This window comes from Flagellimonas aurea (assembly GCF_017313785.1).
GTDB lineage: Bacteria > Bacteroidota > Bacteroidia > Flavobacteriales > Flavobacteriaceae > Flagellimonas > Flagellimonas aurea.
This window is the reverse complement of the sequence record NZ_JAFLNL010000015.1, coordinates 1-57,338: the sequence shown is the minus strand read 5'-3', so window position 1 is coordinate 57,338 and position 57,338 is coordinate 1. Positions and strand designations below refer to the sequence as shown.

Genomic DNA, 57,338 nt, shown 5'->3' with positions numbered 1-57,338 from the left:
ATTGTAATCAAACTATAAAACGAATAAAAATAAACAGATGAAATACAGAAAATTAGGAAATACGGAAGAAGCGCTATCTGCTTTAGGATTGGGATGTATGGGAATGAGTTTTGCTTATGGACCTACCGACGATACAGAAAGTATGGCCACTTTGCACAAAGCTCTGGACTTGGGGGTTAATTTTTGGGATACCGCCGATATGTATGCCAATGGAGCTAATGAAAAATTGATTTCAAAAGTACTGACACCTAATCGGGATAAAGTTTTTATTGCAACCAAATTTGGATTTCGCTTTAAGGACGGTATTGCGGGGGTTAGTGGTACACCAACCACTTATTTTGATGGCTCTCCTAAATATGTAAAGGAAGCCGTGGAACAGAGCCTTAAACGCTTAAAAATCGAGGCAATAGACTTATACTATGCCCATCGTATCGACCCGAATATTCCTGTAGAAGATATGGTAGGGGCTATGGCCGATTTAGTGGCTGAGGGCAAGGTTCGGTACTTGGGCTTAAGCGAAGCTTCAGCAAACTCTATAAGAAAAGCACATGCAGTACATCCTATTGCTGCCTTACAGAGCGAATACTCTTTATTGACAAGAGATGTGGAGGGAGAAATTCTAAACACGACAAGAGAACTTGGTATATCACTTGTTCCTTATTCACCTTTGGCAAGGGGCTTGGTTACCAACACCCAAAAAGTCGAAGCATTTGAAAATGGCGATTTCAGAAAAACTCTGCCCCGTTATCAAAAAGAATATGCCGAAAACAATAATCGACTCGTTACCGAATTTGCACAAATTGCTATGGAAAAAGAATGCACTCCTGCCCAATTGGCCTTAGCCTGGGTTTTGGCACAAGGCAGAGATATTATCCCGATTCCAGGGACAAAAAAAAGGAAATACCTTGAAGAAAATGCGTTGGCAGTAGCTATTGACCTCACTACTGATGAACTTCAGGCAATAGATGCGATTGTATCCAAATACCCTAATATAGGAGCAAGATATAGTGAAGGAGCGCTGAAACTGGTCAACAATTAATCGAATTGCTACTTTTTAAAAACTAGAATTCATATGAAAATAAAAAGCAAAAACAGCATCATCCTTTTGATAATCCTTTTTGGATTTAAAATATACTCACAGCAAGTTACCAATGGATTTTCGATGCCAGAAAGTGTAGTATCCAATGGCAGTCGCTTTTTCGTATCCAACCAAGGACAGGATTTTATGAATAAAGACGGCGACGGATTTATTAGTGAAGTTTCAGCTGACGGAAGATTGATTGACCTTAAATTTCTTCCCAAAGATGGAGTGTTGAATGCCCCCAAAGGAATGGCCATTGCTAAGAATATTCTTTATGTGGCCGACCTTGATAGAATTGTGGGCTTTGACCTGAAAAATGGAAAGACAGTATTCGAGCTGAAAATAGATGGCGCACAATTGCTCAACGATATATGTTTAATGAATGAAGACTTTATTGGAGTCACAGAAACCGTTTCCGGCACCATATACAACATAGGTCTAAAACAAAAATCTGTTGAAATTGTTGGTCATATACCTACTGTAAATGGTATTGCCTATAATAAAGTCACAGAACAGCTTGTGGTATGCACTAATGGAGTTAATTACGGGGAGGGGGCTATATACCTTTACTCTAAATCAGAAAACAATTTCTATAGACTACCAAATATTACAAATGGCTTTTATGATGGTATAGAATGGGTAGATGACAGCCATTTATTGATTTCCGATTGGATAACCTTTCCAACCAATGGAAAAGGGAAACTATGGGTTTACGATTTGGACGCCAAGACCTCTAAATTTTATTTCGTAGAAGAAAGTGTAGCAGATATCTATTTCGACCATGTCACATCTAAGGTTTACATGCCCCAAATGTTGCACAACCGCTTATTGGTTTCTCCATTATCACAAATTGAAAACGAAAAAAAATCCAATACACTGTACAACTATGGGGTCATAGATGGATTCATAGGTGGGCTTTATGAGGGCTCCCTTCCCATAAAATCATTATATCTGAATGGAGATTTTGGTCTGGGAGCTCCCGATATGCTCGACGGGGAACTGACAATGCTTGACGGACAAGCATATCAAACCAATTCTACAGGTGAAACCAAGAAACTGCCCAATGACCATAAAACATCTTTTGCCTCCGTCACTTTCTTTGCCCCAGAAAATATTTTGGTTCAAGATGGGCAACAGGATAAAGCTGCAACGTTGGATTATATAGTAAGTAGGCTATCAAATAAAAATGGAATGTATGCCATACAAATATCAGGTTCTTTTAAATACATAAAAACAAGGGCATTCCCTCCAGTGGACAAAAAGCCTCATCCAAAACTATCTGATATATTGGACAGACAGGAGTTTTTCGAATACCGCGATATTGATGGAACATTGGTAGGTTTTTTACTGCCCGATTACCTGAACGGAATCAATGCTTCCGGTTTCCATTTTCATTTTCTTTCCGAGGACAGAAAATCCGGAGGACATATTTTGGAGTTCATCGGACAAAATTTAAAAATCGAAATAGACGAATTACAGGATTTTAAGCTCGATGTTCCCTTCGATGCCAATTTCAAGAATTACAATTTCAGCAAAAAGGACAATGAAGCTCTAGAGAAGGTAGAAAAAGGTAAGGAATAGGTAGGACGAAATCATGATAATCAATCCTCAAAGCCACTTTTATAGAGGTGCAATTTTTCTTTTTAAGTAAGAAGCCAAATAATTAGGTCGTTAGTTTTATAATAGCTTATATTTGTGACTGAACGGTCAGTCATATGAATAATAAAGAAAAAATAATCCAAGCAGCTTTAGAACTTTTTGCAAGTAATGGGTACGCCGAAACTTCAATAGATAAAATAGCGAAACGAGCAAATGTATCTAAGGGGCTAACGTACACTCATTTTAAAAACAAGGAAGACCTATTGGTGGTTACCATTGAGAATACAATTACCAAAATGACCTCCAAACTATTGGAAAGAGAGGATATAGACTTCCGTTTTTTCTTTAAAATGTATTTTAAAAGCCTCATTAAAAACACCCAAATAATCAGGCTTTGCGTCCTTTTGGTAGCACATCCGCAAACACCTTCAAAGATAAGTGCGCTACTAGATAAACAGAAGCATGAATTGTTGGAACTGTTTTCGGGTTTGTTGCAAAATAAATTTAAGGAGAATGCCAAAATTGAGGCAGAAATTTTATTGGCCACCATAGATGGTATTACCCTGGAATATGTAACGAATCCAAATCCAAAAAATCTAAAGAAAGTACTCCAATATTTAATCGAAAAATACGCATAATGAATGCTACCATAAAAGTAATACTAACAGCACTATTATTATTCATAGTTGCACATCCGTATTTTCAGGAAGGAGAAATTTCTGGAGGTTTAAATGAATTAAAGTATTTGGGTACAATTCCGAGTATTTTATTGGTTATGGCTTTTTTCGTAGCCATTGCATTTTATTGTAGGTCTTTACAAAATGTATTGAGAAAAGTAAAGCCTGAGAACAGAACCAGAAAACCTAACAGTGTTTGGTTTATGTATTTAATACCATTCAATTTTATAGAAGATTTCTTCATTGTAATTGATGTCGCCCATTCATTAAAAAATGAAATGCAAACCAATAAGAATCTGATACGGTTCGGTGATTTTGGTTTAACATTAGGTATAGGGTGGTCAGTTGCCCAATTATTCTCATTTATCCCAAATATTACGGGACAAATATCTGGAGTCATAGGATTGGTTTTATGGATAATCCATTGGGTTGTAATCCATAGAATAAGCAAAGAACTAATACCTGAGCGTAAAACAAATTAATTATGGAAAAATACATTGATGCAACCGAAAATGCAGGCAAAGAATTCTATATGAACTTCATTGGAAAAGGAAAGATTGTAATGCTCAATCTATTAAAGTTCAAACCAAAAGCGGACTATACTGATTTTGAATCTTTGAAACCTAAAGATGAGATTTCAGGGGAAGAGGCTTATAAAATATACATGGGCAATACAATTGAAGAACTGAATAAAAAGAATAGTCGCATACTATTTTACGGGAAGAGTAAGAGCTTCCTAATTGGACCTGAATTCGAAAAATGGGATGCTGTTTTGTTGGTTGAACATCAATCCGTTGAGACTTTTATGGAGTTCTCTAAAAGCGAAGCATATTTTGACAATGTTGGCCATAGAGCTGCCGCATTGGAAGATTCAAGGTTATTACCAAGTAATGAAATAAGCACCCCTTAAAAAAATAGATTAATCATGAACATCTCCAAAAATTGGTTTCTCGATGAATTCAAACAAATAGGTAAAGACTATGCAGACCAATCTGAGGTTGATGTATATGAATCAAGTCATGCCCAATTTCGTGATATATACCAGGAAAGTATTGATTTATTGAAAACCTTAAACCCTTCACAAGAGGATAAATTAATAGACTTTGGATGTGGAACAGGCATATTCGCCATTGAAAGTGCCAAGGTCTGCAATAAGGTTTATGCAGTTGACATATCTACAGAAATGTTGCATTATGCACAGAAAAAGGCAACGCAAATAGATATCCATAACATCGAATTTTGTCACTCGGGATTTCTCAATTTCGAAATTGAAGATAACTCGGTAAACTACATAACGACCACTTTTTCATTCCATCACTTACCGGATTATTGGAAAGGGATAGCCCTTAACAGAATGTATAATATGTTGAAGCCAAGAGGCATCTTATACATTAAAGATGTTGTTATTTCAGAAAAAAATTCTTTAGTGAACATTCAAAATTTTATTGATGCTCAAACGGAGATGGGAGGTGATTTTTTAAAAGAAGATGCCGAAATCCATTTCAAAGAAGAGTTTTCAACTTATGATTGGATTCTGGAGGGATTAGTGAGTCGTTCCGGTTTTAAAATCACATCCAAAAAAGTAGAATTAGGATTAATTGCAGCGTATATCTGCATAAAAGAATAAGAGCATGAATAAAGAGTTTGCCCTTAAATTTTCTAGGGAATGGGTTGAATCATGGAATTCGCATGATATAGACTTAATATTAAGTCATTATACCGAAGATTTTGAAATAGAGTCGCCTTTGGCAAAGCAACGATTTCCCAAAAGTGATGGCTTAATTAAAGGCAAAGAAGCCGTAAAAGAATATTGGACTTGGGGTTTGGAGTTGAATCCGGATTTGGAGTTTGAAATTATCGATGTGCTATGTGGAGTAACCACAATATCAATATACTACTTAAGCAAAAGCAGTAATGTGAATGTGGTTGAAATGATGACGTTCAATGAAGACTCAAAAGTTATTAAAGCAACCGTAAATTATTCCTAATTCCAATGATTTATCTAACACAATTAATTTTCGTTAAAGAAGGTAAGGAAGCTGTTTTTCATCAATTTGAAGAAATAGCAATTCCTATAATGGCTGATTATAATGGCAAAGTGGTGTACCGGATAAGACCAGGTAAAGAATCATTCGTCTCTTATGAAGAAGAACAGCCCTATGAAATACATTTTATTTCTTTTGAATTAGAACAAGATTTTAAGAACTTCCTAAAAGACCCACGGAGGGAAGAATTTATGTATTTGAAAGAAGAAGCTATCAAATCGACTTTTTTAGTAAAAGGAACCAAAATTTAAGTACATTTTTTGAAATGTATAGAGAATAAAAGTAAGGTCATCCAAAGAAGATCAAGATTTAATGGACAAACTAAATTCGAACAGAAGTTTACTTATTCAAACAATGACAATTTCACTGATCACTGTATAAATAGCTGTTGTTAGCTTTGATAGTTCAGAATTGGATATAATATAAGGAGGCATGACATAAACTAATTTTCCAAAAGGTCGAATCCAGACCCTTTCTTGAACAAATCGTTTTTGTATTTGGGCCATATCAACAGGTTGATGTAGTTCAACTACGCCAATTGCCCCTAAAACCCTCACATCTTTCACTGGCTCTAATTCGAGACAGGTAGAAAGTTGCAAGTCAAGTTGTTCCTGTATTTGAAAAACTTTTTCTTTCCAGTTGGAGGACATAAGCAAGTCGATACTGTCGTTAGCTACAGCACAGGCCAGTGGGTTTGCCATAAATGTTGGGCCATGCATAAAAACTCCGGGTTCGCCCTGCGATATGGTATTGGATACTTTTTTTGTGGTCAAGGTAGCGGCAAAGCTTAGATAGCCACCGGTTATTGCTTTGCCTAAACATAAAATGTCTGGAGATACATTGGCGTGATCACAGGCAAAAAGTTTACCTGTTCTTCCGAAGCCAGTGGCTATTTCATCACAAATCAATAAGACGTTATATTTTATACAAGCTTTTTTTATGGCTCTTAGGTAGTTGGGAGAATAAAACCACATTCCTCCGGCTCCCTGCACTATTGGTTCCAAAACAACGGCGGCCAATGTGTCAGAGTGTCTTTCAATAATATTTATGAGTGGTACGGCATCTTTTTCATTCCACTTTTCCCCAAATCTAACTTTAGGTTGTTCAGCAAAGTAGTGTATAGGTAGATTCCCATGAAACATTTTATGCATACCTGTTACAGGGTCGGAAACGGACATGGCATTCCAGGTATCCCCGTGGTAACCTGATTTAATGGTCGCAAATTGATTCTTGGTTGGTTGCTTAAGGGCATGCCAATATTGTAATGCCATTTTTAGGGCAACTTCAACTGATACTGACCCTGAATCACAAAAGAATACTTTTTCCAATCCTTTTGGGGTTAAATCAATCAGTTTTTTTGCCAATAGTACGGCAGGCTCATGTGTCAAACCACCGAACATCACATGGGCCATTTTTTTTAGTTGAGCAGAAATTGCAGCGTTTAGTTTAGGATGATTGTATCCATGGATTACCGCCCACCACGATGACATTCCATCAATCAATTCCTTTCCATCAAGCAACGTTATCGTACAGCCATTAGCATCCTTAACAGGGTAAACCTGTATAGGGTTATCCATCGAAGAGTAGGGATGCCAAATGTGTTCTTTGTCGTATTCAAGTATACTGTTAATGTTCATTTTGACTAAGCTTTTACTATATGTATGGATAGTGAACTGATTTATAGGAGATGCCTAAATAAGTATTAATTATGTGAGGTTCAGTATAGTCCAAAACCGCAATCAATTGATGAAACCAGAATTTTATGTTCGTACTTTTTTATTCCATCAAAAACTTTAATTCCTCGCAAGTTTTGCTGGGTACAAATTCAACCAATGCGTAATCTGCCAATTTATTTTTTTTGAACGGATCATTTTCGATAATTCTTTCCAATTCGGATTTTGACTTAATATTGCATAAGATTATTCCACCTGTTCTAGGAACCTTCCTCCCTGAAGCTAGGAAATGTTTCAGTTCATATTGTTCATTTAGGAATTCAATATGCTCGTCAAGAAACTGATCAATTTTTTTTACCTCAGCTTTATATGTCAAATTAATAATGAACATTTAAACTACTTTTTAAAGCCTAGTTTTTGAAAACCCTTGGTCCATTGGAATAGCATTTGGACCTTTATCTATTGTCCCCATTTCAATACGTTGAGATAGCTTGTGATTTGCAACTTGCTTACCCCTTCAATACTGTTGATTTTATCTACTGTTTTTAATAAGTGGTTATTATTCTTGCACATGACATTGAGCTCTATATTGTATTTGCCAGATGTTTGTGCAAGGAAGCTCAATTCGGTAATCTCTTTTAGCTTTTCAAGGGCTTTTCCCGTTTTGTCGGCAGGTTTGACGGCAATCATAATCCGGGAATAAGAGTGTAACCCCATTTTTTCAGGCTCTGCGCGACCGATTATTCTAAGGACATTTTCCTCAAGAAGTTTATTGTATCTGTTCCTAATGGTACTTACGGCTACATTAAGTTCATCGGCAATTTCGGTAAAGGATTTGCGTCCGTCTTTTTGCAAGTGCTTTATTATTGAAAAGTCCAAGTCATCCAGTTGAATTTCTTCGCTCATTTTTCTTCGGTATTTATTCATCAAATATAGTTTAATAGGAATACATAAGGGTTTCTTTAAACGCTCAATCGATCAAGTGCAGCGTTGGAGGGTATAAGTCTCCCATAAGCCTATAATCATCCACAATGCTTAATACTCTTATTTGTTCCAGGTCTCTAAAATATTGCAAAAAATATCATTTATCAACATTTAAATGCAAAAAATATTATTTTAGTTTGGTCAAATGATAAAATTTAGTTTTATTTGAGAAATAATTGCAAAATTTATTAACTAACTAGTATGATTATGAGAACTCAAATTAAAAAACTAAAATTTCTTATGGTATCCGTAATTGTGTTATCAGGGTACGTTTCTTACGGGCAAGAAGACGAAGCGTCGAAGGCGGAGGAGCCAAAACCTTATGAGGGTTTACAATTAAAAGTAAATGACAATTGGAAGGTCAAGTTTTCGGGACAAGTAAACGCATATTATGTGCTTACATCACAAAAAGAGGATGCTGAATTTGGTGTAGAAAAAGAAACCTTTCACTCTATCAGAAATGGGATCAATCAAGCCACTGTGTCCATTACGCCACAATATACTTCTGAAAGCGGTTTAACGGTTACAAGTAATTTTGAATTGGCCTTTGGGCTATCAAATAGCGGTGTGGATGCCTCTTTACCACAGTCAAGAGGGTTTGGCTTTGCATCTGTCGAAGTAAGGCAAGCTTATATTAACGTGGCGACACCGAAAAGCGGAAGCTTTTTTATAGGAAGAGGTTTTGGGATGTTTGCTTTAGATGCCATTATCTATGACCAAAGTATTTTGGGGATAGGTGCCAATTATTCATTTAACACTCCAAGAAATACTACTCTCGCAGGTGTGGGGTATGGCTATATTTTTGTGGATAAGATAGCCCAATTAAATTATACTACCCCAGCTTTTTTTAACAAGACATCAACCCTGTCTTTAGGGATTTATGATCCTTTTTCAAGTTTTGATATCTATGGAGCCTTTGGAGACCCTTTTGGATTTACAAACAATCCGTCAAATGTGGGAGTCCACGGTAAGTTTGCGTTCAACAAGCCGTTCAAGGATGGTGGTTTTTATTTCAGTAGCGCTTTCATTTCACAAGAAATCGCGGATAATGGAACCAATGCCGATTTAAACGCTTTTGGTATAGATGCATTTATGAAATTAAACTTGAAGGGCCTTACCTTGTCCGGTTATTACTACACGACCGACGGAATGGGTGATGCCGGACTTATGTTCGGTCCTGCAATAGCTGTAGGGTCTGAAGTAGAAAAGGTCAAGTCGGACGGGTTTTATGCCCAAGCTACCTATGCAATTCCAAAGTCACCTGTGACTTTAGGTGTTAATTATGGATCTAGTAGGGTGAAGGATCAGATTAATGGAAATTCCCTTGAATATAGTGATAGTGCAGATAGGTTGACCAATAGTATTTCCTATGCGGTTACTTCCAATCTAGTGTTGAAATCTGAATTCACTATCCAAAGCAGGCATCGAGTATTTGCCCCTAAGGCAAATGTTTTCTCGTTGGGAGGCTACTTCGCATTTTAAATTTAAACTAATAAACAAAAGGATATGAGCAAGATAGAGATTACGGCGCCAATGCCAGGTGTTTTTTATACGAAGTCCTCGCCGGACAGTGAAGTTTACAAAAAGCCAGGGGACCCTGTGAGGAAAGACGACATCATTTGTCTTATTGAGGTAATGAAGACCTATAACCAAATAGTATCTGAACATGTGGGCACTTTTGTCAGCTATGAAGTGGAAAATGAGGAGTTAGTCATGGTAGGTCAGGTACTGGCAATAATTGAAGTTGATTGATTATGAAGATTAAGTCGATATTAATAGCGAATCGTGGGGAAATAGCAGTTCGGATTATCCGGGCGGCCAAGTCATTGGGTTTGAAGACCGTTCAGGTCTACAGTGATGCCGATGCCGATTCGATGGCCGTTAAGATGGCCGATGAAGCAATCAATATTGGTTCTCCAATGGCATCCAAATCCTATTTGAACATCAATTTATTGGTAGAAACCGCTAAAAGGGCAAAAGTCGATGCCATACACCCTGGATATGGTTTTCTTTCTGAAAACGCAGATTTTGCCGATGCCACTAGGGAAGCCGGAATCATTTTTATTGGACCAAGAGGTGCCACCATCAGAAAATTGGGCGATAAAGTGGCGGCCAGACAATTGGCCAAAGAGGCGGGTGTACCTACCGTGCCCGGTAGTGATGGGAGGTTGGAAGACCTTGACGAAGCCATAAAAGTAGCAAAGGATATAGGGTACCCCTTAATGGTTAAAGCCTTGGCAGGCGGAGGTGGAAAGGGAATTCGAATTGTCAACAACGAAGAAGAACTCAAGACTATGTACTCAGTGGCCTTTAATGAGGCTAAGGCAATTTTTGGAGATGGAGGATTATATATTGAAAAGTACATTCAAAAAGCCCGCCACATTGAAGTACAGATTTTGGGGGATGGAGAGAACTTTATTCATTGCTATGAACGAGAGTGCTCCATTCAAAGACGTAGGCAGAAAATATGGGAAGAGGCACCGGCCATAGGGATTCCTGAAGATGTACTTGATAAAATGCATAAAAGCTCCGTGGAGCTTATCAAGAAGGTAAGCTATCGTGGGGCGGGTACTGTTGAATATGTTTATGACAACGATACACAAGAGTTCTATTTTATTGAAACCAATACTAGGATTCAAGTGGAGCATCCAGTTACAGGCATGATTACCGGAATCGACCTAGTGGCCGAGATGATTAAAATAGCAGGAGGAATGCCTTTGGAAATAAAACAGGAAGATGTAAAAGTCAAAGGACATGCCATAGAGTGTAGAATCAATGCAGAAGACACCACCAAGAATTTCATGCCTTGTCCGGGGAAAATTGAGAAGCTGTCAATACCTGAAGGAGCTGGGATTCGGTTCGATACATTTATTTATGAGGGCTATACTATTCCTATGTACTACGATTCATTGATCGGGAAATTGATTGTCCTTGGGGATAACAGGGAAGATGCTTTAAAAAGGTTGAGAGAGGTATTGAGAAACATATCCATTGAAGGAATCGAAACCACGATTCCATTGCATGCACAACTTGCGGAAAATGAAGATGTCATTAAGGGGTCGGTGGATACGCAATTTTTAATGAAAATGCTTGATAGCAAAGATTAATTATAACTAAAACCAAATAAAATGAAAACACATATTTCAAAAAGCTTATTAATGCTAACACTACTTTTGAGCGCTTTTTCGTGTAAAGAGAAACCCAAAAGTCAAGAAACAAAAGAAACAAGTTCCGAAACTGAAGAAGTGGCGAAGCCAAGTTCTTATGCCGCTAGTGAGGTGACCCCTGCATTCTCAGCAGATGGAACCAATAAGGATGTTACCTATACAACGTTGGACAAGGCGACAAAACCATGGAAAATCTGCGTGTCTTTCCCTCATATGAAGGATGCTTATTGGTTGGGCGTAAATTACGGGGTAAGCGACCAGGCCAAAAAAATGGGAGTGCAGATGAATCTAGTGGAAGCTGGAGGCTATACCAATCTTAACCGACAGATTTCGCAAATCGAAGACTGTGTCGCCAGTGGTGCCGACGCGGTTGTTATTGGTGCCATCTCTGGAGACGGGTTGAATAATATTATAAAAGAAATATCGGATAAGGGCATCCCAGTTATCGATTTGGTCAATGGGGTCACTTCCTCTGATATTAAGGCAAAGTCCCTAGTTTCTTTTTATACCATGGGATATGAAACAGGAGCATTCTTGGCAAAGAAACATCCGTCAGGATCCGAAGCTGTAAAAGTAGGTTGGTTTCCCGGACCTGCAGGTGCGGCATGGGTAGAAGCGGCCCACCGTGGTTTTATGGATGCCGTTAACGGATCTGCACTTGAAATATTAGAACCAAAATTCGGTGATACGGGAAAAGAAGTACAGTTGAAATTGGTGGAAGATGTACTACAGAGTAACCCGGATGTAAAATATATAGCTGGAACCGCAGTGACCGCAGAGGCGGCCCAAGGACTTATAAGGGAACAGAATCTTGTGGGCAAAGTCAACCTACTTGCCTTTTATATGACACCAGGGGTGTATACCGGTATTGAACGTGGATTCATCATGGCCGCTCCGGCTGGTGGTATGGTGCTTCAAGGAAGGTTTGCCATAGATCAGGCAGTAAGGATATTGGAAGGCAAACCTTATATAAAACATGTGGGGCCTAAAATCGTAGTGGTCAATAAGGATAATATTAATGATATTCCTAGGGCCGATATTCTCCCTCCTGTTAATTATAAACCGGAATTCAATATTAACTAAAACCTGAAAAAATAAAATGACAACTGGAACAGTACATACAAAGCCCTTGGTGGTCATGGAGGGTATTTCTAAAAATTTCCATGGTTTCTATGCTCTAAAAAATGTGGATTTTAATCTATCAGAGGGCGAGGTTCATGTATTGTTTGGTGAAAATGGTGCCGGTAAGTCTACCTTGATGGCCATTTTAGCAGGGGTCCATAGACCGACTACCGGTACCATTAAAGTTTCTGAACAAGAAGTTGCATTTCATTCTGTACATGATTCCAAACATAGTGGTATTGGAACCGTCTTTCAGGAATTCTCATTGGTTCCTACCTTAACGGTTGCCGAAAATATATTTCTTGGGGATGAACCCTTAAAAAATGGTTTTTTGGATAAGACCAGATGTTTAAAGGAGGCAGAAGGATATTTCAAAAGACTTGATTTTGATATCGATATCAGAAAAAAGGTTTCAGAGCTGTCTAGGGCCGAACAACAGATGGTAGAGATTGTCAAGGCCATCAAAGCGGATGCCAAAGTGTTGATACTTGATGAACCCACAGCTTCTCTAACGGACAAGGAGGTCGCCAAGCTATTTGAGTTTGTACATGGTGCTAAGAAAAAGGGCGTAGGTATTATATACATTTCACATCGAATTCAAGAATTCAGGGAAATTGCAGACCGTATAACGGTATTACGTGATGGGGAGTTGATAGGCACCTTTAATTTAAATGAAGTTTCTGATGAGGATTTGATAGAATCAATGGCGGGTAGAGCCATTGCAGAAATTTATCCTCCCATAATAAAGCAGGAAACGAATACACCATTACTGCTTTTGAAGGAATTTCAAGCCGAGGGTTTGCAGCCCATAACCTTGGAGGTCAAATCTGGGGAAGTATTGGGGATTGCCGGATTGGTGGGTAGTGGTAAGTCCAGATTGTGGAGAAGTATTATGGGGCTCTATCCTGCCACAAGTGGAACTGTGTTAAAGGACGAAACCGACCTATTCAGGAAAGCTACAAAAGTATTGGTCAAGAATGGCATCTTTTACCTGCCCCCGGATCGGAAGGAAGAGGGGCTGCAATTGTTGGCCAAAACCGAGAACAATATTAAGACCAATGTATTGTTCAGAAAAGACATACTTTCAAAATTTGGATTGGTAAACACTGCTAGGCAGCAATCCATAACGAAACAGGCTTCCCAAAAATCAGATTTAAAATCAAGGTATCTGAAACAATCTGCAGCCGACCTTTCTGGAGGCAACCAACAGAAAATATTGTTTGCAAAGGGATTGGTTTCGCAATACGACATCTACATTCTTGATGAACCATCGGTAGGTGTCGATGTCGGAACCCGATCGGGAATCTACCTTCTTATCAAGGAATTGACAGAAGCAGGCAAGGCCGTTGTTGTTATCTCTTCAGATCTTCCAGAGGTAATCAATCTTTCCCACAGGGTCTTAGTCTTTTCAAAAGGACATATCACAGCGGAACTTGAAGGAGATCAAATTACAGAAAACAACATTCTGAGCAACTTTTTTTAATACGATTATAATGACAGAACAAATACATACAATGGATGAGGCAGAAGGGACGGGAAAGTCAAAATTGACGATGGTCCGAAACTTTTTGATTAGAGCTTTTAATGATTATGGGGTGTTGCCATTCTTCTTGGTAATCGCCATAATTATTTTCTCCAGTTTTTCATCCAAATTTTTGACACTGGAGAATATGACCAATGTGGCACGTCAATCAGTATATCTGACCTTGGTGTCCCTTGGGCAAATGATGGTATTGATAACCGGGGGATTTGACCTTTCAGTGGGTACCAGTATTGCATTGACATCGGTAATTTCCTCAACGGCAATGGTTGCCCTGGCCAGTGCATTTCCTGATATGGTATGGCTTATAATCATTGTTGGTATTCTCTGTAGTATCATCACCGCTTTGGTTATAGGGGCATTGAATGGAGTAGGGGTATCAAGATTCGGAGTGTCCCCGTTCATTATGACTTTGGGGGTACAATCCATAGGGGCTGGTTTTGCTTTATTTATTACGGGCGGAGTGCCGGTATCAGGCCTTATCCCGGAATTTGGAAATATTTTCGGATTTGGTAAACTTTTAGGTATTCCTATTCCAGTGTTATTGGCCATCCTATCGATTATCGGTATGTGGATATTGATGAACAGAACAAGAATAGGTAATTATATCTATGCCGTAGGAGGTAATATCAAGGCAGCAAACCTTTCGGGTATAGATACCAAAAGAATCCTTTTGTTTACCTACATCATGTGTGCCTTGTTGGCATCGCTTGCGGGCTTTTTATTAACAGCCAGAGTAGAATCAGGAGAAACAAATTTAGGAGCGAATATTGCCTTGGAATCCATAGCGGCATGTGTTATAGCTGGGGTTTCATTAAGAGGAGGTATAGGTAAAGTCGAGAACGTGGTCCTAGGTGCGTTTTTCATCATTATGGTACAAAATGGAATGAACCTATTGCAGGTGGGATCTTATGTACAGATGATATCCCTTGGAGCATTATTGATTCTTGCCATCATTTTTGACAGATACAGGTTTAGGTTTAATCGAACATAAAACATAAAAAAAAGAATGACAAATTTAGAATTACAGAAAAGGAAAGAAAAAGCCATAGCCAGAGGTCAAGGAAATTTAAACCCCATTTTTATTGACCATGCAAAGAATGCCGAGCTTTGGGACGTAGAAGGAAAACGGTATATCGATTTTGGAGCTGGTATTGCTGTGGTGAATACAGGCCATGTTAACAATAGAATCACTAAATCGGCCACCGATCAATTGGGGAAATTTGTACATGCCGGTTTCATGATCACGCCTTATGAAGCCGGGGTGGAGCTAGCGGAAAAGCTCAATGAACTGGTGCCTATTGAAGATGCGAAAACCATGATTGTCAGTACAGGTGCCGAAGCTGTGGAGAATGCCATTAAGATTGCCAAGGCCTATACAAAAAGATCCGGTGTTATCGCTTTCCATGGAGGGTTTCACGGACGTACACATATGGGACTCGGGCTTACCGGAAAGATTTCTCCCTACAAGAAAGGTTTTGGTCCTTTTCCAAACAATATTTTCCATGTCCCTTTCCCGATTCCTTATTACAACATTACGATAGAGGATTCCTTTAGGGCCATGAAGAATCTCTTTACCAGTACTATTTCTCCGGATGATGTGGCTGCTATTATCTTGGAACCAGTACAGGGAGAAGGAGGGTTCAACATTGCTCCCCCAGAGTTTTTGTCAAAGCTAAGAGAGCTTTGTACGGCACACGGTATATTGCTTATCTGTGATGAAATACAAACAGGGTTTGCGCGTACAGGTACATTCTTCGCAACTGAACAGTACGGAATAGAGCCTGATTTAATGACGTTGGCCAAAGGACTGGCCGGCGGTTTTCCCTTATCCGCAGTCGTGGGCAAACGAGAAATCATGGATGCTTCTGAAAATTTGGGAGGAACCTTTGCGGGATCTCCCGTAGCATGTGCCGCGGCTCTGGAGGTCATAGATATCATTAAATCCGAAAATCTTTGCGACCGGGCCAATGAAATTGGTAAAATTGTTACACAACGACTATTGGATTTGCAAAATGAGCATTCAGATGTTATTGGAAATGTTAGGAATAAAGGAGCCATGATTGCCGTAGAGTTTGTGAAAAATGGAGATCCGGATACCCCGAATCCCGAATTAGCAAAAGCTATTGTGAAAAAAGCTTCGGAAAATGGCCTTATCATCCTCATGTGTGGCATCAGGGGAAATGCAATTCGAATATTAACGCCGCTAACAATTGATAATCAAATACTTGACGAAGGATTGCGTATTTTAGAAGAATCAATTGTCGGACTATTAAAAACTAAAGAATATGAAAAAAGTTATGGACATTAATTGTGATATGGGCGAAGCCTTTGGTCATTGGAAGGTCTCTGATGTGGATGATGAACAAATAATGCCCTATATCAGTTCGGCCAATGTGGCAACGGGGTTCCATGCAGGTGATCCCAACCACATGGATAGACTGGCGCAACTGGCACTCAAATATGGGGTAAAAGTAGGGGCGCATCCCGGATACAGGGATTTACAAGGTTTTGGTCGTAGAAAGATCAATGCTTCCGTGAAGGAACTTGTCAATGATATGATTTATCAAATTGGTGCCATGCGGGAATTTTGTAGCCTTTACGGCATGCCGCTTAACCATGTTAAGCCCCATGGGGCTCTTTATATGGAGATGGCCGTTAATAAGGAACTTGCTATTGCATTTATAGATGCTATGCAGAAAATTGGTAAGGATATTCCTGTTTACTGTATGGGCAATTCTGAAACTTATAAGGTTGCTCTTGAAAAAGGCCAACCCGTTGTAAGGGAGTTTTATGCCGACCGGGATTATGGAGACAATGGCTCGATAGTATTTACTAGGCATGTAGATAAAATTGATGCCGAAGCCATTAAGGATAAAGTATTGTTGGCCTGTCTCGAAAACAAGGTTAAAACGGTGACAGGTAACATTATCCCTATCGAATTTGAATCGATTTGCTTCCATTCCGATACCCCTGGTAGTTTGGATATCGCTTCCAAACTTAAAGAAGGCTTTCGAGACAAAAACATCACGTTATCAGCGTATAATCATTAAAATGCAAAAGATGGAAACAAGATATACATTCGGTGGTGATGAACACTTATTTGTGGAATGCAGCGAAGAGATGTCGTTGGAAGCGTTCTTTAAAAGCCTTTCATTGACCGAAGCCATTAAAAAAGCCGGGATTAAGGGCATTACCGAAATATGTCCGGCGAATGCCTCATTTCAGTTAAGGTTTGACCCCGATATCATTAAACCAAATGATTTGTTGCAATCCGTTCAGATTATTGAAAAGGCCGGTAAAAAGATTAAAAGATCCATTAAAACTAGAATTATCGAATTCCCGGTTTTGTATAACGATCCATGGACCCATGAAACCTTGATGCGGTTTAGGGACCGTCACCAAATGCCAGACGGAACGGATTTGGATTATGCGGCTGAAATCAATAACCACGAGTCGGTTGAAGGCTTCATAAAGGCTCATTCCGAAAGTCCTTGGTTTGTTACCATGGTAGGTTTTGTGGCGGGTTTACCCTTTATGTACCAAATGGTGGACCGGGATCGTCAGATTCAAGTGCCAAAATATTTAAGACCGCGAACCGATACACCTAAATTGACCTTAGGGCATGGTGGATGTTTTGCTTGTATTTATTCCGTAAAAGGAGCAGGGGGTTATCAAATGTTCGGAATCACGCCCATGCCAATATATGATCCTACCCAGTCCGTTGAACATTTAAAGGACTTCATGGTATTCTTCCGTCCCGGTGATATAGTGAAGTTCAGACCTATCGATATGTCGGAATACGAAGAAATTGTGCAGGAAATTGAAATGAATCAATATAGACCGGTAATTAAAGAGGTTCAATTTGATTTGGATCAATATAATGAGAATACAAAAAAATATAATAATGAACTTGTTAAGGCCTTGAAAGATGATAGAGATAATTAAACACGGGCTGCTTACAAGCATACAGGATCTTGGAAGACCTGGATATTTTCATCTTGGTATTCCGCTTTCAGGAGCGATGGATCGGTTTGCCATGCGTGTTGCTAACTTATTGGTTGGCAATAGTGAGGACTTGGCCGGACTTGAAGCAGTCTTTATGGGACCCCAGATTAAGTTTGAAAAAGATGCCCTAGTAGCTGTTACAGGAGCAGAGATCAGCGTAAAAATAGACGATGAGGAATATCCGACCTGGACCACCTTAAAAGTGAAGTCAGGACAGGTTCTATCCTTTGGACCTCTCAAGTCCGGTGCCCGAATGTATATTGCCATTTCGGGGGGAATAGATGTTCCCATGGCACTTGGAAGCCGATCAACTTACTTGGTAGGGGCTTTAGGTGGTGTGAATGGTAAAGCGATAGCCAAAGGAGACCGTTTACCTCTCGGTAAAAATCACGGTAAAGTAAAGGAAGGTACTACATTGTCCGATACGCTTAAACCTATTTCTTCTAAACAGGCAGAACTACGTGTTTTACCCGGTCTCTATTGGCATCGTATAAGTCCACCGTCACAAAAAACATTTTTTGATGACGAGTGGAAGGTTGCCTTGGAAATTGACAGGATGGGATATCGCTTCAAAGGAGGGACCAAGTTGGAATTTGTAGACAGAGAGCCGCCATTTGGAGCAGGTTCAGACCCTTCCAATATTGTGGACAGTTGTTATTCCTATGGTTCCATTCAAGTGCCTGGGGGTGTAGAGCCCATTATCTTGCATCGGGATGCAGTTTCCGGAGGTGGCTACTTTACTTTGGGAGCGGTTATCTCGGCAGATATGGACATCATTGGGCAATTACAGCCCAACACCCCTACTTTTTTTAAGAAAGTTGATATGAACGAGGCATTGCAAGCCAGGTTGGAACGAGTCAATTTATTGGAAAAAGTTAGGACCCATATCAATGAACAGGGTTAAATAATCTTTTCGGTTTATTTTAAGTTTAGTTAGTTGGCTAGCGGTGCTCCTGAGTTTACTTAGGGGCGCCGACTTAGCATTTTTTAGGGGTAATAAAAAGTAGAAAAAAAATCAAAAATGGATATTTCTCATTTATTAAAAAATAAAGCATTTATAAACGGTGAATGGGTTTTGGCCGATGACAAGAATAATTTTGAGGTTCAAAACCCCTTTGATGATACAATTATAGGGTCGGTTCCCGATTTGGGAGTTGAAGAAACCAAAAGAGCTGTACAAGCTGCGAAAGTTGCATTGAAATCCTGGAGTAAAAAGACTGCATTGGAGAGATCTAATATCTTGAGAAAATGGTTTGAGCTTCAAATACAGCATAAAGATGAATTGGCTTATCTGTTGACCTTGGAGCAGGGAAAACCTTTACAGGAGGCCAAAGGGGAAATAACCTATGGCGCCTCTTTTATCGAGTGGTTCGCAGAAGAGGCCAAAAGAATCTATGGAGATGTCATTCCCTCTCCCTTTGAGGACAGAAGGATTGTGGCTATAAAGCAACCTGTAGGTGTAGTGGCGGCCATTACACCATGGAACTTTCCGAATGCCATGATAACAAGAAAAGTAGGGCCTGCATTGGCAGCAGGGTGTACAGTTGTGGTAAAACCTGCGGAAAGTACACCATTTTCTGCTTTGGCCTTAGCTGCTCTTGCTGAAAGAGCAGGTATTCCAAAAGGAGTTTTCAATATCATTACGACCAACCGACCTATAGAAGTAGGTCGTGAGCTGACCACAAATCCAATTGTTCGAAAAATATCCTTTACCGGGTCTACTCCTGTTGGTAAGATATTATTGAAACAGTCTGCCGATACAGTCAAAAAAGTATCCATGGAACTAGGGGGAAATGCACCTTTTATCGTTTTTGACGATGCGGATGTAGATGCCGCTGTAGATGGTGCCATTGCTTCAAAATATCGGAATGCCGGACAAACCTGTGTCTGTACCAATCGCATATTCGTGCAGGAGCAGGTGTATGATGAGTTTTCTGAAAAACTGTCCCAAGCAGTAAAAAAGATGAAAGTTGGCAATGGTTTGGATGAAGGTGTGGAAATAGGTCCTTTAATCAATCGTAAGGCAGTAGCTTCTGTAAATGAATTGGTCCAAGATGCAACCTCCAAAGGTGCCAAAATTATGACTGGGGGGAATATGACCAATGAAAAGGGCAATTTTTATCCGCCAACGGTGCTTTGTGAAGTAAACCAGGAGATGAAAATATTCCACACAGAAATCTTTGGTGCCGTGGCTACTATAATCAAGTTTTCTACGGAAGAAGATGCAATCCGCATGGCAAATGATACCTCGTTTGGTTTGGCTTCTTATTTCTACACAAATGACCATGCCAGGGTATGGAGAGTTTCTGAAGCATTGGAGTATGGAATGGTCGGGGTCAATACAGGATTGATCTCTACAACAGTGGCCCCTTTTGGGGGAATAAAGGAGAGTGGAAACGGTCGTGAAGGTTCCAAATATGGGATTGACGATTATTTGGAGATCAAATACATGTGTATTGGGGGTATCACCGACTAAATGTGTAAAAAAGTATTCGTAACAGATTATAAAATCATTTGATAATGACACTAAAACAAAAAAATATAAAACAAGCTTTTGAACACCAGGGAATAATCTATCAAAATGCTCAATACCAATTGTCTTCTGTTGATTTAAGGGAAGTTATTCTTGAAGAAGAACTTGGTAAAGAGACTTCTTTAGGGGCGTTGGCCATTAATACGGGGAAGTTTACAGGAAGATCTCCGAAGGATCGATTTATTGTCAAAGATCAGCTTACAGAGGACACGGTTTGGTGGGGCGATGTCAATATTCCTTTTGATTCAAATCAGTTTATGGATTTACATCGCAAAATGACAGAATATCTGAGCGATAAAAAGGTCTATATCAGGGATTGTATGGCATGCGCGCATCCAGATTATAAAATGGGTATTAGAGTAATCAATGAATATCCCTGGTCCAATTTATTTGCCAATAATATGTTTTTAAGGCCATCTGAGGCAGAAAGAAAGCAGTTCCAACAAGAATGGACCGTCATTAATGCCCCAGGCTTTTTGGCTGATCCAAAAGTAGACGGTACCAGAAGTGCCAATTTTGCCATCTTGGACCTTTCTAGGAAAATTGCCCTGATTGGGGGAACAGGATATACCGGTGAAATAAAAAAAGGAATTTTCTCGGCCCTTAATTTCACACTTCCAGTAAAGAAAAATGTATTGCCAATGCATTGTTCTGTCAATGTTGGTGAGTCTGGGGACACGGCTATATTTTTTGGGCTTTCAGGGACTGGAAAAACCACTCTGTCTACCGACCCGAACAGAAAACTGGTTGGTGATGATGAGCATGGATGGGACGGAAATAACAATATTTTCAATTTTGAAGGGGGTTGCTATGCCAAGGTCATTAATCTTTCGGAGAAAAACGAACCGGACATTTTTAATGCTATAAAAGAAGGAGCATTATTGGAAAATGTAGTACTCGATGAAACGGGAGGGGTGGATTTCGAAGATGCGTCCATAACACAGAACACTAGGGTCAGTTACCCGATTTACCATATAAAGAATATTCAGGTTCCTTCTGTATGTACCAATCCCAAAAATATCTTTTTTCTGACAGCGGATGCATTTGGCGTACTGCCTCCCATCTCCAGATTGACACCCAATCAGGCGGCCTATCATTTCATATCGGGATATACGGCCAAAGTAGCTGGAACTGAAGCAGGTGTAGTAGAGCCCGTACCTTCGTTTTCTGCATGCTTTGGAGCTCCTTTTATGCCTTTGCACCCTTCAAAATATGCCGATATGTTAAGTGAAAAAATAAAGGAGGCCAATGTAAATGTGTGGCTTGTGAATACGGGTTGGACTGGAGGCCCCTATGGGGTTGGTAACCGTATTCAACTAAAATATACAAGAGCCATGATTCATGCTGCCATAAATGGTGATTTGGGAAGTTATTCTTATGAGAAGTATCACATTCACTCCGTATTTGGTTTGGCGCAGCCAAGAAGTTGCCCAGGAGTACCTTATTCCTTGTTAAGCCCCAGAGCAACATGGAACGACGACAAAGCTTATTATAAAATGGCCTTTAAACTTTCAAATGCTTTTCGTGAAAACTTTAAAAAGTTTGAAGCCGACTGCAATGAAGAAATTATGAGAGGCGGGCCTCAGCGGTATGCATACTAACAAAAAGGTATATGATAGGGGTTGATAATAAGATAGCAATAACGGGATGGGGTTCAGTTTCAGCTCTAGGTTCCTCTACGCAGCAAATATGGGGAAATTACCTGCACCCCGTACATCACTTAAAGTCTCAAAATTTTGGGGCTTTTAGTGCCTCTGCTGCACCTTTGGATGTAAATACCTATAAAGAAATAGAAGCCCTTAAACTGGAACAAGTTAAATACAGGGAACTTGACCCTTCGGTTTTATATGCCATAATTGCTTCAAGATACGCAACCTCAATGGCAGGATGGGATTCCAATAAAGAATTCGGGATTAATATAGGGTCTTCCAGAGGGGCAACCTCATTGTTTGAGAAGTATTATGATGCGTTCCGTGCTCATGGGGCGGAACGCACCGATACACTCGCATCACCAACTACTACTTTGGGAAACATAGCAACGTGGGTAGCAAATGACCTAGGGACCAATGGTCCGGAAATAAGCCATTCCATTACTTGTTCGACAGCATTGCATGCAATTCTAAATGGAGTAGCATGGCTACAATCAGGTTTTACCGATACGTTTCTTGCTGGAGGTTCCGAGGCACCTTTAACACCTTTTACAGTGGCACAGATGAAAGCACTTAAAGTGTATACTAGGGAAGATGCCAAACCTAATAATTACCCGGTACGAAGCCTTGATATGCAGAAAACGCAAAATTCCATGGCATTAGGAGAAGGAGCTGCGGTCTTTTGTATGGAAAAGGAGGCATCGGATAGAGCATTGGCCTATATCGAGGGGATAGGGTATGGAACAGAAACCTTGGAACACAATACATCTATCTCTGAAAAGGGAATATGCTTCCAAAAGTCGATGACAATGGCCTTGGAGGGACATAAACTTTCCGATGTGGACGCCATTGTGATGCATGCGCCAGGAACGGTAAAAGGGGACCTGTCGGAATATAATGCCATTCAAAAAATTTTCCGAAGACAACGCCCGGCCCTTACTTCAAATAAGTGGAAAATAGGCCATACGTTGGGAAGTTCCGGGGCCTTGAGCATGGAATTAGCTTTGCTGATGTTGCAAAACCAACTTTTCATAAAAGTTCCGTACAGTCATCACAGAGCTCCTTTAAAATTGAACAAAATATTGGTCAATGCCGTAGGTTTTGGCTGCAATGCCGTTAGTGTTTTGTTAAGTAGACCAATTTAAAATGTAAGGTATGAATGAAATTAAAAATGATTGGAGCAAGGAGGAAATCCTTGAAATTTACAACAAGCCCTTAATGGAACTGTTGTATGAAGCTGCAACAGAGCATAGACGATATCATGACCCGAATACCGTTCAGGTTAGTACGTTGGTATCTATAAAGACAGGTGGCTGTCCAGAAGATTGTGGGTATTGTCCCCAAGCGGCTAGATACCATACCGATATTGAAGGCAATGAGCTAATGTCGGTTCAACAGGTAAAGGCCCAGGCCTTGCGGGCAAAGTCTTCCGGCAGTTCAAGAGTTTGTATGGGTGCAGCTTGGAGAAATGTTAAAGATGGTCCCGAATTTGACCAAGTATTGGAGATGGTACGCACCATTAACAAATTGGATATGGAGGTATGCTGTACATTGGGTATGGTCACGGAGAACCAAGCGAAGCGATTGGCGGAAGCCGGACTCTATGCGTATAATCACAATCTTGATTCCTCGGAGGAGTATTATAAGGAAGTGATATCGACCCGAGGATATGAAGATCGGTTACAAACCATTGATAATGTTCGTAAAACAAATGTAACGGTCTGTAGTGGCGGTATAATAGGTATGGGTGAAAGAGTAGAAGACAGAGCAGGTATGCTGGTAGCCCTCTCTTCGCTATCGCCCCATCCTGAGTCAGTCCCCATCAATGCTTTGGTAGCCGTAGAAGGTACACCATTGGAAGGCCAAGAACCGGTTTCCATTTGGGAAATGGTACGCATGGTTGCCACGACCAGAATTGTGATGCCATTCACGCAAGTACGTCTTTCCGCCGGTCGTACCCAAATGACGAAGGAAGGGCAGGCCATGTGCTTTTTTGCCGGAGCCAATTCCATTTTTGCCGGGGACAAACTTTTGACAACCCCAAATCCTGATGTTAACGAGGATATGGAACTGTTTAAGTCATTGGGGTTGAAACCTCAAAAACCCTTTATCAAAAAGACGCAGCCTAAAACTGTGGAGGCTGAAGATTCGGAATACCAGGATTTAGGGGAAAAGCCAAGATGGTCAAGGCCGAACCATCACATAGAAAGAAATAAAGAGACAGCAGTAAAAAATTTAATAGATGGAGAAATGGCTAAAAAAAGTAACGCTAGAGGGCAATAAGGTTGTCTTGATTCCTATGCAAGAGGAACATGAAAAAGACCTTTTGTTTGCTGCAAGTGATGGAAACCTATGGGATTTATGGTTCACCTCTGTTCCATCCAAAGAGACGATTTCAAGTTACATAAACTATGCAATCGATGAGTATGATAAAGGAACTTGTCTGCCCTTTACTGTTGTAGAAAAGAGAACCGGTGAACTGATTGGTTCCACAAGGCTATTTGCCGCCTCGCCAGAGCACAGACGATTGGAGTTAGGTTATACATGGTATGGAAAATCATATCAGGGAACTGGTATAAATACTGAATGTAAATATTTGATATTGAACCATGCATTTGAAAAACTGAAATGTATTGCGGTAGAATTTAGAACACATTGGCATAATACCAAATCTAGAAATGCGATAACTAACTTAGGAGCAAAACAGGATGGGGTATTGAGAAATCATCAAATTGATAATAGCGGGGCTCTTAGGGATACCGTAGTATTCTCAATAATTCAAAGTGAATGGCCCACTGTAAAAAAGTCTCTGGAATATAAAATTAGTAAAAGCACACTTGACTCCTAGTAGAGACAAGACTAAATAATGAAGAACAATGAAAACCAATAAAAGAAAAGCAAAAAGTACAGTTCAAGTAGATAACGATGCTATAAAAGTTGTGCACTGGAGTTTTGAACCAGGAGCTTCAACAGGTTGGCATAAACATGACTTTGATTATTTGGTAATACCAATGGAAAATGGACAGTTGACATCAATAGACAATATGAATGAAACTGTACTAAATCTTCAGAAAGGTAAATCCTATTTTAAATCGGCGGGAGTAGAACACGAAATAATAAATAGCAATGAGTTTGCCTTTCAATTTGTAGAAGTAGAATTGAAATGATTGATTAAGTTTTTCTAACATGGTAGTTATATGGGTAATATTTTAAATCTGACTCTTGGCGTACTGTTAGGTGCAATTGTATCGTATCTAGTGCCATTTGCTATAAATTTCTTTTTGTCCAAAAAATCAAAGCAAAAGATACTGGGAGAATGGTTGGCTACTTGGAAGCATGAAGGTGGTGGTGATTCCCAGGATTGGATTGTGGAAGAAGTTGTTGCCAAAAAAGATTTTTTCAGAGGGATAAAGTTTGAAAGCCTTAACAACTGTAAAGGGTTGAATTGGGTAGGATACGGAGGAATTTTTGAAAAAAGATATTTGCGGGGGGAATGGCATTCGTTGAACGATGCCGCATATGCAAATGGCACCTTTATGTTCATCATATCCTCCAGGGGCAATTTCATGAGCGGTTATGAAACCGTACCCGACGATGATGGCAAACTGACGTTTCGTGAATTTTTTCTTGGAAGACAACCTGAGGATCTGGAAAGAGCAAAAAGTTGGATGAAGGATAGATAATAGACCATCTAAAATTAGTGAAAAGAGGAGTGTTTGCAATACATCAACCTTTCAATAAATAATCAAATTCTTCTATGTCCTATGAGCGATAAAAAGAAAAGAAAACAAGGCATGTTGGAAAATGTAATGAGGCAATTCAATAATGCCGCCGATATAATGGAACTTAATCCGAACATTCGAAAGATTCTCAGTATTACGAATAATGAGATTGTGGTGCATTTTCCAGTTAAAATGGATGATGGGAATGTAGAGATTTTTACAGGCTATAGGGTGCAGCATAATAATTCTTTAGGTCCGTACAAGGGAGGGCTTAGATACCATCCAACCGTTGATATTGATGCGGCTCGTGCACTGGCCATGTGGATGACATGGAAAACTTCTTTGGCTGGCTTGCCATATGGTGGCGCAAAAGGAGGTATTCAACTGGACCCTCTAAAATATTCACAATCGGAACTTGAAAGGATAACAAGAAGATTTACGTATGCTCTGGGCACCAACATTGGCCCTGAATTTGATATTCCTGCCCCTGATGTAAATACGAATCCACAAATCATGGCCTGGATATTAGATACGTTTATGTCAACGAAAGCTCCTTCAGATCGTTCGGCTAATATGCATGTGGTTACAGGAAAGCCTATTGGTACTGGCGGTTCTGAAGGTAGGGATCGGGCAACGGGCTTTGGGGTTTTTCTCAATATCAAATTTTGGGCAGCCCACAATCAAGTAAACCTGAAGGGCAAGAAGTTTATCGTACAGGGCTTTGGAAATGTAGGTTATTGGGCATCTTATTTTATGCAGGAAGAAGGAGCCTTAATGGTAGGTGTGCAGGATGCATACGGTTCGCTGGCAAATAAAGAGGGGATATCCGTAACCGACCTATTTGCCCATAGCAGAACCAATAGGGGTAGTATTTTAGGCTACACTAAAGCAAATGAAATCAACAAAGAAGATTTTTTTGCGCTAGACTGTGATATCTGTATCCCTAGTGCTCTGGGCAATCAAATCACGTTAAAAAATGTAGGCGGTATAAAAGCCAAGTTAATCGCGGAAGGAGCCAATGGCCCTACTGACGTTGAGGCAGAAAGAATTCTTTTAGATAGGGAGATTGAGATTATTCCCGATATCCTATGTAACTCAGGTGGAGTTATTTGTAGTTATTTTGAATGGTTGCAAAACAGGAATGGAGAGATATGGACCTTGGATGAAGTTTTGGAAAAATTACAACGAAAGCTGTTCGATTCATTTAACAGAGTCTTGAAAACGGCCCAAGAGTATAAGGTTGACTTAAGGACCAGTGCATTTATTATCGCTATCAAAAGATTGGAAGACACTTATGTACAAAGAGGTGTTTTTCCATGATAGAACAAAGGAATTAATTAATTGTTGATACTTGAAAATGTAAAAATGGTCCAATGAAGAATTTTATCACAATCATCATCTTGTTTGCTAGTATAAACCTTTTAAAATCACAGACCAATACCGTGAAAACTGCTTTAATCCTTATAGATATCCAAAATGACTACTTCAAAGATGGCAAAATGGAGCTTTGCATTCCTGAAGTGACCGCACAAAATGCAAAAAGGGTTTTAGAAAAGTTTAGGCATGAAAAGTTACCTATCATCCATGTTAAACATGAATCGACTAGACCTGGGGCCTCTTTTTTTGCGCCAGGGACAAAAGGAAGCGAGATACACGCATTAGTGAGTCCGATAGAAGATGAAAAAGTAGTGATTAAAAACTATCCTAACAGTTTCAGGGAGACTGAGCTTTTGGGATATTTAAAAGATAAGGAGATCGACAGATTGGTTATCGTTGGAATGATGTCGCATATGTGTGTGGATGCCACTACCCGGGCCGCGAAAGATTATGGTTTTGAGTGCGCTGTTATTGAAGATGCTTGCACTACCAAGGATTTAGAAATTAACGGCAAAACGGTTTATGCCGAGGATGTGCATAATGCATTTATGGCAGCTCTCGATTATTATTACTCCGATGTCTTTACTACGGAAGTATTTCTAAAAGGATGGGGAAAATAAGAATCGAGGAATATTGGAAGATGTCCAAAGTAGTGTAATAGTTAATTGGCCTGATGAAACTAAGATTGAACAGAGTTTACGGTAGAAATACAATCATGAAAGTAAAGATTCTATGAAAATTTAGAGAAACCAGAAATAAAAGCTCAATCAGCATATTCTTAGTGCCAACCCAAATCGACAGGAATATGTTTTACTCATCAATCATAAAGGAGTTTGACGAAAAAATAACACTTCTAGAAAAGGGAAATGATAGTACTTTGTTTAGGGCTGAAAAAGGAATTGATACGGCTTCTAAAACATTGACCAGGTTAAAAGAAGGGCTTATAAAATTTGGTGTTAGGTCCGCTCAGGAAGAGATTCGCTTTTTTAAGATTATCAAGGTTCGACCCATGCGCTACCTTATCTATTATACAGAGGTAAGATCTTCCGAACTGCGTATTCCGAAATGGGGATGTGTAAAGCAACTGGATTTTCTGGAGGAACAAATAAAGAAAGTAAATCAATTTTTTTCAAGACATACCGACTTCCTGCTTTATATGGAGCAAGGTTATACCCATTTTGACGAACACTATTTTACAAGGGAGTATTTAAATCGTAATCCGGTAGTTAAAAGTTATCCGTATTACAAAGATCCTGTTTTTAATACATCGCATGATGAGATTTGGGCAAGAATCAAAGGATTGGCCATGTATGCCAATTATCTAAAAATAAAAAGTTTGGAGATAAAAAATTGCTGTAAAACCAACCGTGCAGTTACTCAGAAGGAACTTTTGTGGACAGGCTCGTATGCCGCTTTTGTGGAGTTGGTCTATGGACTCCAAGCTATGGGATATATCAATAAAGGAAATGTAGACATTAAAAAAATAGTGGACCTTTTGGGGGATTTTCTTGATGTTCCAAAAGGCAATCACTCTCGCACATATAACGAACTAAAGTCTCGAAAGGGCTCACAGATAAAATTCTTCCAAGAAACAGGACGGAAATTACTTGAAAAGATGGATGAAGAGGATGGTCTTGACGAATAAAAACCCGAACTCGGTTCGCACTCGGTTTTCCCATTTGAAATAAGTATTACCGCATTTTAATGACTTCATATACCCATGCCTTGTGCCAAATCAATGCAAATTGTATCAAAACGGTCAAATGTTAAAATACGACCGAACTCGGTTTAGACTCTGATAAATTCCCAATAAAGCCCATCAATTTTGTAAAACGAAAGTCAAATCAGCGAAGAGGCCATCAAATTAGGTGACAGTAAGGCGATGGTCTCTTTTATTTAAATCGTTTTACAAATGGCAGCAACAATCATTACCACCGAAGACCTTCGGGAATTCAAAATGGAATTGCTCGATGACATCAAGCAACTTCTTAACAACCAGTCCGGGCACACTTTTAAAAAGTGGCTTAAATCCCCAGAGGTAAAGGAGCTTTTGGGAATCTCTTCGGGCACCTTACAGAATTTAAGAATCAATGGCACATTGCCCTATACCAAAGTAGGCGGTGTACTCTATTACGATTATGAGGAAATTATGAACGTGATGGAAAAGAACAAAATCCATAACAAATTCTGATATTCCTTTGGAACAAATCAATTATATCAAGCACCTGAACGCCGTATTCCTGCAATTTTCTAAGGACGGCCGTTTGAATCCCACGCACATCAGTCTGTACGTGGCCCTTTTCCAGTTATGGAACAATTACCACTTCCCCGATAATTTCCATATCAACCGGGAAGAAGTGATGCAGTTTTCAAAAATCGGTTCAAAGACCACCTACCACCGTTGCATCAAAGAGCTGCACCATTGGAAATACCTGTTATACGAGCCTTCACACAATCCATTCCACGGTAGCAAAATCAAGATGTTCAATTTTGGGACAAGTGATGGACAAGCACTGTACCCAAGCCATACCATTATCGGGACAAGCAATGGACAAGCGGTGGTACCTATAAACAAACATATACAAACAGGAATAAACAATACAAACGGGAATAAACTTGACCGGCCCAAAAATGAAAACGAGGTCATCAATTTTTTTCAAAAAGAAAATTGGCCGGAACTGGAGGCCAAAAAATTCTACAACCATTACCAGGGCATCGGCTGGAAAGTAGGTGGCAAAACAAAAATTATCGATTGGCAGGCCACCGCCCGCAATTGGATGCTAAAAGCGGACGAGCTAAAAACGGAAAAAACATTGGTAGCGGTTAGCCAAAATACGGACAACCTAAAGACAAGTTCCAACAAAAATTATAGTGAGCCTCTATGAGTTCCCATAAACCACATATCATCATCGAGGGCAGTGTTCGATATACCTTGGGGACATTTAGGAACAATGAAATCATTTACGATTTTGATAAAATGCTTGTTTATCTCAATGCCAAGGGGAAATTGCTCTTTGGTAGGAAATTCAGGATTTATGAGGAAGACCGCAACATACTTTTCAAGCTGTGCAATTATTACATCAAGGACGAAGCAAACTGTAAAAAACTTGGTATCGACATCCATAAGGGCATTTTGCTTTCCGGTCCCGTGGGATGCGGAAAAACCAGTCTGATGAAACTCTTACGCCATGTCGTACCCCACCGTAAACCTTATGAGGTCATCCCTACCCGGAATATTGCCTTTGCCTTTAACAATATCGGCTATAAAATCATTGAAGATTATGGTGATAAAAAGTTCTACTGCTTTGATGACCTGGGTATAGAACCCACAGGCAGACATTTTGGGAAGGATTGTAATGTATTGGGAGAAATATTGCTTTCCCGTTACGAGCTATTTTTAAACTATAACATTCAGACCCATGCCACCACCAACCTTAATGCCCAGGAACTAGAAGAACGGTATGGGAATCGGGTACGCTCACGTATGCGGCAAATGTTCAACTTGATTAGTTTTGATGTGAAGTCTAAAGACAAAAGGTGTTGAACATTCACGAGTACCTCTAAAAAACAATAAGAACGATACAGCTAATTGTTTAATTTGGTGGCTTTTGATAAGGGGGCTAGGGATAAGAGGAGGTGAAAATAATACCATTTCACTATTGTTAAAAAATATCTTAACAACTCCATTAAAATAAGCAGCAATTTATTATACCGAACAGAATAAAATCTTTATTTTGTTCAAAATTTGTCAAGCCATCTTTTGAACATATATTGATGATGATTGGAAAGCATATCAGGACATTGCGAGAAGGTAAAGGAATGTTGTTAAGGGAGCTAGCTGCCATACTTAATATTGATGCAGCGATGTTGAGCAAAATGGAACGGGGAAAGCGCCCTTTTAGAGAGGAAGACCTTGATATTCTTTCAAATGCTTTGAACGAAAACAAAGAAGAACTTTATACAAAGTGGTTGGCTGATAAGGCGTTGAGAGCAACCAATGACGAAAAATTTCAATCAAAAGCTCTTCAACTGGCCTTGACAATTTGCAACAATGATAAATTAAACTACCTGAAATAAGGGAATATAGATGTCAAAAAGAATTGAAAAAATAATCAATGAAATCGTTGATGAATATGCATACTCTGAAAATCTAAAAAGACCGTGGATTATTGGGTTCAGTGGAGGAAAGGATTCGACCGTTTTGCTCACTTTAGTCTGGAAAGCCCTTGAAAGGGTGAAAAAGCTACCCTCACCGTTTCAATTAAAGCGTCCTGTTTATGTGGTTTGCAATGATACACTTGTTGAAAACCCAGTAATATCTTCATATGTGGATGATGTATTGGGTAAAATAGAAGTTGCTGCTAGAGAACAAAACCTACCTTTCATTGTAAAAAAAACAGCACCGCTTTTAGAAGAAACATTTTGGGTAAATGTTTTGGGTAAAGGCTATCCCGTACCTAATAATTCCTTTAGATGGTGCACGGATAAATTAAAAATTCGCCCAACTTCAAATTTCCTTACGGAACAAGTGGACAAAGTTGGAGAGGCCATTGTATTATTGGGCACTAGATATGAAGAAAGTGCTTCCCGAGAACGTTCAATGAAAAAGCACGAAATTGAAGGTCAAAGGCTTTCAAAGCATCAGACAGGGGTTAACACCTATGTTTATGCACCTATAAAAGAATTGATGCTGGAGGAGGTCTGGTACATTATCAACAAGTTTGATTCGCCTTGGGGATTTGACAATTCCATATTGTTTCAAATATATGCTGATGCCAGTGCTGACGATTACGAATGCCCGACCGTTGTCGTAAACAAAGAACATTCTTCCTGTGGTCAATCCCGTTTCGGTTGCTGGACGTGTACAGTGGTGAAAAAAGACAAGTCAATGTCCGCTTTGATTGAAAACGGCAAGCATTGGATGAAGCCCTTGTTGGACTTTAGAAATAGCCTTGTCGAAGAAAGAAACATACACGAAAACAGAATGCCCGAGCGAAGGGATGGTAGACCAGCGGTTCGTGAAGATGAGACCAATTGGGGTCCATATTGGCCAGAATATAGATATCGAAAACTGAAAGAGCTTCTACTTATTCAAAAAGAGATTCAAATAGAGCGTCCGCACATACACCTTATAACCAATCAAGAGCTAATTGCTATTCAGGTCAATTGGAACAGGGATTTATTCTTTGAGAAAAATGTTGGTGATTTATACAGAGAAATCTTTGATAAGGATATAAGTACAAAAAGCAGCAAGGCCTTGAACAATACAGAAAAGCGCATTTTAAAAGAAGTTTGCGAGGATGACCTGTCCTATTATCATCTTATTGACAACCTAATTGCCCTTCAAGAAACAAAAACACTTTTGGTTACCAAATATGGGCTTCACAATGATATTGAGCGTAGAATTGAACGTTTTGTAAATCCAAAGGAATATGAAAATAAGTAAAATAGTTCTTCATAATTTCAGGATTTATAAAGGTGTAAATACAATTTCCTTTGACCCTTTTTCAAACAAGAATATTAATATCATATCTGGTAAAAATGGATATGGAAAAACCACGCTTTTAACCTCATTGCTTTGGGTGTTTTATGGTAAATTAATCAGTCAGGTTGAAGATAAATACCGTATCGATATAAGGAATTCAGGTGGATATGAAGGCTATTTACATTCACTTATGAATAGGGATCTTGCTTCATTGCCAACTGAAAGCACAGACAAATCCTTTTCGGTAAAAATTCAGTTACGAGATATAGCAATTCCCGCATTGACGTGTGAGACCATTACCATCAAAAGAAGCTACAATTTAGAGTCGAAAGAAGAAAAGTTAAACATCCTAATTGACGGAATCGAGAATGAACTGACCAAAGAAGTAGGGTACGATTTATTTATAAACGATTTCATACTACCTCGTGAAATCGCAAAATTTTTCTTCTTTGATGCAGAAAAAATTGTGTCACTGGCTGAGGCACAATCCAGGGACGAATTGCGAAGCTTAAATCGTGCCTATTCAGAGGTTTTAGGGATTAAAAAGTATGAAGAGCTCAAGAAAAATTTAGAATCCCTTTTAACAAAATTAGGACGTGAAGGTATATCCGAAAAAGAGAAAGTAAAACTGGACGAGCTTATAAAAAAAGAACAAAGTTCCGCACGACTCCTTGCCTACAATCTGGAACAACAGCAAGATAACAAGGAAGAACTGGCTAACCTGCGCATAAAGGTAAATACACTCCAGGAAAAATTGATTCGGGAGGGAAATGCCATTACCTTAGAGGAATTGACAGCTTTAAAAAAAGAACGGAACCAGCTCCAAAAGGAATCTATCAGCATTAAATCCGAGCTTAATCAGATTTTAGAACTGGCACCATTGGTTATTGCTGGAAATCAATTGAAAAAACTAAACGAACAAGTTGAAAAAGAGCATACCGATGAATATGTATCGTCAGATTTGTTAAAAAGAGAATTAAGTGAATTTTCAAAATCGGTATTGGCAAAATTAAATGACACGGATATAAACGATAAGCCATTAATTTCCAAAATACTGAATAGCTCTATCTCTGAACGATTTAAATCTAAAGCTTCTGAAACCGAAATACTTGTATCATTTTCGGAAGAACAATACCGGGATTTCAAATCGATTTACAGAAACCTACAAACTACATATTCTGAACAGTTACAATCAATTGTTCAAAGAGAGAAAAACAATAGAGTCCTGTTATCAAGAGTCCAAAATGAGATAAGACAAGCCGAAGCGCGCAAAGACAATCACCTAGCCAAAAAACTGCGTGAAGAAAGGGACCTAAATCTCAGATTGATTAATGAATTGGTTGAAAAAATAGATTCCTTACTTATAGAGCAAGGTCAATTATCAGCCCAAAATAACTCGGACAAAAAACAAGTTTCTGAATTGGATAAAAAATTCCGATTAGTGGATGTTGACAATAAGAAAACAGAAACGACAAAAAAGTTGTTGTTAAAAATCAATGAGCTCATATTAAAAATTAAGGAGGAGAAAAAATACACGCTTCAAAAGGCTTTAAAACTTAGTCTCAACAAATTAATGCACAAGAACAATTTTATAGACGACGTTAAGGTCAATATTGATAAGGATGTTATGGATATAGAGCTTCTGGATGAAAACAAACAGCAGATTAAAAAGGACTCTCTTTCTAAGGGAGAACAACAGCTTTATGCCACTGCATTGTTAAAAGCACTGGTTGATGAATCCGGAATTTCATTCCCTGTTTTCATAGATAGTCCACTGCAAAAGTTTGACAAGCAACACTCAAAGAGAGTAATTGAACAATTCTACCCTTCCATTTCTGAACAGGTTGTGCTTTTGCCATTGCTTCAAAAAGAACTGAACGAAGAAGAATTTAACCTGTTAAAACCCAATTTGCACAAAACCTTTAACATTGTCAATGTAGACCGGAATAGCTCAACCATTGAAGAAATTGAATTTATGACTGATTTTAAATCCCTAAAATCTGAATCCTATGTTTAAGCAGATAAAAACAAGTAAAGCAAACAAGGAAGTTGTTGCTCAACTTTCCAGAAAGCTGAACCTGGGAAAAGAGAATGTTATTGCCAGAATAGCACTGACCTACTCTTTGAACAAAGGAAGTAAAATGAATTTAGATGACGCAAAGGATTCAGGTGGTAAGGAATATTCCAAATCCGTGTTATTTGGCAACTATGAACATATCTATGTTGGGCTAGTCTGTACAAATTACAATTTATATAGAACGGATAAAAGTTTACCAAAATACATTAAGATGCATATCGATGATGGCTTGGAACTTCTCGATAATGAAATAAAAAAGAATCCAAACTTTGATGGATTTGACTTTTTGATTGATAAGATAACACACGGATTAACTCACTTATAAATATGTCTGGAATAATTAACGGTAACCCAACGAAGGTATTCTTTATTGAGATGCTAACAAGGGATATTTCAATAACAGATGCAATTATCGATTTATTAGATAATTCGATTGATGGTGCTAGTAGTATAAACAAAAATGATTATTCAAACCTTTATATCCATCTGACCCTGAATGAAAACGAGTTCATTGTAGAAGACAATTGTGGTGGATTTTCTTTGGACACTGCTCAAAAGTATGCATTCAGATTTGGTCGTCCTGAAGATGCTCCTCCTACTACCGGAACTGTTGGACGTTTCGGCGTGGGGATGAAAAGAGCGTTGTTCAAAATGGGGAAAGTTTTCGAAGTCGAATCTAAGACTGACGATGATCATTTTCAAATCGATGTAGATGTAGCAAAATGGAAAGAACAAAAAACGATTGAGGAAAAGGATGGAGTTGATGTCAAAAGGGATGACTGGAATTTTAATTACAATATTATTGACGACCAATCCAAAAATCTTGATAATAATGGGACATATATCAGAGTTACCGATCTTTATGATGAAGTTTCCAATCTATTTACCGATGAAAGTTTTTTAAACGACCTAACCGATGATATTGAAAGAATTCTCAATTTTAGTCTAGAAAAGGGAATCACTATTAAGTTGAATGGTAAGACTCTTTCCAAGAAAGGTATTTACCTATTAATGAGTGAAAGGGTTAAACCATATTATTATGAAGGAGAAAAAAATGACGTAAAATTTAGAGTTTTAGCAGGTTTAAGCCATACTGGTGACCCGTCTGTCGCTGGTTGGTATATATATTGTAATGATCGTTTAGTTGTTGAAGCCGATTCGACTGAACTTACTGGATGGGGCGTTAGAAGCAATGTGAAATTCCATCCAGACTACGCAATGTTTAGAGGCATCTTATTCCTGGACTCTGATGACACCTTAAAATTACCATTGACAACCACCAAAAAGGGGATAGATTCGACTGCCAATATATATAAAACATCCAGAACTTATATGGAAGAAGGAATGAACTATGTACTCTCCTTTCTAAAAGATGTTAGAAAACTTGAAGATTCGGACGACTATCGCAATACATTGGATGAAGTAGAAGAGAAAAAAAATGTTGTAGAACTAAAAAGGGAAAATTTCAATTCTTATGATTCAAGAAAATTTTTCGCCCCTGATTTGAGTCCAGACGTAATTAAAACTAAAAAAGATTCAGTTCGTATCTCATTTTCTGCACCAATTAAATTAGCTGGAAAAGCTAAAGTTCATAGTGGCTCCAAAAGTTACAAGGAACTAGGCGAAAACATTTTTGATTATTATACTAAAATGGAAGAGTTGTTAGATGAATAGTCCTAGAAAAATTAACTATGAGCTAAGACCTGCAAAGTTTACAGAACGTAAAATGCTCTTAGCAAGTTTGACAAGTATATGTAGATTTTATAATCTAGATTATCAATATATAGGATTCGGAGGACTTTCTTTTACGGATTTCAAGCTATTTCACAAAGAATTGCATATCAATAAAATGACTAGTATTGAGGGAGGTGATTTGTTGCAAAAAGAAAGAGTCGAGTTCAACAGACCTTTTTCTTTTATCAATTTAGAATATGGGCTTTCAACAACAATCCTTACCAAGCTCAACCTATCTGAGCCTTCAATCATTTGGCTCGATTATGACAATGCTTTAGAAAATCATATGTTCGAAGATATTTCTATTATATTTCGAAAACTACCTGCTGGCAGTATATATATTTTCACATCAAACCGGGAGTTAAAGGATAAAAACACTGGTAATCAATACGAGGTAGAATCATTTTCAAAAAAATTCGGTAGTTTAATCCCTTTTGATGTAAAGAATGTTGATTTTTCAGGCACTGAAAATTACAAAACAATTAGAAAAATGCTTTTGGGCCATATTAACAGTTTTATTGACGAGAGAAATTTATTAAACGAAAATCTAAAATTCTATCAGCTATTTAATTTCTTATACCAAGAAAACGGAGGAGCCAAAATGTACACCTTCGGGGGAGTAATAGATAAGAAGAACTCAAATCTAACAGATTCAAACATAAATAATTTTGAATTTATTGAATTGGGAGAAGAGCCACACAGAATTAACATTCCTAATTTAACTATAAAAGAATCGGAATACATAGATAAAAATTTTGATGACGAAGATTCAATAATAGAATCACGTATTATTGAAGAACACGACTTAAAAAAATACAAGCAGACTTATAAGTACTTACCGAACTATTTCGATGTTCGATTATAAAATAATGTTTAAATCTATTTCAGACAGAGTTCAGTTTACACCCTCTGCATAAGCTCATAAGCCGAAACCTTAAGTTTTTCTTATCTCTTTCTGCCTTAGCCACTATTTTTCTTTCATAAGACCTTAGAATTGTATGCCACATAAAACATTCCAGCCACAAAAGCTAGAAATGCCAAAAAATAGAGAATACGCATCCACCATTTCATCTTGGTCAGTCGCTCTGGATGCCATCCAGTTTGTCCCTGTCTCATTCTAAAAAAAGCGTCAGTCCTTAACATACCAAGAGGTTGTTTCTCATCTATATCATCTTCATTAAAAAGATAATCATCTTCTATTTTATGCAGCACATCGGCAGCATAACTTATTAGTTTTCTATTCCGCCAATCAAAAACGATATAAGCAATCGATTCAAAGATTCCCATTACGCATACAAAAAGGGCCAGAGACCAAATTTCATAATGTACAGATTGAATAAACGCAGTAAATAGGATACCGGTAGTTATCAAAAAGTAATTAAAGAGTTTCATACGTTGCTCTGCGTGAAGTTTAAACCAATTCCACGCATAGTCCATTTTCATTTTTAATTTTGTTTCATCACTCACAGCGGCTTAGATTTTTAAACGGATATTTCATTGATTTTGGCTTTTAAACTAGCTATATTCTCTTTTATAATTCCATTCAACTCTCTCGGATACACATAATTCTTAACTAATTCTAAATCACTTACAGCTACTTCACCTTTGAAGGCAGATTTTAAATAGTGAACGTGCACTATAAATAATGTAAACAAACCTATATCGTTGGGCATACTTGTCGGTCTTTCCGAATCTACCGGCAACTTTATATCAGTAATTTTAGAATTAGGTTCATAGGCCATTGTCAATCGTTTATCATCTACTAACGAGGATTTACTATTAATTAAATCCTCCAATCCTGATAGAGAATCAATGATGTGATTTAATATATTCATTTTTTCATCTGATAGTTCAACTTGTTTAAATTCACCGTCGCTATCTTCAAACTTGGTATTTTTATCTATCAGATAAACTAGGGTTCTAAATTCTCTAGGCAATCCATTTCTAAAGATTTTATACAATTCAGTCGATTTAGAAAGAAGTAAGTCAAAAGGGTAATAAAAACCATCAAGTCTATTTCTTAACTTTTCAATTTTTTTGTCATTTTGAAGAATGTCAATCTGTTGTTGTTGAAGTCTTAATGCTCTTTTCTGATTACGATAGTTCAAATAGGCAACCAAAACTGAAACTAAGGCCGCTATAATTGCTGCCCAAATTTTGGTGTCTAAACTATTTAGTTGTTCTAATATTTGTTCTTGTTGCATTTTAGGCCTTGTTTTTGTTTGGTCTATTTTAAAGTACTTTTTTAAAGCCAAAAAACAAACTATTCAGTATGGTAGTTATCAACATATTCATAAGAAGTATAACCTTAACCCCCAATTCTCTCATAACAATCTAAGTTTTTGATTAAACATTCCAATATTGCCAGTGCCAAAAAACAATAAGAATCAGGGTTCTGAAAATAATTACTTTCATCCCCATTACTCAAAAACCCCAATTCCAATAACACCGAAGGCATAAAGTCCGACGTTTCCCGAATAACCTGAAAATTGGCAAACTTCACGCCCCTAGTTTCAAAACCAAGTTTCTCATTAAGGTCTTTTTGTAAATTAAAAGCAAGCCAAACTGCTTTTTCAAAATAATTGGTATTCCAATTCGACACATAAATTTCAACACCCCTTGCATTTGGATTGTCGGAATGGTTGCAGTGCAAGGACACAAACACATCCGCATTCAGTGCCCTGGCCAATCGGCCCCTATCATTCAGAGAAGTTAAAGTATCGGTATATCTGGTCGAATAGATATCGAACTTATCATCAAAAAGGGTATTATTAAGTACTACAATTTCTTTAGCGACATTCAAAACCACATCTTTTTCCAATACATTATTTATACCTATTGCACCGGAATCGGTTCCACCATGTCCAGGGTCGAGGACAATCACTTTTTGCTGACCAAAAATGAAGCACATTTTTAGCAGCAAAATCATTAAACCTTGAACTGAGCGACGTCGAAGTTTGACGTTTTTGAAGCTCGACCACTTCCAAAATTTTTGAGTTATCAACATAGGCTTTCCGGATTTCCATACGATTTGATGCCAATTTGCACCAAACTAAAACAATCGGATTTAAAATTTATTTTATTCACAAATAATTGATTATCAATTATTTGAATTACAATATACAGTATTTTTCGAATATCAAAATCAAGCAAATCTTAAATCCATTTCATTATGAAAAAATCATTGTATGTAACTATTCTTTCGCTGTTCATTTCAAGTACAACTTTTGCCCAGATCGGGGGCATCGAAGATTCCGTCAACGATGTTTCCGATACCATTCGTGCCATTTTCCCGATTATCCTCGGGGTTATATTCCTAATCGGGTTCCTGTTCAATGCGGGACATTTCTTTGGTGAAAATGCCGATTTGAAAAAAGGAATCACAAGGGTGTTGGTCTTTGTACTCATTGCAGGAGCCGTAGTGGGCATCTTTACTTACCTAATCGGAATCGTTGTGTAATGAAACGGTTCGAGGTCTATAAAAACATTCGTAAGGGAGCGGTGATTATGGGGTTGCCCATATCCCTGTTCGCCTTGATGATGACATCCGTTATCGGTTCATTACTGTTCATCATCTTTTCGTTCAGTTTTGCGGTCATCGTTTCCGTGTTCCTATGGAACGGGGCATTATACACGATGCTGACCCACCTTACTAAAAACCCTGCTTTGATGCACATCAACAAAGTATTTCCACAGACCATCAGCAACAAAAGAAGCAGCCACTTATACTATGAGAAGGATTAACCTATCGGCATACCATCCCATTTTGGACATCCAAGGCCATATCATCTTTGCCAATAACGGTAATGTGGTCTTGGGTTACCAAGTGGATAACCCTGAAATCTATTCCCTTTCGGAAAAGGACTTTGAGGACATACACGGTTCGTGGTTTCAGGCGTTCAAATCACTGCCCGTGTCCACGGTCATCCACAAGCAGGATATTTACTGCAAAAGACGTTATACGGCGAACGAATTACCTAACGATACCTTTCTCCAAAAAGCGACCCATGACTATTTTAAGGGGCGTGGTTATCTACAACATAGTTGCCATCTGTTCTTTGTCCTTCCCTACAACATGGCATTGAACGCCGCCAAGTTTACCAACCCGTTCCGCAAGGTCGAAAAGGGCATCCATAAACAGATGGACCATACCGTACAGGAGTTTATCGCTTCGGTAAACGATGCTGTTTCCTTTGTCAACAATAGCCGAAAGGTGTCCCTTGCACCATTAAAGGAAAAAGAAATCCTTGAACTGACCAACATTTATTTTAACGGGTTCAACGAGGGCTTCGATACCGATATCCAACTTAAAAAGTCGAACATTGAAATTGGCGACCACCATTTTGATGTGTTGGCCGTCAACAGCGAACTATGCTTTGGCGATGTGGTACAGAGCAGCAAGACCAACGATAGGTTCACTTCGGACGATTTTACATTCCATCAGGGATTTATCGATGGATTGGGACTGAACCTTAATGAAAACCATATCGTCAACCAAATCATCTATCTGGACGATAAACACAAATGGCGAAAGCTGCTCGATAAAAAAATCGAGGAACTGAAGAAGAGTTCCAATTTTGGTACACAGAACAAGGTCGTATTAAAGAAAATCGAGGACATCGTTGCCAAAATCAATGAAGATGACAGTTCACGGATTATTCGAGGACATTTGAACATTGTTTTTTGGGATAAGGAGGAAGCACAGTTAGAAAGAATCGCTTCTAAAATCAAGACCGAGTTCAAGGAATTGGACATCGTGCCATACTACCCAAAGGGCGAGGAACGGAAAAATTATTTTTTGAACTCCTATTGCTGTTTCGCTTCCAACTTTTCCAACGAGGATTTATATGTGACAGACTTAAAACATGCGCTTTGTCTATATATCAACAATACTAATTACCAATCCGATGCCACAGGTGTCATCTTTAATGATAGGCAACATAACATTCCCGTGCTAAAGGATGTATGGGACGAAAAGAAGAAACGCATCAAGGCCCGGAACTTTGCCATTTTCGCCCCAACAGGCGAGGGCAAATCCTTTTTGGCAAACAACATCTTACGTCAATATTTCGAGCAAAATGTGAGACTGGTCATTATAGATTTAGGTGGCTCGTATTCAAAATTTGCCAAGCTCTACCCAGATGACCATATCATCCTTCGTTATGAGCAGGGAAAAAACTTGGGTATCAATCCGTTTTATATTTCCGATGTTAATGACTTGACACCGGAACGATTAGAGGATTTGTCCATTTTTATTTTGGAGCTTCTGGCCTCCGGAAAGGCAACGACCAAAGCTGAGGAAGTTGCCGTTAAAAAAGTATTACGGTACTATTATCTACAAAATAGGAATAGCACCCATTCCCTTGAAAACCTGTATCGGTTCGTCGATGCAAAGAAGGACAGCCTTTTGGAAGAGCTGCACATCCAGGAACAGCATTTCAACATTTACGATTTTCTGCACATCCTTTCGGAGTATGTCGATGATGGACTGTACAGTTTCCTGTTCAATGTCAACGAAGACCAGACCTATAAAATCGAGGACAAACGGCTGATTGTCTTTGAGCTTGATGAAGTGAAAGACAACAAGGAAATCCTCTCTGTTATGTTGAAGCTCATCAAGTCCGCCATACAACGGACTATTTGGAGGAACAAAGCCGAAAAAGGCATTATCCTTTTTGATGAGTTTGCCAAGCAATTGAAATTTGGCAACGTACTGGAAAGTGTGGAGTTCTACTATCAGGCCATCCGTAAACAGAACGGGGCCATTGGCATCATCCTCCAGTCCATCAACCAACTGCCCAACAATTCCACATCGGCAAGCATCCTTGAAAATACCCAGGTCATCTACAGTTTGCGCAATGAAAAGGGGTATGAAGAATTAAAGAACAGGCTTAACCTGTCCAGTCACGACCTGAACCAGTTGAAATCCATCCGGAACAACCTTACCGGGGACAGGAAATACACCGAGATGTTCATCAAAATAGGAAAGGAAAGCAACATTTTCCGATTGGAAGTACCACTGGAGGTCTTTGCCGCCTACCTCACCGATGGACAGGAAAACGAGGCCATAATGGCCATCTATAACGAAACGAACGATATGGAAAAGGCCATCAAAGAATTTATTAATACTTAAAACAATAGAATATGAAAACAAACATCAAACAAAAAATCAAGAGAACAGGTCTAGGATTGGCACTGGCCTTGGCCCTATTAATGCCAGCAGGCGCTGCCTGCCAGGGGATGCCCGTGTATGACAACACCAACTTTATTTCCTTTATGAAATCGTTGGTCGAATCCGCAAAGCAGACCAGCAACCTGATGCAGACCGTCAAGTTCCTCAAACAGCAAAAGGAGAACATCGATAAGGTCAACAATGTCATCAAACAGTTAAAGGCGGTCAAGGAACTTGCCGAGAACAACCAACGCCTGTACCAAGTGGTGCAGGGCGATTTAAGGGACATCCTGAATTCCCCGTTCATCAAGCCCGACGAAGTCACCCGTATATCGGATTCCTTCGATGCCATTCTTGAAAATTCCGTAGCGGCCATGGAATACATCGACCAGATCCTGTCCAGTGACAATATGAAAATGACGGATGCCGAACGTGCGGCGGTACTCAAGGAAAAGGAACTGGAATCCAAGGAAATGGTAGCCGAAATCGAGGCCAAGACCAGACGCTATCGGGAGATTATTTCCTTTCGGGAAATGCAGCACAAAATCAATAACCGCGAAACCGATTATTGATGTCGGGTATTTTTTTGGGCATAGGACTGGAATACGTGGACACTATTTTTCAAACCATAAAGAATAGTGACTTCTCACAATATACCATCGGGGGCATGAAGGCCCTTGCGGTACTGTTCTTCTTGGTCAATATCCTGAAAAAATACAACGAGGGCGTGGCGAACAACAAGGGCTATACGTGGGGACTGACCCCAGCGGAACTGGCCAAGAACTTTGCAGTGGTCATTTTGGTCATATTTTCTACACAGGTATTGGGCGTTTTCGATGCCATTTTGGTGGCCATTGAGACCCGGTACCGGGACACGGCTCCGGCACTCCTCCCGTTGCAGATGCAGGATATCGACATCGAACAGGATGTGGGTGCCTTGGAAGCCGCCAAAAAAGCAATGGCCATGCTTTACGAGGCTCTGGTCACCCCTTTGTACGGGATGAAAATGCTGGCCTTTATTATCGGAGTGTTCCTATGGTTATTGGATTTGTTCATCTATCCCTTGTTCTTGGCGGAGCGGTTTTTCCTTTTGGGCATCATGCAGGCATTTTTTCCGTTGGTCATCAGTTTGGCGGTCTTTGAAAAGTTCAGGTCTTTGGCGTATAATTTCTTTAAGCTGTATGCAGGGGTCTATATGTTGGTGCCGGCCTTCTTTTTGGTGAATGTATTTGTGAACAATCTTTACACCGAAATCAACACCAATTTTTGGAGCAGCCTGTTCGGAACGGATTGGGGAAGCAGCTTTTTTGCTCCGCTATTGCAATTGGGTTCCATCGGGTTTATCGTATTCCTGAAGTTTAAACTGTACCGTAAGGCCATCTCGTTCACCCTTAAACTTTTCAGCGGTGGATAATCCACATTTGAAGGCACGTTTGGCTGTCGATAATCGACATTAATAAAAAATGAAATGAAAACACCTTATAAAAATATATACGACATCCTGAAGCTCAACCGCTTTATTGTTTTGACGGTCGTTATTGGGGCCGTACTGACCTGCATCGTTTCCGTATTGATGGTCATCAAACTACACAAGGAAACTGTAGGCAGTGCCTTTGTGGTCAATTCGGACGGTAGCGTGATTCCCTTGAAATTGGTTTCCCAACGAGAAAATTTAAACGTGGAGGCATTGGCGCATTTGGAGCTGTTCCATACCTATTTCTACAATATCGATGCGAGCAATTATGAAAGGAATCTGGAAAAGGCGCTGTGGTTGGGCAATAGCTCGGTGGATGCCCTGTACCGCCAAAAAAAGGCCGATGGGGTCTACAACCGTTTGTTGCAATACTCGTTGGTGCAAAAAGTATTGAGTATCGAATCCAAAGTGGATATCCAAAATGAACCTTACAGATTTGAGACCAGGACCGTTTTTGAAATCAATAGGGGTTCCATAACCGATACCTACGAGCTTATCACAACGGGCAACCTTATCAAGGTGGACAGGAACTTTCCGAAAAATACCCACGGATTGCTGATTACCAATTTTTTTGAAAGCAGCTTACGAAAAATCAATGATGAACAATAAAATCCAGACCAAATGAAAGTAGAAAAAAACAAAATCATCTTTTCTATTGTATTGGTGTGTATCCTGCTTTTTATAGGCAGTTATGCCATGCTGGTATTGGGAGAGGATGAAGAACCGACCCTAGAGAGCAACCAGGTTCCCGTGCCGGAACTGGAGGACGACCAAAAACAGTACGATTCCAAATTGGATGCCCTGAACGATTTGAAGGAGGTCAGGCAGACCAACGCCCCGAGCATCTACGATGAACGCCTTTTGGATTCCACGGGCGTTTATGACCCGGATTTGTTGGACAAGGAAAAGATGCGATTGGTGGACAGTATCTACCAACAAGGGCAGATTAAATATTCGGAACAATCCTATGAAAATATCAATCCGAGGTACAGAACTACGAAACCGACGATTGCTAAGGAAAAGGACACTATCGATGCCATTGAGGAGCAGGAAACCGAGGTCGAGGTCAAGGAACGTGCTTTGGAGCACCAACTCTTTTTTGCTTCCCATCCCATCGAAAATGACGATTTGAACGCAAAAAATACGGACACGTTCATATACGTCCGTGTGGATGGCACGCAGACCGTCAAGAACAATTATCGCCTACAGATGCGGCTCCTAAAGGATGCCGTGATTTATGGGCAGCAGTATCTCAGGAACACGCCCATTTATGGATTTGTCAGCTTTAAGCCCAACCGGGCGATCATCGATATTGAGAATATCGACCATCGACCCGTAAAATTAAAGGCCCATGACCAACAGGACGGTAGCGAGGGGATTTATATAGAAAACAGCTTTAGGGCCGAGGTTACCAATGAGATTGTCGGCGACATGGTGGACGATATCAATATTGCCGGTGTGCCAAATGTTTCGGCTTCGCTCAACACAGGGGTAAGTGGGTTCAAGAAGATTTTCCAACGCAACCACCGTAACGTAAAGGTTACGATAACCGATAATTACAAACTCATATTAAAGGTTTCAAAAACCAAATTTCAAGGAAAACCCATAATGGGGAATTATTAAATATCACTCTTATGAAAACTTTTATCACATTAATGCTATTAACCTTTACAATGTCCATACAGGCGCAGAGACCACTCGACACCATTTATGCCAACGACCAAAAGAACGTTGCCCTGTTTTTTCCGAACCCCTTAAGGCAGGGTATTACGGGAGCTTCCCATTTTGTGTTCACCTATAACCGTGAAAAGGAACAGTATTTTGGGCTGTTACAGGCAAAACCGGGAATCGAGAGCAATCTATTGGCCGTTACCAGTGACGGGAAGGTATATTCCTATATCCTGAAATATTCCGACAAACTTCCCAAACTAAACTACTTCATCGGTGGGGATGAGAGCATCGGAAATGAAAGTCCCGTAATGGAAATACCCAAAACAAAAAATACCGATTCCAACAAGGATAGAACTGCCTATTATCAAAGGGCAAGTGAATATTTGCTCAGATCCAGCTCTGAAACCATTGCAATAAAGTGCAAAAAAGGAATACGGTTACGGTTGCAGAAAATGGCCTATGATACTTCCGAAGTGTACTTGGTCGTAGAGGTCAAGAACAGGTCGGGAATCGATTTCGAAATCGACTATCTCAATGTGTACCGTACCAACGGTAACAACAAACGGAAAGCCTCTTACCAACGGTTGCAGCAAAAGGTTGTTTACAGACATAAAATGCCATATTCTATTATAAATGGGCAAAGCCAGCGTTTCGTGTACGTGCTGCCAAAATTTGTTCTAGGAGATAACGAAAAACTGATGTTGGAGCTGAAGGAACTGAACGGCAGTAGGAAAGTGTTTTTGTGGGTCAATTGTCAAACAATTGTTTGACAATTTCTATTCTAAAAATCTTTATTATTTTTTAAGTAATTGCTCCGAAGGGGTTGTCCACAATATAGAGCCAATCCCCATTTTTTTGTTTTCTAACAATTTCCGTACTTGAACCATTGATTTCTAGATTTTTACCATTCTCATCTTTTGTTACAATTTTCCAATCTGCTCTTAAAAGGGCAATATCTTCAAATACTACACAATATTTGTTTATGGATGTCATTTTCCCACCAATTTTTAAAAGACCTATATGTTCTTGGTTGATTTCATTCTTTCCAGTAATTAAGTTTCCGTCTTTGTTTATAATTTTAGCTCCGGGCTCAAAAAGACGATTTAGGTTGTCAACAATTCCTGAATTAAATGCCCTGGCAAAAAAATCGTTCATTTCTTCTGGTCTTTGGGGCAAAGCGGTTATTTTCTCCATATTTACATTATGCTTTAATTCCTTCGAATAAGAATAGCAAAACTAGTTAATTTTATTTCCAAGTTTCTTTGTTTATTGCTTCACTTATTACATTTTTTCCTTTCTAAAATCAATGTCTATCGAGACGTTGTTGCCAACTTATTAACTAGCAATTTTAATTGCTTATTTATCGCATCAGTAGTAAGTGTCTATGACAAAATTCATTTAGTATTATTTTTATACAATTCCAGTCTAGGTATGTTTAATATTGATTTAGGGCGGTTTAATTGTAATCCTTTACATTTGTTGTGTGAAAGTATCAAGTTTCACACGACGATGTCCTATAGGATGTCCTATTTCAAATATTGGATTATAAGATTCTGGAATACAACGGGTTACGGCAAGGGTTGCATCCCTGCCACCCCGACGAACCTAGAAATAGGTCAAAACAAAACACTGTTAATCATTTGATTTTCAGTGTTTTTTGTTTTTTATGCGCTCAATTGATTTCATTTAAAACCATATAAAAGGTGTGCAATTCGGTGTACAACGATTAATCCGGAATGTACTAACTTGAAAGGACTTTAGAGTACGATTTGACTTTCGTCTTTACAATTAATTGTTTAACCAAAGTCATGGAAAATGAAATCAAAACACACTTTCACCGTAATTTTCTTTACAAGAAAATCAAGGAGCGTTCCCAACCAATTATCCATCTATGTACGAATCACTGTGGACGGCCAACGAGCCGAGATCAGCCTCAAAAGAAGCATTCCCTCCAAAGAGTGGGACAATTCACGGAACCGGGGCAGGGGAGGTTCACAGAGGATCAGGGCATTGAACGCCTATCTGGACAGCGTTTATGGTGAACTATTGGACTGCCATAAAGAACTTTTGGAAGAGAACAGGGTCGTTTCTTCAAATGCCATCAAGTCCCGTTATCTTGGCGAGGATGACAACAGCAAGACCTTAAGGGAACTTATCAAGTACCATAATGAGAATATGTCAATTGTCCTGAAAAAGGGAACAATGAAGAACTATTATACAACGGAAAAGTACCTATACAGGTTTTTGTCTAAGAAAAGAAAGGTAAGCGATGTCCGCCTCAAACAGTTGAACTATGCCTTTGTCACGGATTTTGAGCATTTTTTGCGCAATTACAGAGATTCAAAGAAAAGACTCTTATTAGGCAACAATGGGGTAATGAAACATCTGGAAAGGTTCAAGAAGATGCTCAACCTTGCCGTCAAATTGGAATGGATGGACAAGAACCCGTTCAACCAGTTCCAGTTGAAATATAACAAATATGATAGGCAGTTTCTGGACGAAGAGGAACTGGAGCAATTGGAAAGCACTAAAATGGGGAACGAACGTTTGGAGAGGATAAGGGACTGTTTTGTGTTTTCATGCTACACAGGCCTTTCTTATGTGGATGTCAAGGAGCTGAACCGTGACAATATCGTAAAGGGGATAGATGGAAACCATTGGATTAGTACCAAGCGTGAAAAAACGGACAAGCCCGTTAAAGTACCCTTGCTCCCAAAGGCACAGGAAATCTTGGAAAAGTATATGCAATGTCCTGAAATGGAAAATAAGGAAAGTTTATTGCCCATCAGTTCCAATCAAAAGACAAATGCCTATTTAAAGGAGATAGCGGACTCCTGCGACATTGACAAAAACCTGACCTTTCATGTTGCAAGACATACCTTTGCCACAACGGTAATGTTGTCAAATGGTGTGCCCATCGAAACAGTCTCGAAACTTCTTGGGCATAGCAAACTGTCCACCACACAGATTTATGCCAGAGTCGTGGAATCCAAGATAAGTGAGGATATTGGAAATCTTTTGATAAGGTTCAAGGAAAAAGCAATCAAAAAAAGTGTAGTTACATGAAAATAGGCGAGATGACATTAGCTTCTCTTTACATACTTTAGACTACCAGATGAATGGCTGTCATCACAGAAAATTGCGTTCCAAAGTGGTTTTTCAGTGAGTTGTATATGGTGTTTAGGCAACTATATACCTTCTTTACACCTTTGATTTAATTACTAGTACTGGTGGTTTTCTTGCTATCCCTTAAAAATGCCCTACCGCTCCTAAATGCGAAAAAAGCAATGATCCAACCAACGGATTGCATAAACCAAGCGTATCCAAGCTCATGTCTTACACCTGCATCGGGTTCGAGCAATAAATAAGGAGTCCTTTCAAGTAGTGGTAAAAAATCAGGAATAAGGAAAATCCCAATTGCGATACCTATAAGGCTAAGCAATATCCCAAGGGTTCTATCTAATATTTGACGGTTTCTGGACACTTCATTAAAAGTATCCATTTTCAATCGTTCAAAAAAACTTTATCGGTGTTTGTCCCATATTGTATATAGGTGCCGGTGTTTAAGCTTATTGATTGTTATTGTTAGCGTGTATCCCACAAGTTGTATGTGTTGTTCACACTTAGTGAGTGTTGTTGTCAACCTCACCTTACGGGTGTACAAGCACCCTCAATATCCAATTGTCATGCAGTAATCAGCTCAATGCCTGCTTTCTCTGCCTTGTATTTTATTTTGGTCATTAGCTCATAATAGCTCCAGTTCCTTAATACAAATTCTTCTTCTTTGGCAATCCCGACCTTGTCCTCTTGGTTCATTAAAATAAGCGTTCCCGCCTGATGCTTGATACAGAAATCTATAAGTTTTCTACTGTATACATGTATGCGGTGTGATACGTAGTTACTCTCTGTTTTATGGTACTTGTTCACTGCTTTAACTTTTCGTTTACACCCTTTCCCTGATCTGGAATAGGTCGCTCCAACCTGAGCCCTTCTCCGGGCTGCCTGTATGGCCAGCCTACGATAAAGGAATTCTTCCTTGGTGCCGATTGTGAGTCTGTTTTTTCCTGTCTTCACAACTATGGGATATTCCAAGGACAATGATGCTTCTGCGATGACCTCTGGTTTTAGGATATGCTTTTCCTTTTCGATTTCAAACACCGCCAACCAAAAGATTTTTCCGCCATTCAGTTTAATATTCGAAGCACATAACTTGACATCACCTTTTACCAAACGCTCCAACAGCATTCGTTTGTCGGTAAAATCCTTGCCCAAGTAGGTTTTAAATGGAACCCGGTACAAACGGAAGCAAAAGGCTTTCTTCTCTTCATCATAGACAATCCGACTTATACCCTGCAAGCCAAAAGGAAATGCCATGTCCTTCTTGAAATTCGGCAATGAGCGTTCGCCCTTCCAGTATTGAATCCTATTTTTATTGAATGAGGAGATTAAGCCATGGTTTAGGGTGGACAATATGTTTGTCGGGATTTCTCCTTTGAATCGATCAGATACCAATCGATAGGTAGTGTTTATCCTAGAACGATTAAGAATTCCTTTTTCGTCTTTTTTTTCATCAGCCAATTTATATTTTATTCCCTCGGATAGATAAGAGAATTCCTTTATCATTTCCTGAACATACAGATGGGTTACTATGAGGTTGGCTGCTCTAAAGCATCGGTCCCGCCACTGGTACATCATATCCATAACCTCTTTTTTTTCGTCCTTGGTAGGGAGGTCGATCAATAATTGAATCTTTCTAGTGTGTTTTAGCGTTGACTTTCCCATATTAAGCTGATTGTAATTGCAATTGATGATTTGCCTTCATTAGCCTATAAGCTTTCATGAATTCCTGATGGACTTCCTTTTGGGACAGTTCAAGTTCTTTGGCTATTTCAGAAAAGGAATATTTCAGTTCACAGCGCATTTTAAGAACTTTTGCCTGCTCTTCGCTCAGCTCTCCACTGAACTTGATTTCATTTGTCATGTTGTCACTGGAATCGAGTTTGTTTCCTTGATGGACTATGGTTTTTATATCTTCAATGGTTTCCTTTATTTCCCTGCTAGTTTCAATGATGCCTTTACCCATTACCTTGGAAATAGCCTTGTACTGGAAGCCATATTTTAAACAGAGTTCGATCAAATGCCTTTTATCGGCATTCAACAGGGGAAATATACTTTTGATATGGTCGAAGGTTTTTTGTGTCGATTCCTGATCATCGAGGTTTTCGGAATCATTTACCGGATCATACCCTGCCATGTAGTCTTGGTAATTGTCATAATCCTCCAGAGAGTTGACCTTCTTGTGGAACCTATATTTTGGTTTTCTATAATATGAGATACACTCCCTTTTCATCACAAACCTCAAGAAATAGAAAATGTGCTCAGGTGATTCCAATTTGTCCCTATTGATCCATAATTTTAAAAAGGTATCTTGGACAAGGGATTCTATTAAAAATTCATCCTTGAGCCATTGCTTGCCTATCCAAAGTATACTCCTAAAGTATTTGGTATGGATATGGTCCAAAGCAGAAGTATCGCCAATTTTTAAAAGTTCAAAATCACTGTTCAACATAACAGGCCTCGTTTAAGATGGTCGATGCACCATGGTTAAAATTGATTATGCTTTAAAAGCTGATGCGATTTCTTAAATAAGGATAAAGAGAAGATAGCTTTGAAAAGTTGAGAAAGCCCCTTTTAAATAAGATAAAGAGGGCGTGAATACTTAACTTATAGCATCAAGGTACTGGTATACCGCACGACAATAAGTAAGCTCACGCCCGGGCCGTGAGCATTTGCACTTATCATCTCGTCGTTAAAAATTACCAGTTTTTGATGCGAGAATCAAAGCGAATGCTTCTAATATTATTAACTTAAGAAGTTTCGCAAATATGTTATTTCAGGGATAAATATAATAAAAACCCCTGAATGAGAGCGAACGCTCTCAAAAAAACTTCCTATAATTTTTTCATTTGTGTTAATGGCAAAGAAAAACACAAATAAAAGTAAAGTTTATTTTTCTGATAAATATGTATGCAAGTTTATCAGTGAGGAATGGTTGACCTCAAAAGACACGAGTGCCAGAAAATATGGAAAAATATACGGTGTCAACTATCACGTGATAGAAAAAATACAGCAGGAGAATGGTTACAATATTCCATTATCCACCTTAAGCACCATCTGTTTCAACCACGGAATCAAGTTATCGGATTTCTTTAAATTGGTGGAAAAAAAGTATGGGGAATTTTTGAATGATAGCTATGAGTACAAATAATTCTGAATTGTAATTTAATCCTTCTATTCAATTTTCAGTAACCTTACTTATTTCCATTTATTGTCCACTTGTTGAAGAGTTATTGGGTTAACCGTTTTACGGCTACGGAACAATTTGCATCCGTTCATAGGCGGTTATATTTCCCCATTTTTTCATATCCCATTTATTCCAGTTCCAAAGCGTATTGATTGAAAGTAAATCGTGTTTTTCTCCTTTGCCATTAAATTCTATATTTATGTGGTTGAAAAACAACAGTATAATGTACGGCATATTTGATTTGACTTTCCTTAAGTCCGTACAAACCAAAGTATGTTTATGTGGCAGCTGATTTTCAATCATGCTGTATTCATTCGGTCCCGCTTGCGGGACGTAGGGAATAGCAAGAGGGTGATGCGCAAATTGCGCCATCACGTTTGTTTTCGGGTCTTCAACAAGTTGAAAACCAGTGAATTGAACAGATTTTGAAATACTGTACAAAATCTGGGGCTACAGTAGACTTTTCCGAAATCTACAGTAAATGCCCTCGGAGGCCCAATAAACACTGGAAATTTTTGACGAAAAAATTGACGCAATTTGACGAAAAAACAAAATCGCACCTATGGAAAAGCAATCAACAAATGTCAGAACAAAGAAAGGGACAGGTGGTTATTCCAATATCACCGTAAAGAAAGAAACGGCCACTCGTTTTCGGAGCTATTCCAAAAGGTTCAGCAAATCGCATAGTGAGGTATTGGATGGAATGATGCAATACTTCAAGGAGAACAACCTTGACCCTTTTGGAGAGGGAACAAAGATTGTCCTTGACAGTATCAAAAAGTTGGAGCGTCAGATGATGAAAAAATTCGATAGGCTCATCGCCATTATCAAGAACATGGAGAAGACCAGTATCCGGCCGACCTATGAAATGGTGTTGATTTTATACGAGGCGTATGTAAGGGATGGAAGGAAACCCAAACCTGAACCTGTCAAAATACAGGAAGAGCGAATGGATTTTTTGGAGCCTAGAAACACCGTTCCGAAAACAGAGCACGATAGAATGCTGCAAGAATTCAATGAATATAAAAAACGCAGCAATGAAATCCTTAACAACGTTGAAAAGGTAGAGCCAATGATGGGAAAGCCATATCTGAAAATCAATATGGGCATCGGGGATTATGAAAGCCTGAAATACCAATTAAAATAACGCTCATGTACCTTACAATCTCGGCACAGAAAATGGGCAGTACCTATAGCTCCAGTGTAGGGAACTATGTGGACTATCTGGAAAAAGAAAACGAGGACAGATTGCCCGAACATAGGGAGGAATTCTTTGACCAAGAAAACGACAGCGTAAGCCCTCAAACGGTCATTGATGAAATAGATGCCAATACCGCTAAACTGAGACAGAAGGATCCTAAATTCTATTCCATAGTGGTCAGTCCCAATAAAAGGGAATTGAAGGCCATAGGCAATGACCCAAATCTGCTTAGGGAATACACAAGGAAACTCATGGAGGACTATGCCAAGAGTTTCCATCGTAACCAAGAGGTCAAAGCCGAGAACTTGAAGTATTATGCCAAGATTGAGCATGAGCGCACCTATCGTGGCTTTGACAAACAGGTTCAGGAGAATGCTCCCTACCGAGGGGAGATAGCAAGGCTCAGGAACGAGATACGGAAAGTGGAACGGGGCGAATCCATCGGGAACGTCAATGAGCTTGAAAAGAGGATCAAAGAGCAGGAAAGATTGGCACCCCATAAACAGAATGGACAACTAGTGTCCACGGGAATACAAAAAGAGGGGCCACAGACCCATATCCATATCATAGTCAGTAGAAGGGACGTAACGAACACCTATACACTTTCCCCAATGGCCAAGCACAAGGCATCCGAAGTGGAACTGAACGGAAAGACGGTCAAGAGAGGCTTTGATAGGGACAGTTTTTACCAAGCAGCGGAAAAAACCTTTGACAGGACAACAGGCTTCAAGAGGAACTATGTGGAATCCTATGTAGGGAGAAAGGCCCATGCCAAGGAACCGGGTAAGTTCTTTGCGAAGGTGATGGGACTGCCCACCAAAGAAAAGGATATGGCCTTCAAACTACTTAAAACCATGGGTGTCAAAGCTCCTAGTATACCGACCAATAAGGTACAGATAGCTGCGAAGATCATCAAGGCACTTGGAAAGGGTATCAATAAAGCAAGGGGCACGGGTGAGGACATGGGGTACTGAGAACAAAAAAGTAGGTTGCGCCCTATCGTGTTTTTGCTTCACGCTTATCTACCGGAATCACTACAAAAACCCGATAGGATCCATGCGCAAAAGTAGAAGGTAAGATTTGGGGTTCTTGTTCTTATATTTTCAAACAGTTCGATTTTAAGGGGAGCTTACAGGCGGGCAAGGCCGCCTTGTCGGTTTTAATAAAAACCGGACAACATAAGCTACAAAGATGGTTTTTACGCCCTGTAAAAACAATGGTCTGTTCGGGTGTATAAAAAACAAGACCGCCTTAAAAAGCGGTTATGGAAGCCATTTTTTCAATCATTTTGGGGTTGTGCAACGGTTACCGTTGTTGTAAGTAGTGCTTTTTTAGTTCACTTACTTAATTTCAAAATCCGAAATGCTCCTTGAATTACCAATGCAAAAACAATTGTTCCGATAATCAAATCAGGTTTATTAGAACTCAAATAATGCACTAAAATTCCTGCAATAATTACTCCCAAATTGATAATCACGTCATTCGAAGTGAAAATCATACTCGCTTTCATATGTGCTTCTTCTTTGCTCTTTGACTTTTGCAAAATATAAAGACAAATTCCGTTTGCAATAAGTGCAAAAATCGAAACTATAATCATTGTTGAAAAATCGGGAAGTTTCTCGTTTCCGAAAAATCTTCTCAAGACTTCTACAAATCCAATAATCGCAAGTATTATTTGAAAATATCCAGCAAGTTTGGCAATCCGTTTTTTCTTTATTACTGTTCCGCCAACCGCAAACAAACTAATTCCGTACACAAAACTGTCCGCAAGCATATCTAAACTATCGGCAACAAGTCCCATAGATTTTGAGATAATTCCTGTTGTCATTTCAATAATGAAAAAAGCAAAATTTATGGCAAGTACAGACCAAAGTAGTTTTTTCTGATTTTCGTTTTCTTTAAATTCCGTTTGGTCGGTTTGTTCCGTTGAGATTTTTTTTCCACCTAAATTCAATTCGATAACGGACTTTTCGATTTGGTCAATTTCTCCGCTGTGAAAAACGGTCAATTTTCGATTCGGAATATCAAAGTCCAAATTCGCAATGCTTGAAATTCCGTCCAATTTCATTCGGATAAGATTTTCCTCTGAAGGACAATCCATTTTGGTAATTTCAAATATTGTTTTATTCACTTGGTTTCTGGGTTTTTCGGCATTACTTACAACGGGTTTGTATATGAAAAGTAGCGGATTTTTTGCACGAACTTTTCGGTTAAACACAGACCTTAAATTTATAAAATTCATTTCGATTTAGCACCTAAACCGCTATTTTTTATATACGTTGTTACCCACTGGCTTTATTCCGTTCAGCTTGGTTTTCAGCGTTGGCAAAGACATACTCTTTTGCAATTTTTGGCTTGTGTTTCGGCTGAAGCGAATTGCAAATGTGTATGGCTTTTAGCGTTGGCTTTTTAACAACAACTTTTATTTTCTTGAATTGGTGGACAAGCTACTGTTCCATAAGAACAATAAACACAACAATCTCCCTCTTTTGGTTTTAAAACCTTTTTACAATTTTCGCATTCGTAGAAAAATTGACAAGCGTTTGTTGGCATATCTTCCACTTTTTTATGTCCGCAGTTTGGACAAGTTATTTCAGATTTTAATATAGTTTCCATTAATTTTCTTTTTTGTCGGTTACTTTATAACCTGTTGAGTTAATTGCTTTCTCAATTTCCGTTTCATTGGTTTTGGTTTTGTCAAATTCAACGATTGCATTTCCATTTTCATAAGACGCTTTTGAGTTTACAATTCCGTTGAGTTTGTTTACTTCGTGATTGACGTGTTCTTCGCAACTGGCACAAGTCATTCCGCTGATTTTAAATTCCGTTGTTTTAATGTCCGATTTGTCAACTACAATTATTTGTTTTTCTGTGTTTGGGTAAAAAATTCCAGAATAATATGGGAAAGCCAACATTACAATTGCAAATACTGTTACAATACCTAAAAACTTTTTTGATTGAATAAATTTTGGTTTTTCGTCCGTCTCACAATCACAGTCTATTTCTTTTTGAGGTTTAAGTTTTTGATACCAAGCAAAGCCAAGAACTAAAATTGTCAGTCCAATTAAATATGGTCTAAAAGGTTCTATCCAAGAAAATGTTGAAACAATTCCACTTGTTCCTGCGATAAGAGCCAAAACTGGTGTAATACAACATAAAGAAGCTGTAATTGCCGTTAACAAACCTGCACCGATTAATTTGTTTTCACTTTTCATATCGTTTCTAAAATTTTGTTTTTATCAAGTATCTCAAAAAATGGGTTTAGCATTTTTTCGTATTCAGCCGTAAGTGAATAAAAAATCGTTTGAGCATCTCTTTCTGTTTGTAATAGGTTTCGGTCTTTCATTTTTCTCAAATGTTGAGAAATAGCAGAAATGTTCATTCCGAGAATGTCGCTTAAATCACAAACACAAAGTCTTTTTTCCTGAAAGAGTAGGTAAAGTATTTTCAGTCGAACGTTATTTCCGACTAATGAAAGTCCGTTCGCCAAATAGTCGAACGATTCGTTTAATTCCGAAACTGTGTCTTTGCAACGATTTATTTGTTCAATATCGGCTTGTTGTCTTATGCAAGAATTATTTTCCATAAAACAAAGTTACGGTTATTTCTTATTTAAGCAAATACTAAAATATATAATTTTCAGGCGTTGGGAAAATTTTAGCTCTTTTGGTTTTAAAGCGTTGGATTTGTGTGTCGGAAAAAACCGAAAGTGCTAAAATATGCGGTTGGTTTTCAGCTTGTGGGTAACGTTCAGTATAAGAAACGTAGGGCAGTTGATAAGCACTTTCGTTTCGGTATATTACTTAGCTAAATATAAATATTTTGCTTTTATCTTTTCTTCTATAAACGCCATATTTTATATTTAGCGGACTTTGTTAATATTCACAGACCTTTCAGTTGAGCACAAATGCCCTATGTTTTTTAGCATCTATGTAAAAGCAGTCTGTCGAGTATCTTTAAGATTCACCAAAATCAAAAGATATGAAAACACAACAAACTGCCCCACCCAAGTTATTCATTGGCATCGACATACACAAGCGCAG

General features: G+C 38.9%; 65 protein-coding genes (1 of these 65 running past the window's edge). 50 read left to right on the top strand and 15 right to left on the bottom strand.

Features of this window, described 5'->3' with window-relative positions:
- The 9 genes from J0656_RS18730 to J0656_RS18690 form a co-directional block, all read left to right on the top strand.
- Positions 1–18, top strand: the end of a protein-coding gene (locus J0656_RS18730; RefSeq protein WP_207036656.1) for a zinc-dependent alcohol dehydrogenase family protein. The gene continues 990 nt to the left of window position 1, outside the view; 18 of the gene's 1,008 nt are visible here — the last part of the coding sequence; the start codon falls outside the window, past its left edge; the stop codon is at positions 16–18.
- A gap of 19 nt (positions 19–37) precedes the next feature.
- Positions 38–1,039, top strand: coding sequence for an aldo/keto reductase (locus tag J0656_RS18725; RefSeq protein ID WP_207036654.1), 1,002 nt, complete (start codon positions 38–40; stop codon positions 1,037–1,039).
- Positions 1,040–1,072: 33 nt separating this feature from the next.
- Positions 1,073–2,662, top strand: coding sequence for an acetolactate decarboxylase (gene budA, locus J0656_RS20245; RefSeq protein WP_237688993.1), 1,590 nt, complete (start codon positions 1,073–1,075; stop codon positions 2,660–2,662).
- 134 nt (positions 2,663–2,796) lie between these two features.
- Entirely contained in the window at positions 2,797–3,318 is a 522-nt protein-coding gene (locus J0656_RS18715) for a TetR/AcrR family transcriptional regulator (protein WP_207036652.1), read from the top strand.
- Positions 3,318–3,839, top strand: coding sequence for a hypothetical protein (locus J0656_RS18710; RefSeq protein ID WP_207036650.1), 522 nt, complete (start codon positions 3,318–3,320; stop codon positions 3,837–3,839). Before J0656_RS18715 ends, J0656_RS18710 begins: the two co-directional genes overlap by 1 nt.
- A 2-nt stretch (positions 3,840–3,841) precedes the next feature.
- Complete coding sequence (locus J0656_RS18705; protein WP_207036648.1) at positions 3,842–4,267, top strand: DUF1330 domain-containing protein; 426 nt, start codon at positions 3,842–3,844, stop codon at positions 4,265–4,267.
- 15 nt (positions 4,268–4,282) lie between these two features.
- Complete coding sequence (locus J0656_RS18700) at positions 4,283–4,984, top strand: class I SAM-dependent methyltransferase (protein WP_207036646.1); 702 nt, start codon at positions 4,283–4,285, stop codon at positions 4,982–4,984.
- Positions 4,985–4,988: 4 nt separating this feature from the next.
- Positions 4,989–5,345, top strand: coding sequence for a nuclear transport factor 2 family protein (locus J0656_RS18695; protein WP_207036644.1), 357 nt, complete (start codon positions 4,989–4,991; stop codon positions 5,343–5,345).
- Between the two features lie 5 nt (positions 5,346–5,350).
- A complete protein-coding gene (locus J0656_RS18690) occupies positions 5,351–5,653 on the top strand; it encodes a hypothetical protein (protein ID WP_207036643.1) in 303 nt (100 codons plus the stop codon).
- 96 nt (positions 5,654–5,749) lie between these two features.
- On the opposite strand, the gene bioA is transcribed toward J0656_RS18690, so the two are convergent.
- The 3 genes from bioA to J0656_RS18675 all read right to left on the bottom strand — a co-directional run bounded on the left by bioA (position 5,750) and on the right by J0656_RS18675 (position 8,002).
- On the bottom strand, positions 5,750–7,039 hold the full coding sequence (gene bioA, locus J0656_RS18685; protein WP_207036642.1) for an adenosylmethionine--8-amino-7-oxononanoate transaminase: 1,290 nt from the start codon (positions 7,037–7,039) through the stop codon (positions 5,750–5,752).
- Positions 7,040–7,178: 139 nt separating this feature from the next.
- A complete protein-coding gene (locus tag J0656_RS18680) occupies positions 7,179–7,466 on the bottom strand; it encodes a YciI family protein (protein ID WP_207036641.1) in 288 nt (95 codons plus the stop codon).
- A 68-nt stretch (positions 7,467–7,534) separates the two neighbouring features.
- Positions 7,535–8,002: an Lrp/AsnC family transcriptional regulator gene (locus tag J0656_RS18675; RefSeq protein ID WP_207036640.1), complete on the bottom strand. Its 468-nt coding sequence runs from the start codon at positions 8,000–8,002 to the stop codon at positions 7,535–7,537.
- 264 nt (positions 8,003–8,266) lie between these two features.
- Between J0656_RS18675 and J0656_RS18670 the strand changes: the two genes are divergently transcribed.
- The 29 genes from J0656_RS18670 (at position 8,267) to J0656_RS18530 (ending at position 37,338) form a co-directional block, all read left to right on the top strand.
- Positions 8,267–9,541 (top strand): hypothetical protein, encoded by a 1,275-nt coding sequence (locus J0656_RS18670; RefSeq protein WP_207036639.1) that lies wholly within the window; start codon positions 8,267–8,269, stop codon positions 9,539–9,541.
- 24 nt (positions 9,542–9,565) lie between these two features.
- Positions 9,566–9,811: an acetyl-CoA carboxylase gene (locus J0656_RS18665; protein WP_207036638.1), complete on the top strand. Its 246-nt coding sequence runs from the start codon at positions 9,566–9,568 to the stop codon at positions 9,809–9,811.
- 2 nt (positions 9,812–9,813) lie between these two features.
- Complete coding sequence (locus J0656_RS18660) at positions 9,814–11,166, top strand: acetyl-CoA carboxylase biotin carboxylase subunit (RefSeq protein WP_207036637.1); 1,353 nt, start codon at positions 9,814–9,816, stop codon at positions 11,164–11,166.
- A 51-nt stretch (positions 11,167–11,217) separates the two neighbouring features.
- Positions 11,218–12,309 carry a TMAO reductase system periplasmic protein TorT gene (gene torT / locus J0656_RS18655; RefSeq protein ID WP_207036636.1) on the top strand — a complete coding sequence of 364 codons (1,092 nt, stop codon included), beginning with the start codon at positions 11,218–11,220 and terminating at the stop codon, positions 12,307–12,309.
- 16 nt (positions 12,310–12,325) lie between these two features.
- On the top strand, positions 12,326–13,831 hold the full coding sequence (locus J0656_RS18650) for a sugar ABC transporter ATP-binding protein (protein WP_207036635.1): 1,506 nt from the start codon (positions 12,326–12,328) through the stop codon (positions 13,829–13,831).
- 10 nt (positions 13,832–13,841) lie between these two features.
- Entirely contained in the window at positions 13,842–14,882 is a 1,041-nt protein-coding gene (locus tag J0656_RS18645; protein WP_207036634.1) for an ABC transporter permease, read from the top strand.
- A 15-nt stretch (positions 14,883–14,897) separates the two neighbouring features.
- A complete protein-coding gene (gabT, locus tag J0656_RS18640; protein ID WP_207036633.1) occupies positions 14,898–16,199 on the top strand; it encodes a 4-aminobutyrate--2-oxoglutarate transaminase in 1,302 nt (433 codons plus the stop codon).
- The gene (locus J0656_RS18635; RefSeq protein WP_207036632.1) at positions 16,177–16,941 is read left to right on the top strand and encodes a 5-oxoprolinase subunit PxpA; all 765 of its coding nucleotides are present in this window, start codon (positions 16,177–16,179) and stop codon (positions 16,939–16,941) included. Before gabT ends, J0656_RS18635 begins: the two co-directional genes overlap by 23 nt.
- A gap of 10 nt (positions 16,942–16,951) precedes the next feature.
- On the top strand, positions 16,952–17,836 hold the full coding sequence (locus J0656_RS18630; protein ID WP_207036631.1) for a 5-oxoprolinase subunit B family protein: 885 nt from the start codon (positions 16,952–16,954) through the stop codon (positions 17,834–17,836).
- Positions 17,820–18,800, top strand: a complete 981-nt coding sequence (locus tag J0656_RS18625; RefSeq protein ID WP_207036630.1) for a 5-oxoprolinase subunit C family protein — start codon at positions 17,820–17,822, stop codon at positions 18,798–18,800. Before J0656_RS18630 ends, J0656_RS18625 begins: the two co-directional genes overlap by 17 nt.
- A gap of 117 nt (positions 18,801–18,917) precedes the next feature.
- On the top strand, positions 18,918–20,372 hold the full coding sequence (locus J0656_RS18620) for an NAD-dependent succinate-semialdehyde dehydrogenase (protein ID WP_207036629.1): 1,455 nt from the start codon (positions 18,918–18,920) through the stop codon (positions 20,370–20,372).
- Between the two features lie 44 nt (positions 20,373–20,416).
- Positions 20,417–22,030, top strand: a complete 1,614-nt coding sequence (pckA, locus tag J0656_RS18615) for a phosphoenolpyruvate carboxykinase (ATP) (protein WP_207036628.1) — start codon at positions 20,417–20,419, stop codon at positions 22,028–22,030.
- Positions 22,031–22,041: 11 nt separating this feature from the next.
- Positions 22,042–23,223 carry a beta-ketoacyl synthase N-terminal-like domain-containing protein gene (locus tag J0656_RS18610; RefSeq protein WP_207036627.1) on the top strand — a complete coding sequence of 394 codons (1,182 nt, stop codon included), beginning with the start codon at positions 22,042–22,044 and terminating at the stop codon, positions 23,221–23,223.
- Between the two features lie 10 nt (positions 23,224–23,233).
- Entirely contained in the window at positions 23,234–24,361 is a 1,128-nt protein-coding gene (gene bioB / locus J0656_RS18605) for a biotin synthase BioB (protein WP_207036626.1), read from the top strand.
- Positions 24,321–24,926, top strand: a complete 606-nt coding sequence (locus J0656_RS18600) for a GNAT family N-acetyltransferase (RefSeq protein WP_207036624.1) — start codon at positions 24,321–24,323, stop codon at positions 24,924–24,926. The genes bioB and J0656_RS18600 overlap by 41 nt, the downstream gene beginning before the upstream one ends.
- A gap of 28 nt (positions 24,927–24,954) precedes the next feature.
- Positions 24,955–25,245, top strand: a complete 291-nt coding sequence (locus J0656_RS18595; RefSeq protein ID WP_207036622.1) for a cupin domain-containing protein — start codon at positions 24,955–24,957, stop codon at positions 25,243–25,245.
- A 30-nt stretch (positions 25,246–25,275) separates the two neighbouring features.
- The gene (locus tag J0656_RS18590; RefSeq protein ID WP_207036620.1) at positions 25,276–25,761 is read left to right on the top strand and encodes a hypothetical protein; all 486 of its coding nucleotides are present in this window, start codon (positions 25,276–25,278) and stop codon (positions 25,759–25,761) included.
- Between the two features lie 81 nt (positions 25,762–25,842).
- A complete protein-coding gene (locus J0656_RS18585) occupies positions 25,843–27,120 on the top strand; it encodes a Glu/Leu/Phe/Val family dehydrogenase (RefSeq protein ID WP_207036618.1) in 1,278 nt (425 codons plus the stop codon).
- A gap of 53 nt (positions 27,121–27,173) precedes the next feature.
- On the top strand, positions 27,174–27,797 hold the full coding sequence (locus J0656_RS18580; RefSeq protein WP_237688992.1) for a cysteine hydrolase family protein: 624 nt from the start codon (positions 27,174–27,176) through the stop codon (positions 27,795–27,797).
- A gap of 185 nt (positions 27,798–27,982) precedes the next feature.
- Positions 27,983–28,822, top strand: a complete 840-nt coding sequence (locus J0656_RS18575; RefSeq protein WP_207036615.1) for an RteC domain-containing protein — start codon at positions 27,983–27,985, stop codon at positions 28,820–28,822.
- A gap of 267 nt (positions 28,823–29,089) precedes the next feature.
- A complete protein-coding gene (locus J0656_RS18570) occupies positions 29,090–29,368 on the top strand; it encodes a helix-turn-helix domain-containing protein (protein WP_207036613.1) in 279 nt (92 codons plus the stop codon).
- Between the two features lie 7 nt (positions 29,369–29,375).
- Entirely contained in the window at positions 29,376–30,062 is a 687-nt protein-coding gene (locus J0656_RS18565) for a hypothetical protein (RefSeq protein ID WP_207036612.1), read from the top strand.
- On the top strand, positions 30,059–30,721 hold the full coding sequence (locus J0656_RS18560; protein WP_207036610.1) for a P-loop NTPase family protein: 663 nt from the start codon (positions 30,059–30,061) through the stop codon (positions 30,719–30,721). Before J0656_RS18565 ends, J0656_RS18560 begins: the two co-directional genes overlap by 4 nt.
- A 230-nt stretch (positions 30,722–30,951) precedes the next feature.
- Entirely contained in the window at positions 30,952–31,254 is a 303-nt protein-coding gene (locus J0656_RS18555; RefSeq protein WP_237688991.1) for a helix-turn-helix domain-containing protein, read from the top strand.
- Positions 31,255–31,264: 10 nt separating this feature from the next.
- Positions 31,265–32,623: a DNA phosphorothioation system sulfurtransferase DndC gene (gene dndC / locus J0656_RS18550; protein ID WP_207036608.1), complete on the top strand. Its 1,359-nt coding sequence runs from the start codon at positions 31,265–31,267 to the stop codon at positions 32,621–32,623.
- Positions 32,610–34,679, top strand: a complete 2,070-nt coding sequence (dndD, locus tag J0656_RS18545; RefSeq protein ID WP_207036606.1) for a DNA sulfur modification protein DndD — start codon at positions 32,610–32,612, stop codon at positions 34,677–34,679. Before dndC ends, dndD begins: the two co-directional genes overlap by 14 nt.
- Positions 34,672–35,064 (top strand): DndE family protein, encoded by a 393-nt coding sequence (locus tag J0656_RS18540; RefSeq protein ID WP_207036604.1) that lies wholly within the window; start codon positions 34,672–34,674, stop codon positions 35,062–35,064. Before dndD ends, J0656_RS18540 begins: the two co-directional genes overlap by 8 nt.
- A gap of 2 nt (positions 35,065–35,066) precedes the next feature.
- Positions 35,067–36,413, top strand: a complete 1,347-nt coding sequence (locus tag J0656_RS18535) for an ATP-binding protein (protein ID WP_207036602.1) — start codon at positions 35,067–35,069, stop codon at positions 36,411–36,413.
- The gene (locus tag J0656_RS18530; RefSeq protein WP_207036600.1) at positions 36,406–37,338 is read left to right on the top strand and encodes an O-methyltransferase; all 933 of its coding nucleotides are present in this window, start codon (positions 36,406–36,408) and stop codon (positions 37,336–37,338) included. Before J0656_RS18535 ends, J0656_RS18530 begins: the two co-directional genes overlap by 8 nt.
- Positions 37,339–37,451: 113 nt before the next feature.
- On the opposite strand, the gene J0656_RS18525 is transcribed toward J0656_RS18530, so the two are convergent.
- From J0656_RS18525 to J0656_RS18515, 3 genes are all read right to left on the bottom strand, one after another.
- Entirely contained in the window at positions 37,452–37,940 is a 489-nt protein-coding gene (locus J0656_RS18525) for a RipA family octameric membrane protein (protein ID WP_207036598.1), read from the bottom strand.
- A 14-nt stretch (positions 37,941–37,954) separates the two neighbouring features.
- Entirely contained in the window at positions 37,955–38,677 is a 723-nt protein-coding gene (locus J0656_RS18520; protein WP_207036596.1) for a hypothetical protein, read from the bottom strand.
- 104 nt (positions 38,678–38,781) lie between these two features.
- Positions 38,782–39,384, bottom strand: a complete 603-nt coding sequence (locus J0656_RS18515) for an N-acetylmuramoyl-L-alanine amidase family protein (RefSeq protein WP_237688990.1) — start codon at positions 39,382–39,384, stop codon at positions 38,782–38,784.
- Between the two features lie 261 nt (positions 39,385–39,645).
- Here J0656_RS18515 and J0656_RS18510 point away from each other — a divergent pair, with 261 nt between their 5' ends.
- Genes J0656_RS18510 through J0656_RS18475 form a run of 8 tightly spaced genes read left to right on the top strand, consistent with a single transcriptional unit; the run spans position 39,646 to position 46,560 of the window.
- Positions 39,646–39,933, top strand: coding sequence for a hypothetical protein (locus J0656_RS18510; protein ID WP_207036592.1), 288 nt, complete (start codon positions 39,646–39,648; stop codon positions 39,931–39,933).
- The gene (locus J0656_RS18505; RefSeq protein ID WP_207036590.1) at positions 39,933–40,217 is read left to right on the top strand and encodes a hypothetical protein; all 285 of its coding nucleotides are present in this window, start codon (positions 39,933–39,935) and stop codon (positions 40,215–40,217) included. Before J0656_RS18510 ends, J0656_RS18505 begins: the two co-directional genes overlap by 1 nt.
- Complete coding sequence (locus J0656_RS18500) at positions 40,204–42,606, top strand: TraG family conjugative transposon ATPase (protein WP_207036588.1); 2,403 nt, start codon at positions 40,204–40,206, stop codon at positions 42,604–42,606. The genes J0656_RS18505 and J0656_RS18500 overlap by 14 nt, the downstream gene beginning before the upstream one ends.
- Before the next feature lie 11 nt (positions 42,607–42,617).
- Positions 42,618–43,217, top strand: coding sequence for a TrbJ/VirB5 family protein (locus J0656_RS18495; protein ID WP_207036586.1), 600 nt, complete (start codon positions 42,618–42,620; stop codon positions 43,215–43,217).
- Positions 43,217–44,059 (top strand): hypothetical protein, encoded by an 843-nt coding sequence (locus J0656_RS18490; RefSeq protein WP_417947701.1) that lies wholly within the window; start codon positions 43,217–43,219, stop codon positions 44,057–44,059. Before J0656_RS18495 ends, J0656_RS18490 begins: the two co-directional genes overlap by 1 nt.
- Positions 44,060–44,113: 54 nt before the next feature.
- Positions 44,114–44,728 (top strand): conjugal transfer protein TraK, encoded by a 615-nt coding sequence (locus tag J0656_RS18485; RefSeq protein WP_207036582.1) that lies wholly within the window; start codon positions 44,114–44,116, stop codon positions 44,726–44,728.
- A gap of 12 nt (positions 44,729–44,740) precedes the next feature.
- Positions 44,741–45,742, top strand: a complete 1,002-nt coding sequence (gene traM / locus J0656_RS18480; protein ID WP_207036580.1) for a conjugative transposon protein TraM — start codon at positions 44,741–44,743, stop codon at positions 45,740–45,742.
- An 11-nt stretch (positions 45,743–45,753) separates the two neighbouring features.
- Positions 45,754–46,560: a DUF4138 domain-containing protein gene (locus J0656_RS18475; protein ID WP_207036578.1), complete on the top strand. Its 807-nt coding sequence runs from the start codon at positions 45,754–45,756 to the stop codon at positions 46,558–46,560.
- 31 nt (positions 46,561–46,591) lie between these two features.
- Here J0656_RS18475 and J0656_RS18470 read toward each other — a convergent pair whose 3' ends face one another.
- Complete coding sequence (locus tag J0656_RS18470; protein ID WP_207036577.1) at positions 46,592–46,984, bottom strand: YybH family protein; 393 nt, start codon at positions 46,982–46,984, stop codon at positions 46,592–46,594.
- A gap of 621 nt (positions 46,985–47,605) precedes the next feature.
- On the opposite strand from J0656_RS18470, the gene J0656_RS18465 reads away from it, so the two are divergent.
- Positions 47,606–48,856, top strand: coding sequence for a site-specific integrase (locus tag J0656_RS18465; protein ID WP_207036575.1), 1,251 nt, complete (start codon positions 47,606–47,608; stop codon positions 48,854–48,856).
- 148 nt (positions 48,857–49,004) lie between these two features.
- Here J0656_RS18465 and J0656_RS18460 read toward each other — a convergent pair whose 3' ends face one another.
- The 3 genes from J0656_RS18460 to J0656_RS18450 form a co-directional block, all read right to left on the bottom strand.
- A complete protein-coding gene (locus J0656_RS18460) occupies positions 49,005–49,292 on the bottom strand; it encodes a hypothetical protein (protein ID WP_207036573.1) in 288 nt (95 codons plus the stop codon).
- A 182-nt stretch (positions 49,293–49,474) separates the two neighbouring features.
- Positions 49,475–50,572 carry a hypothetical protein gene (locus tag J0656_RS18455; RefSeq protein ID WP_207036571.1) on the bottom strand — a complete coding sequence of 366 codons (1,098 nt, stop codon included), beginning with the start codon at positions 50,570–50,572 and terminating at the stop codon, positions 49,475–49,477.
- A 1-nt stretch (position 50,573) separates the two neighbouring features.
- On the bottom strand, positions 50,574–51,359 hold the full coding sequence (locus J0656_RS18450) for a sigma-70 family RNA polymerase sigma factor (protein WP_207036569.1): 786 nt from the start codon (positions 51,357–51,359) through the stop codon (positions 50,574–50,576).
- Positions 51,360–51,764: 405 nt separating this feature from the next.
- On the opposite strand from J0656_RS18450, the gene J0656_RS18445 reads away from it, so the two are divergent.
- Positions 51,765–52,058, top strand: a complete 294-nt coding sequence (locus tag J0656_RS18445) for a hypothetical protein (RefSeq protein WP_207036567.1) — start codon at positions 51,765–51,767, stop codon at positions 52,056–52,058.
- Between the two features lie 102 nt (positions 52,059–52,160).
- On the opposite strand, the gene J0656_RS18440 is transcribed toward J0656_RS18445, so the two are convergent.
- Positions 52,161–52,535, bottom strand: a complete 375-nt coding sequence (locus J0656_RS18440; protein WP_207036565.1) for a hypothetical protein — start codon at positions 52,533–52,535, stop codon at positions 52,161–52,163.
- Between the two features lie 121 nt (positions 52,536–52,656).
- On the opposite strand from J0656_RS18440, the gene J0656_RS18435 reads away from it, so the two are divergent.
- Both J0656_RS18435 and mobB read left to right on the top strand, forming a co-directional pair.
- Positions 52,657–53,241: a BfmA/BtgA family mobilization protein gene (locus J0656_RS18435; protein WP_207036563.1), complete on the top strand. Its 585-nt coding sequence runs from the start codon at positions 52,657–52,659 to the stop codon at positions 53,239–53,241.
- A gap of 5 nt (positions 53,242–53,246) precedes the next feature.
- On the top strand, positions 53,247–54,269 hold the full coding sequence (mobB, locus tag J0656_RS18430) for a MobB family relaxase (protein ID WP_207036561.1): 1,023 nt from the start codon (positions 53,247–53,249) through the stop codon (positions 54,267–54,269).
- A gap of 362 nt (positions 54,270–54,631) precedes the next feature.
- Here mobB and J0656_RS18425 read toward each other — a convergent pair whose 3' ends face one another.
- The 4 genes from J0656_RS18425 to J0656_RS18410 form a co-directional block, all read right to left on the bottom strand.
- Positions 54,632–55,426 carry a cation efflux transmembrane domain-containing protein gene (locus J0656_RS18425; RefSeq protein WP_167919739.1) on the bottom strand — a complete coding sequence of 265 codons (795 nt, stop codon included), beginning with the start codon at positions 55,424–55,426 and terminating at the stop codon, positions 54,632–54,634.
- A 278-nt stretch (positions 55,427–55,704) separates the two neighbouring features.
- On the bottom strand, positions 55,705–55,911 hold the full coding sequence (locus tag J0656_RS18420; RefSeq protein ID WP_085766308.1) for a GDCCVxC domain-containing (seleno)protein: 207 nt from the start codon (positions 55,909–55,911) through the stop codon (positions 55,705–55,707).
- Entirely contained in the window at positions 55,911–56,510 is a 600-nt protein-coding gene (merTP, locus tag J0656_RS18415) for a mercuric transport protein MerTP (protein WP_093026617.1), read from the bottom strand. The genes J0656_RS18420 and merTP overlap by 1 nt, the downstream gene beginning before the upstream one ends.
- Complete coding sequence (locus J0656_RS18410) at positions 56,507–56,881, bottom strand: ArsR/SmtB family transcription factor (protein WP_008615513.1); 375 nt, start codon at positions 56,879–56,881, stop codon at positions 56,507–56,509. The genes merTP and J0656_RS18410 overlap by 4 nt, the downstream gene beginning before the upstream one ends.
- Positions 56,882–57,338: the final 457 nt, after the last annotated feature.

Bases quoted from the DNA above. Each gene is read 5' to 3' on its own strand.
- bioA (WP_207036642.1), bottom strand. From the start codon at position 7,039: ATGAACATTAACAGTATACTTGAATACGACAAAGAACACATTTGGCAT.
- J0656_RS18695 (WP_207036644.1), top strand. From the start codon at position 4,989: ATGAATAAAGAGTTTGCCCTTAAATTTTCTAGGGAATGGGTTGAATCA.
- merTP (WP_093026617.1), bottom strand. From the start codon at position 56,510: ATGAAAAGTGAAAACAAATTAATCGGTGCAGGTTTGTTAACGGCAATT.
- J0656_RS18420 (WP_085766308.1), bottom strand. From the start codon at position 55,911: ATGGAAACTATATTAAAATCTGAAATAACTTGTCCAAACTGCGGACAT.
- J0656_RS18470 (WP_207036577.1), bottom strand. From the start codon at position 46,984: ATGGAGAAAATAACCGCTTTGCCCCAAAGACCAGAAGAAATGAACGAT.
- J0656_RS18670 (WP_207036639.1), top strand. From the start codon at position 8,267: ATGAGAACTCAAATTAAAAAACTAAAATTTCTTATGGTATCCGTAATT.
- J0656_RS18630 (WP_207036631.1), top strand. From the start codon at position 16,952: ATGGAAACAAGATATACATTCGGTGGTGATGAACACTTATTTGTGGAA.
- J0656_RS18585 (WP_207036618.1), top strand. From the start codon at position 25,843: ATGAGCGATAAAAAGAAAAGAAAACAAGGCATGTTGGAAAATGTAATG.
- J0656_RS18660 (WP_207036637.1), top strand. From the start codon at position 9,814: ATGAAGATTAAGTCGATATTAATAGCGAATCGTGGGGAAATAGCAGTT.
- J0656_RS18575 (WP_207036615.1), top strand. From the start codon at position 27,983: ATGTTTTACTCATCAATCATAAAGGAGTTTGACGAAAAAATAACACTT.
- J0656_RS18455 (WP_207036571.1), bottom strand. From the start codon at position 50,572: ATGGGAAAGTCAACGCTAAAACACACTAGAAAGATTCAATTATTGATC.
- J0656_RS18510 (WP_207036592.1), top strand. From the start codon at position 39,646: ATGAAAAAATCATTGTATGTAACTATTCTTTCGCTGTTCATTTCAAGT.
- J0656_RS18460 (WP_207036573.1), bottom strand. From the start codon at position 49,292: ATGGATACTTTTAATGAAGTGTCCAGAAACCGTCAAATATTAGATAGA.
- J0656_RS18485 (WP_207036582.1), top strand. From the start codon at position 44,114: ATGAAAACACCTTATAAAAATATATACGACATCCTGAAGCTCAACCGC.
- J0656_RS18680 (WP_207036641.1), bottom strand. From the start codon at position 7,466: ATGTTCATTATTAATTTGACATATAAAGCTGAGGTAAAAAAAATTGAT.
- J0656_RS18725 (WP_207036654.1), top strand. From the start codon at position 38: ATGAAATACAGAAAATTAGGAAATACGGAAGAAGCGCTATCTGCTTTA.
- J0656_RS18450 (WP_207036569.1), bottom strand. From the start codon at position 51,359: ATGTTGAACAGTGATTTTGAACTTTTAAAAATTGGCGATACTTCTGCT.
- J0656_RS18445 (WP_207036567.1), top strand. From the start codon at position 51,765: ATGGCAAAGAAAAACACAAATAAAAGTAAAGTTTATTTTTCTGATAAA.
- J0656_RS18540 (WP_207036604.1), top strand. From the start codon at position 34,672: ATGTTTAAGCAGATAAAAACAAGTAAAGCAAACAAGGAAGTTGTTGCT.
- J0656_RS18665 (WP_207036638.1), top strand. From the start codon at position 9,566: ATGAGCAAGATAGAGATTACGGCGCCAATGCCAGGTGTTTTTTATACG.
- J0656_RS18555 (WP_237688991.1), top strand. From the start codon at position 30,952: ATGATGATTGGAAAGCATATCAGGACATTGCGAGAAGGTAAAGGAATG.
- torT (WP_207036636.1), top strand. From the start codon at position 11,218: ATGCTAACACTACTTTTGAGCGCTTTTTCGTGTAAAGAGAAACCCAAA.
- J0656_RS18515 (WP_237688990.1), bottom strand. From the start codon at position 39,384: ATGTGCTTCATTTTTGGTCAGCAAAAAGTGATTGTCCTCGACCCTGGA.
- J0656_RS18495 (WP_207036586.1), top strand. From the start codon at position 42,618: ATGAAAACAAACATCAAACAAAAAATCAAGAGAACAGGTCTAGGATTG.
- dndC (WP_207036608.1), top strand. From the start codon at position 31,265: ATGTCAAAAAGAATTGAAAAAATAATCAATGAAATCGTTGATGAATAT.
- J0656_RS18715 (WP_207036652.1), top strand. From the start codon at position 2,797: ATGAATAATAAAGAAAAAATAATCCAAGCAGCTTTAGAACTTTTTGCA.
- dndD (WP_207036606.1), top strand. From the start codon at position 32,610: ATGAAAATAAGTAAAATAGTTCTTCATAATTTCAGGATTTATAAAGGT.
- mobB (WP_207036561.1), top strand. From the start codon at position 53,247: ATGTACCTTACAATCTCGGCACAGAAAATGGGCAGTACCTATAGCTCC.
- gabT (WP_207036633.1), top strand. From the start codon at position 14,898: ATGACAAATTTAGAATTACAGAAAAGGAAAGAAAAAGCCATAGCCAGA.
- J0656_RS18600 (WP_207036624.1), top strand. From the start codon at position 24,321: ATGGAGAAATGGCTAAAAAAAGTAACGCTAGAGGGCAATAAGGTTGTC.
- J0656_RS18505 (WP_207036590.1), top strand. From the start codon at position 39,933: ATGAAACGGTTCGAGGTCTATAAAAACATTCGTAAGGGAGCGGTGATT.
- J0656_RS18410 (WP_008615513.1), bottom strand. From the start codon at position 56,881: ATGGAAAATAATTCTTGCATAAGACAACAAGCCGATATTGAACAAATA.
- traM (WP_207036580.1), top strand. From the start codon at position 44,741: ATGAAAGTAGAAAAAAACAAAATCATCTTTTCTATTGTATTGGTGTGT.
- J0656_RS18475 (WP_207036578.1), top strand. From the start codon at position 45,754: ATGAAAACTTTTATCACATTAATGCTATTAACCTTTACAATGTCCATA.
- J0656_RS18675 (WP_207036640.1), bottom strand. From the start codon at position 8,002: ATGAATAAATACCGAAGAAAAATGAGCGAAGAAATTCAACTGGATGAC.
- J0656_RS18570 (WP_207036613.1), top strand. From the start codon at position 29,090: ATGGCAGCAACAATCATTACCACCGAAGACCTTCGGGAATTCAAAATG.
- J0656_RS18595 (WP_207036622.1), top strand. From the start codon at position 24,955: ATGAAAACCAATAAAAGAAAAGCAAAAAGTACAGTTCAAGTAGATAAC.
- J0656_RS18465 (WP_207036575.1), top strand. From the start codon at position 47,606: ATGAAATCAAAACACACTTTCACCGTAATTTTCTTTACAAGAAAATCA.
- J0656_RS18620 (WP_207036629.1), top strand. From the start codon at position 18,918: ATGGATATTTCTCATTTATTAAAAAATAAAGCATTTATAAACGGTGAA.
- J0656_RS18560 (WP_207036610.1), top strand. From the start codon at position 30,059: ATGAGTTCCCATAAACCACATATCATCATCGAGGGCAGTGTTCGATAT.
- J0656_RS18535 (WP_207036602.1), top strand. From the start codon at position 35,067: ATGTCTGGAATAATTAACGGTAACCCAACGAAGGTATTCTTTATTGAG.
- bioB (WP_207036626.1), top strand. From the start codon at position 23,234: ATGAATGAAATTAAAAATGATTGGAGCAAGGAGGAAATCCTTGAAATT.
- J0656_RS18610 (WP_207036627.1), top strand. From the start codon at position 22,042: ATGATAGGGGTTGATAATAAGATAGCAATAACGGGATGGGGTTCAGTT.
- J0656_RS18700 (WP_207036646.1), top strand. From the start codon at position 4,283: ATGAACATCTCCAAAAATTGGTTTCTCGATGAATTCAAACAAATAGGT.
- J0656_RS18650 (WP_207036635.1), top strand. From the start codon at position 12,326: ATGACAACTGGAACAGTACATACAAAGCCCTTGGTGGTCATGGAGGGT.
- J0656_RS18435 (WP_207036563.1), top strand. From the start codon at position 52,657: ATGGAAAAGCAATCAACAAATGTCAGAACAAAGAAAGGGACAGGTGGT.
- J0656_RS18520 (WP_207036596.1), bottom strand. From the start codon at position 38,677: ATGCAACAAGAACAAATATTAGAACAACTAAATAGTTTAGACACCAAA.
- J0656_RS18705 (WP_207036648.1), top strand. From the start codon at position 3,842: ATGGAAAAATACATTGATGCAACCGAAAATGCAGGCAAAGAATTCTAT.
- J0656_RS18500 (WP_207036588.1), top strand. From the start codon at position 40,204: ATGAGAAGGATTAACCTATCGGCATACCATCCCATTTTGGACATCCAA.
- J0656_RS18625 (WP_207036630.1), top strand. From the start codon at position 17,820: ATGATAGAGATAATTAAACACGGGCTGCTTACAAGCATACAGGATCTT.
- J0656_RS18710 (WP_207036650.1), top strand. From the start codon at position 3,318: ATGAATGCTACCATAAAAGTAATACTAACAGCACTATTATTATTCATA.
- J0656_RS18580 (WP_237688992.1), top strand. From the start codon at position 27,174: ATGAAGAATTTTATCACAATCATCATCTTGTTTGCTAGTATAAACCTT.
- pckA (WP_207036628.1), top strand. From the start codon at position 20,417: ATGACACTAAAACAAAAAAATATAAAACAAGCTTTTGAACACCAGGGA.
- J0656_RS18690 (WP_207036643.1), top strand. From the start codon at position 5,351: ATGATTTATCTAACACAATTAATTTTCGTTAAAGAAGGTAAGGAAGCT.
- J0656_RS18490 (WP_417947701.1), top strand. From the start codon at position 43,217: ATGTCGGGTATTTTTTTGGGCATAGGACTGGAATACGTGGACACTATT.
- J0656_RS18635 (WP_207036632.1), top strand. From the start codon at position 16,177: ATGAAAAAAGTTATGGACATTAATTGTGATATGGGCGAAGCCTTTGGT.
- budA (WP_237688993.1), top strand. From the start codon at position 1,073: ATGAAAATAAAAAGCAAAAACAGCATCATCCTTTTGATAATCCTTTTT.
- J0656_RS18590 (WP_207036620.1), top strand. From the start codon at position 25,276: ATGGGTAATATTTTAAATCTGACTCTTGGCGTACTGTTAGGTGCAATT.
- J0656_RS18530 (WP_207036600.1), top strand. From the start codon at position 36,406: ATGAATAGTCCTAGAAAAATTAACTATGAGCTAAGACCTGCAAAGTTT.
- J0656_RS18645 (WP_207036634.1), top strand. From the start codon at position 13,842: ATGACAGAACAAATACATACAATGGATGAGGCAGAAGGGACGGGAAAG.